General features: G+C 71.6%; 47 protein-coding genes and 1 tRNA gene. 41 read left to right on the top strand and 7 right to left on the bottom strand.

The genetic code is table 11. The features are described 5' to 3' along the window. The 5 genes from AC162C_RS04590 to AC162C_RS04610 all read left to right on the top strand — a co-directional run. On the top strand, positions 1-208 hold a 208-nt coding region (locus tag AC162C_RS04590), incomplete at its 5' end, for a hypothetical protein (RefSeq protein WP_484096520.1). Positions 209-403: 195 nt separating this feature from the next. Continuing rightward, positions 404-1,165, top strand: coding sequence for a hypothetical protein (locus tag AC162C_RS04595; RefSeq protein WP_484096521.1), 762 nt, complete (start codon positions 404-406; stop codon positions 1,163-1,165). A gap of 144 nt (positions 1,166-1,309) precedes the next feature. Beyond that, entirely contained in the window at positions 1,310-2,251 is a 942-nt protein-coding gene (locus AC162C_RS04600) for a Vps62-related protein (RefSeq protein ID WP_484096522.1), read from the top strand. Between the two features lie 42 nt (positions 2,252-2,293). Further along, positions 2,294-2,791, top strand: coding sequence for a flavin reductase family protein (locus AC162C_RS04605; protein WP_462974203.1), 498 nt, complete (start codon positions 2,294-2,296; stop codon positions 2,789-2,791). A 66-nt stretch (positions 2,792-2,857) separates the two neighbouring features. Continuing rightward, on the top strand, positions 2,858-4,102 hold the full coding sequence (locus AC162C_RS04610) for a peptidoglycan-binding protein (RefSeq protein WP_484096523.1): 1,245 nt from the start codon (positions 2,858-2,860) through the stop codon (positions 4,100-4,102). Here AC162C_RS04610 and AC162C_RS04615 read toward each other — a convergent pair. Genes AC162C_RS04615 through AC162C_RS04625 form a run of 3 tightly spaced genes read right to left on the bottom strand, consistent with a single transcriptional unit; the run spans position 4,087 to position 9,087 of the window. Continuing rightward, positions 4,087-6,585: an ATP-binding protein gene (locus AC162C_RS04615; protein ID WP_484096524.1), complete on the bottom strand. Its 2,499-nt coding sequence runs from the start codon at positions 6,583-6,585 to the stop codon at positions 4,087-4,089. The two genes, AC162C_RS04610 and AC162C_RS04615, sit on opposite strands and share 16 nt — an antisense overlap. Positions 6,586-6,637: 52 nt before the next feature. After that, entirely contained in the window at positions 6,638-7,453 is an 816-nt protein-coding gene (locus tag AC162C_RS04620; protein WP_484096525.1) for a sugar phosphate isomerase/epimerase family protein, read from the bottom strand. After that, positions 7,450-9,087: a phytoene desaturase family protein gene (locus AC162C_RS04625; RefSeq protein ID WP_484096526.1), complete on the bottom strand. Its 1,638-nt coding sequence runs from the start codon at positions 9,085-9,087 to the stop codon at positions 7,450-7,452. The genes AC162C_RS04620 and AC162C_RS04625 overlap by 4 nt, the downstream gene beginning before the upstream one ends. Before the next feature lie 180 nt (positions 9,088-9,267). On the opposite strand from AC162C_RS04625, the gene AC162C_RS04630 reads away from it, so the two are divergent. The 19 genes from AC162C_RS04630 (at position 9,268) to AC162C_RS04720 (ending at position 28,824) form a co-directional block, all read left to right on the top strand. Further along, on the top strand, positions 9,268-10,122 hold the full coding sequence (locus tag AC162C_RS04630; protein WP_484096527.1) for an FAD binding domain-containing protein: 855 nt from the start codon (positions 9,268-9,270) through the stop codon (positions 10,120-10,122). A gap of 2 nt (positions 10,123-10,124) precedes the next feature. Next, positions 10,125-10,616 carry a (2Fe-2S)-binding protein gene (locus tag AC162C_RS04635; RefSeq protein ID WP_484096528.1) on the top strand — a complete coding sequence of 164 codons (492 nt, stop codon included), beginning with the start codon at positions 10,125-10,127 and terminating at the stop codon, positions 10,614-10,616. After that, positions 10,613-13,069 carry a xanthine dehydrogenase family protein molybdopterin-binding subunit gene (locus tag AC162C_RS04640; protein WP_484096529.1) on the top strand — a complete coding sequence of 819 codons (2,457 nt, stop codon included), beginning with the start codon at positions 10,613-10,615 and terminating at the stop codon, positions 13,067-13,069. Before AC162C_RS04635 ends, AC162C_RS04640 begins: the two co-directional genes overlap by 4 nt. Beyond that, entirely contained in the window at positions 13,066-13,518 is a 453-nt protein-coding gene (locus tag AC162C_RS04645) for an SRPBCC family protein (RefSeq protein WP_484096530.1), read from the top strand. Before AC162C_RS04640 ends, AC162C_RS04645 begins: the two co-directional genes overlap by 4 nt. Before the next feature lie 255 nt (positions 13,519-13,773). Then, entirely contained in the window at positions 13,774-14,850 is a 1,077-nt protein-coding gene (locus AC162C_RS04650; protein ID WP_484096531.1) for an LLM class flavin-dependent oxidoreductase, read from the top strand. Beyond that, positions 14,843-16,072 carry a M20 family metallopeptidase gene (locus AC162C_RS04655; RefSeq protein ID WP_484096532.1) on the top strand — a complete coding sequence of 410 codons (1,230 nt, stop codon included), beginning with the start codon at positions 14,843-14,845 and terminating at the stop codon, positions 16,070-16,072. Before AC162C_RS04650 ends, AC162C_RS04655 begins: the two co-directional genes overlap by 8 nt. 95 nt (positions 16,073-16,167) lie before the next feature. Next, positions 16,168-17,040, top strand: a complete 873-nt coding sequence (locus AC162C_RS04660; protein ID WP_484096533.1) for a fumarylacetoacetate hydrolase family protein — start codon at positions 16,168-16,170, stop codon at positions 17,038-17,040. Positions 17,041-17,184: 144 nt separating this feature from the next. After that, positions 17,185-18,345 carry a M24 family metallopeptidase gene (locus AC162C_RS04665; RefSeq protein ID WP_484096534.1) on the top strand — a complete coding sequence of 387 codons (1,161 nt, stop codon included), beginning with the start codon at positions 17,185-17,187 and terminating at the stop codon, positions 18,343-18,345. Between the two features lie 55 nt (positions 18,346-18,400). Further along, entirely contained in the window at positions 18,401-19,582 is a 1,182-nt protein-coding gene (locus AC162C_RS04670; protein ID WP_484096535.1) for a homocitrate synthase/isopropylmalate synthase family protein, read from the top strand. Between the two features lies 1 nt (position 19,583). After that, positions 19,584-19,979 (top strand): RidA family protein, encoded by a 396-nt coding sequence (locus AC162C_RS04675; RefSeq protein ID WP_484096536.1) that lies wholly within the window; start codon positions 19,584-19,586, stop codon positions 19,977-19,979. Between the two features lie 91 nt (positions 19,980-20,070). Then, a complete protein-coding gene (locus tag AC162C_RS04680) occupies positions 20,071-21,150 on the top strand; it encodes an LLM class flavin-dependent oxidoreductase (RefSeq protein ID WP_484096537.1) in 1,080 nt (359 codons plus the stop codon). Positions 21,151-21,160: 10 nt separating this feature from the next. Then, positions 21,161-22,078: a ketopantoate reductase family protein gene (locus AC162C_RS04685; RefSeq protein ID WP_484096538.1), complete on the top strand. Its 918-nt coding sequence runs from the start codon at positions 21,161-21,163 to the stop codon at positions 22,076-22,078. 59 nt (positions 22,079-22,137) lie between these two features. Continuing rightward, a complete protein-coding gene (locus AC162C_RS04690; protein ID WP_484096539.1) occupies positions 22,138-23,322 on the top strand; it encodes an ABC transporter substrate-binding protein in 1,185 nt (394 codons plus the stop codon). A gap of 11 nt (positions 23,323-23,333) precedes the next feature. Further along, positions 23,334-24,110 (top strand): ABC transporter ATP-binding protein, encoded by a 777-nt coding sequence (locus AC162C_RS04695; RefSeq protein ID WP_484096540.1) that lies wholly within the window; start codon positions 23,334-23,336, stop codon positions 24,108-24,110. Further along, positions 24,107-24,826 (top strand): ABC transporter ATP-binding protein, encoded by a 720-nt coding sequence (locus AC162C_RS04700; RefSeq protein ID WP_484096541.1) that lies wholly within the window; start codon positions 24,107-24,109, stop codon positions 24,824-24,826. Before AC162C_RS04695 ends, AC162C_RS04700 begins: the two co-directional genes overlap by 4 nt. Then, entirely contained in the window at positions 24,823-25,764 is a 942-nt protein-coding gene (locus tag AC162C_RS04705; RefSeq protein WP_484096542.1) for a branched-chain amino acid ABC transporter permease, read from the top strand. Before AC162C_RS04700 ends, AC162C_RS04705 begins: the two co-directional genes overlap by 4 nt. Continuing rightward, positions 25,761-26,798, top strand: a complete 1,038-nt coding sequence (locus AC162C_RS04710; protein WP_484096543.1) for a branched-chain amino acid ABC transporter permease — start codon at positions 25,761-25,763, stop codon at positions 26,796-26,798. The genes AC162C_RS04705 and AC162C_RS04710 overlap by 4 nt, the downstream gene beginning before the upstream one ends. Then, positions 26,795-27,712: a ketopantoate reductase family protein gene (locus AC162C_RS04715; protein WP_484096544.1), complete on the top strand. Its 918-nt coding sequence runs from the start codon at positions 26,795-26,797 to the stop codon at positions 27,710-27,712. The genes AC162C_RS04710 and AC162C_RS04715 overlap by 4 nt, the downstream gene beginning before the upstream one ends. Further along, positions 27,703-28,824 (top strand): M24 family metallopeptidase, encoded by a 1,122-nt coding sequence (locus tag AC162C_RS04720; protein ID WP_484096545.1) that lies wholly within the window; start codon positions 27,703-27,705, stop codon positions 28,822-28,824. Before AC162C_RS04715 ends, AC162C_RS04720 begins: the two co-directional genes overlap by 10 nt. 27 nt (positions 28,825-28,851) lie before the next feature. Here AC162C_RS04720 and AC162C_RS04725 read toward each other — a convergent pair whose 3' ends face one another. Beyond that, positions 28,852-29,352 carry an adenylate/guanylate cyclase domain-containing protein gene (locus tag AC162C_RS04725; RefSeq protein WP_484096546.1) on the bottom strand — a complete coding sequence of 167 codons (501 nt, stop codon included), beginning with the start codon at positions 29,350-29,352 and terminating at the stop codon, positions 28,852-28,854. A gap of 54 nt (positions 29,353-29,406) precedes the next feature. Between AC162C_RS04725 and AC162C_RS04730 the strand changes: the two genes are divergently transcribed. Then, positions 29,407-30,078, top strand: coding sequence for a DNA-3-methyladenine glycosylase I (locus AC162C_RS04730; RefSeq protein WP_484096547.1), 672 nt, complete (start codon positions 29,407-29,409; stop codon positions 30,076-30,078). Further along, complete coding sequence (locus tag AC162C_RS04735; protein WP_484096548.1) at positions 30,075-30,308, top strand: hypothetical protein; 234 nt, start codon at positions 30,075-30,077, stop codon at positions 30,306-30,308. The genes AC162C_RS04730 and AC162C_RS04735 overlap by 4 nt, the downstream gene beginning before the upstream one ends. Before the next feature lie 27 nt (positions 30,309-30,335). Here the strand turns inward: AC162C_RS04735 and AC162C_RS04740 are convergent, their stop codons facing one another. Then, positions 30,336-32,726 (bottom strand): S8 family peptidase, encoded by a 2,391-nt coding sequence (locus AC162C_RS04740; protein ID WP_484096549.1) that lies wholly within the window; start codon positions 32,724-32,726, stop codon positions 30,336-30,338. Between the two features lie 88 nt (positions 32,727-32,814). Between AC162C_RS04740 and AC162C_RS04745 the strand changes: the two genes are divergently transcribed. The 6 genes from AC162C_RS04745 to AC162C_RS04770 all read left to right on the top strand — a co-directional run bounded on the left by AC162C_RS04745 (position 32,815) and on the right by AC162C_RS04770 (position 38,542). Next, positions 32,815-32,898 (top strand) — tRNA-Leu (locus tag AC162C_RS04745). A gap of 67 nt (positions 32,899-32,965) precedes the next feature. Further along, complete coding sequence (locus tag AC162C_RS04750; RefSeq protein ID WP_462974300.1) at positions 32,966-34,372, top strand: aromatic amino acid lyase; 1,407 nt, start codon at positions 32,966-32,968, stop codon at positions 34,370-34,372. After that, on the top strand, positions 34,369-35,232 hold the full coding sequence (locus AC162C_RS04755; protein WP_484096550.1) for an amidohydrolase family protein: 864 nt from the start codon (positions 34,369-34,371) through the stop codon (positions 35,230-35,232). The genes AC162C_RS04750 and AC162C_RS04755 overlap by 4 nt, the downstream gene beginning before the upstream one ends. Next, positions 35,229-35,759: a cysteine dioxygenase gene (locus AC162C_RS04760; RefSeq protein ID WP_484096551.1), complete on the top strand. Its 531-nt coding sequence runs from the start codon at positions 35,229-35,231 to the stop codon at positions 35,757-35,759. The genes AC162C_RS04755 and AC162C_RS04760 overlap by 4 nt, the downstream gene beginning before the upstream one ends. A gap of 43 nt (positions 35,760-35,802) precedes the next feature. Next, positions 35,803-36,909, top strand: a complete 1,107-nt coding sequence (locus AC162C_RS04765; RefSeq protein WP_484096552.1) for a mandelate racemase/muconate lactonizing enzyme family protein — start codon at positions 35,803-35,805, stop codon at positions 36,907-36,909. Positions 36,910-36,970: 61 nt separating this feature from the next. Next, complete coding sequence (locus AC162C_RS04770) at positions 36,971-38,542, top strand: trimethylamine methyltransferase family protein (RefSeq protein ID WP_484096553.1); 1,572 nt, start codon at positions 36,971-36,973, stop codon at positions 38,540-38,542. Between the two features lie 7 nt (positions 38,543-38,549). On the opposite strand, the gene AC162C_RS04775 is transcribed toward AC162C_RS04770, so the two are convergent. Together AC162C_RS04775 and AC162C_RS04780 are read right to left on the bottom strand one after the other, a co-directional pair. Further along, positions 38,550-39,464, bottom strand: a complete 915-nt coding sequence (locus AC162C_RS04775) for an NAD(P)-dependent oxidoreductase (RefSeq protein ID WP_484096554.1) — start codon at positions 39,462-39,464, stop codon at positions 38,550-38,552. A 9-nt stretch (positions 39,465-39,473) separates the two neighbouring features. Further along, on the bottom strand, positions 39,474-40,664 hold the full coding sequence (locus tag AC162C_RS04780; protein WP_484096555.1) for a mandelate racemase/muconate lactonizing enzyme family protein: 1,191 nt from the start codon (positions 40,662-40,664) through the stop codon (positions 39,474-39,476). A 346-nt stretch (positions 40,665-41,010) separates the two neighbouring features. Here AC162C_RS04780 and AC162C_RS04785 point away from each other — a divergent pair, with 346 nt between their 5' ends. From AC162C_RS04785 to AC162C_RS04825, 9 genes are all read left to right on the top strand, one after another. Then, positions 41,011-42,702: an ABC transporter substrate-binding protein gene (locus AC162C_RS04785; protein ID WP_484096556.1), complete on the top strand. Its 1,692-nt coding sequence runs from the start codon at positions 41,011-41,013 to the stop codon at positions 42,700-42,702. Positions 42,703-42,774: 72 nt separating this feature from the next. Next, the gene (locus AC162C_RS04790; protein WP_484096557.1) at positions 42,775-43,731 is read left to right on the top strand and encodes an ABC transporter permease; all 957 of its coding nucleotides are present in this window, start codon (positions 42,775-42,777) and stop codon (positions 43,729-43,731) included. Next, on the top strand, positions 43,728-44,603 hold the full coding sequence (locus tag AC162C_RS04795; protein WP_484096558.1) for an ABC transporter permease: 876 nt from the start codon (positions 43,728-43,730) through the stop codon (positions 44,601-44,603). Before AC162C_RS04790 ends, AC162C_RS04795 begins: the two co-directional genes overlap by 4 nt. Beyond that, on the top strand, positions 44,600-46,642 hold the full coding sequence (locus tag AC162C_RS04800; protein ID WP_484096559.1) for an ABC transporter ATP-binding protein: 2,043 nt from the start codon (positions 44,600-44,602) through the stop codon (positions 46,640-46,642). Before AC162C_RS04795 ends, AC162C_RS04800 begins: the two co-directional genes overlap by 4 nt. After that, entirely contained in the window at positions 46,639-47,775 is a 1,137-nt protein-coding gene (locus tag AC162C_RS04805) for an alcohol dehydrogenase catalytic domain-containing protein (RefSeq protein WP_484096560.1), read from the top strand. The genes AC162C_RS04800 and AC162C_RS04805 overlap by 4 nt, the downstream gene beginning before the upstream one ends. Then, on the top strand, positions 47,772-48,299 hold the full coding sequence (locus tag AC162C_RS04810; protein ID WP_462974288.1) for a formaldehyde-activating enzyme: 528 nt from the start codon (positions 47,772-47,774) through the stop codon (positions 48,297-48,299). The genes AC162C_RS04805 and AC162C_RS04810 overlap by 4 nt, the downstream gene beginning before the upstream one ends. Positions 48,300-48,337: 38 nt before the next feature. Next, positions 48,338-49,114: an SDR family oxidoreductase gene (locus AC162C_RS04815; RefSeq protein ID WP_484096561.1), complete on the top strand. Its 777-nt coding sequence runs from the start codon at positions 48,338-48,340 to the stop codon at positions 49,112-49,114. A gap of 16 nt (positions 49,115-49,130) precedes the next feature. Further along, positions 49,131-50,570, top strand: a complete 1,440-nt coding sequence (locus tag AC162C_RS04820; protein WP_484096562.1) for an FGGY-family carbohydrate kinase — start codon at positions 49,131-49,133, stop codon at positions 50,568-50,570. A gap of 27 nt (positions 50,571-50,597) precedes the next feature. Continuing rightward, the coding region (locus tag AC162C_RS04825) for an FAD-binding oxidoreductase (protein WP_484096563.1) at positions 50,598-51,313 on the top strand (716 nt) is incomplete at its 3' end.

Genomic DNA, 51,313 nt, shown 5'->3' on the forward strand with positions numbered 1-51,313 from the left:
ACGCTGGGAGCAGGTGAGCGACAACCCGTGGAACGCGGTGTCGTCGGCGGACGTGAAGTACGACTTCGACTCACTCGTCGTCAGGGGTGGCCCGAGCGGGCAGCGCCCCGCGATCTTCACGTTCGGCGGTGATCGCGAGGTGTCGTTCGCGGATCCGAGCCCGGCGCTCGTCGACGACGAGGTCTGGCGCTTCGCGCCGCCCGGCTGATGCTCCCACCGTGATCGTGGTGTCGCCTGGAAGAGCGGCTGGAAGAGCGGCGGAGCGACACGCGGAGGATGCACGGGGAGGCGGCTCCGCGAGGCCTGTCACGCGCTTCCGTTGACGCCGTCCCACGGCTTCCGCACACTGAAGGACTGCACTGTTCGGGCCGATCCGAGGAGGTCGACGGGGATGCAACGCGTGATGACGGTTGGGGTGGGGCTCGCCTTGATGGTGCTCGTCGTGGGGAGCGCTGCCGCGAGCCACTCGTGGGGCAACTACCACTGGGAGCGCTCGGCGAACCCGCTCGCGCTCGTCATCGCCAGCAACAGCCCCGCGTACGCCGGTCAGCTGAGCACCGCAGTCGGCGACTGGAACAGGTCGAAGGTGCTGAGCCTGTCGACCACGGGCGGTGCGGGCCTCGACAAGTGCGGCGCCGTCGCCGGCCGCGTGGAGGTCTGCAACGACCGCTACGGGTTCCGGCAGGGAGGATGGCTCGGCATGGCCCGGATCTGGGCGTCGGGTGACCACATCGTGCAGGCCACGGTGCAGTTGAACGACACGTTCCTCGTCGACGACTCGCGCTACAACTCGTCCGCGTGGAAGCAGATGGTCGTCTGCCAGGAGATCGGCCACGCGTTCGGCCTCGACCACCAGGACGAGAGCTTCAGCAACCCGAACCTCGGCACGTGCATGGACTACACGCGTGACCCGGGGTCGAACCAGCACCCGAACAGTCACGACTACGCGGAGCTGGAGTCGATCTACGCGCACCTCGACGGCGGTGGAGGCGGCGGTGGAGGCGGCGGGGGCTGCCCGCCGCGGAACCCGAACTGCGGCAACGGCGGCATCGGCAACGCCCCGCCGTTCTCCCAGGCGAGCCGCGCGAACGGCTCCGTCTACGTCGACCGGTTGCCGGGCGGCGTCACGCGCGTCACGCACGTGCTCTGGGTGCCCGAGCGCTAGGCGCGCCGCTCCGCAGCGCAGCCAGGGGCCGGTGCGTCCCCGTCTGCGAGCTCGATCCGGGCGGGGGCGTCGCTCGGCTGCGGTGAGCCCGGATCCGGGGCGACCCGGATGACGTGCAGCCCACCCGGGAGCGACCATGGGTGCATGGTGCGGTCGTCCGTGATCGCGGCGGGAACAGCAGTCGCCGCGCTCGTCGTCGGCCTCGCGGCTGCCGCGACCCCCACTGCGCGGACGCCGGACGCGAAGCTCCTCGAGCGGCACCGCCCCGTCGTCGTGCTCCACCCGGACGAGCAGCTGTTGCCGGTGGCGGTGGACGGGTTCCTCGCCGACAGCGACCTCACCGTGCAGGCGGCGGACGGAACCTGGGGGCCGACCTCGACCCCGCTGCCGCAGGCGCCGAAGGGCGCCCGCCTCGATCAGCGCCTCTGTCGCGCGGTCGACGGCCCGGACGCGACCGCCTGCTACGCAGCGGCGCAGGCAGCGCACGACACGAGGCTCACCGTCTACGGGGCGGTGTTTCGCACGCGCACTCGAATCGTGCTCGAGTACTGGCTCTTCTACCCGTTCAACCCGTACGAGCACGTCGCGGCGCAGGGACGGTTCTGGCAGGCGCACGAGGGCGACTGGGAGCTCGTGAGCGTCGTGCTCGACGCGCGCGAGCGCCCGGTGCTCGCCGGGCTCTCGCGCCACTGCTCCGGCGTCCGGCGCGCGTGGAGCCGCGTGCCGCGCCGTGGGTCGCGACCGGTCGTCTACGTCGCGCTCGGGTCGCACGCGAACTACTTCGGCCCCGCGACGCGGCCGCTCGACCGGGCCTGCTGGCCGAAAGAGGCGCTCGCGGTCTTCGACGCGTACGAGATGAAGCCCGTCGATCGCGCCGCCCGCGGTCGTACGGTCGCGCCGCGCGTCGCGCCCGTTCGGGCCGCGTCCCCGGGGGGGATGCGGTACCGCGGTGCGTGGGGCGAGGCGCAGTACGTCGGCTTCCCGAACATCGACCCGATCACGTACGGGGCAGGGCCCCAGGGGCCGGCATTCCACGACGCGTGGCGTACGCCGATCCGCTCCCTGCTCGAGTGGCCCGTCGGGTGAGCGCGCGTCGACCGCCCGCAGGCGACGTGCCAGACTGAGGGCATGCCCGTCTCCCGCGAGGAGTTCGTCGCGATCATGAGCGCGTTCCCCACAGGCGTCGCGATCGTGACCACGCTGGACGCGGACGGGACGCCCCGGGGACTGACGACGAACGCCGTCACGAGCGTCTCCGCCGACCCGCCGATCCTGCTCGTCTGTGTCGACCGGGACTCCCGCACGCTGCCCGCGCTCGTCGCGCGCAAGCGGTTCGTCGTCAACTTCATGCGCGACGACCACGAAGCGGTGTGCCGCGTCTTTGCCTCGAAGGCGGACGACAAGTTCGCCGACGTCGCCTGGACGGCCGGGCGGGACGGCGTTCCCGTCCTCCACGAGGGGGCGATCGCCCACGCCGAGTGCGAGACGCTCGACGAGCTCGTGATCGGCGACCACGTCGTGGTCACCGGGCTCGTCGTCGGCGGGGACGCTCCCGCGGAGTCCGACGTGCCGATCGTCTACGTCAACAAGGCGTACGCACCGGCCCCGACGCCGCCCACCGCGTAGCGATCCACTCCCGCGCGGGCCGTGGACGGCGAGGAATCGCCGCCCACGGAGCGAACATGGTCCCCGATGCGTCGGTCGGCTGTCATCGGCGCCGTCGTCGTATGCGCGCTCGTCCTCGCTCCGGCGGCGGCGGCAGCGAGCGCGAGCATCGCCGCGCTCCAGGTCGCGCTGCGGGCGAACGGCCTCTACGGGGGACCGATCGACGGCGTCGACGGCACGCTCACGAAGACGGGCGTGCTCTCGCTCCAGCGTCGTGCCGGCCTCACGCCCGACGGGCGCATGACGGCGAGGACGCGCCGGGCGCTCGGCCGCCTCGGCGGCCCGCTGCTCGGGCAGCGCGAGCTCGGCGTGGGCAGTGTCGGGTGGGACGTCGCTGCGCTCGAGTTCACGCTGCGCCAGTACGGCCTGCCGCGGTCGGCCGTCGACGGGCGCTTCACGCCGCGCACGACCCGTGCCTTGCAGAGATTCCAGCGTGCTATGAGATTGTCTCCCGACGGGATCGCGGGCCGTCAGACGTTCCGTGCTCTCGCGTCGCGGGCCGGCGCCGGTCGGACGGCGCCTGCCCCTCGGATCCACGTCGTTCGGCCTGGCGAGGGGTTCTACGCGATCGCGGAGCGGTACCGGGTCGGTGCGGCGACGCTCGCACGTGCCAACGGGCTGACGCTCTCGTCGCTCCTCGTGCCGGGCCAGCGACTGCGGATCCCGGGAGCGAGCGCCGGAGCGGCGCGGCCGAAGCCCGCTCCTTCTCTCGTGCACACCGTGAGACCGGGGGAGAGCTTCTTCTCGATCGCCGCCCGCTACCACGTCAGCCCGTGGCAGCTGGCGCGCGTGAACGGCCTCGCGCTGACCCGGGTGATCGTACCGGGGCAACGCCTCAGGATCCCTGCCGGCGCCCACGTCGCGGCCGCCCCCGGCGCCGTAGCCAGAGGCACCGTGCGCGGCTCGCTCGACCACTGGTCGGCGGTGTACGGCGTCGACCCGAAGCTCGCGCGCGCGCTCGCGTGGATGGAGTCCGGCTTCCAGCAGGACGTCGTCTCGAGTGTCGGGGCGATCGGGGTGATGCAGCTCCTGCCCGAGACGTGGGAGTTCGTCGACACGGTCCTCCTCGGCCGGCGGACGCCGCGCACGGCGGACGGCAACGTGCAGGCCGGCGTTCGCTACCTGCGCTGGCAGCTCGACCAGTTCGGAGGAGACGTCCGCCTCGCGCTCGCCGGCTGGTACCAGGGCGCACGGGCGGTCCGCGAGGTCGGGCTCTACGAGGACACGAAGGAGTTCGTGCGGATCGTGCTCTCGCTCTACGGCACCGTCTGAGGTGGCTCGAGCGCGAGCCGGACGGCGCCGCTGAGCTGGAGCAGCCGGCCGTCGTCGACGCACTCGAGAAGGAGGTGCTCGCGGGAGTCGCGGAGCGGGGCCGAGAGCTCCTCGAACCAGCCCCTGGGCGACAACAGCGGTGCCTCGTCCTCCGCCTGCAACAGCGCGCCCCAGAGCGTTCCGGCCCGCCGGTGGTCTCCGCGCAGCTGTGCCGCGCGCGCGAGGAGGAGGAGCACGAGCCGTAGGCTCAGGCGATCGTCGAGACGGGTCGCCAGCTGCAGCGCGGCCCGACCTGTCTGCTCGGCGCCCTCCAGGAGCCCGAGCTCGACCTCCAGCTGCAGCTGTCCCGAGAGCGACCAGAGCGCCCACAGCTCGAACCCGCACGCCGTCGCCGCCGCCACGGCCTGCCGTTGCAGCTCGACTGCGGTCTGCAGGTCGCCCTCGCCCTCGGCGACATCTGCGAGGGTCGAGAGCATCTGCGGCTCGACGATCGGGTTGCCGACAGCCTCGTTCAGTCTGCGCACCTCGGCCACGAGGCGGCGCGCCTCGTCGGGCGTCTTCCCCCAGCCGGCGTGCACGGCGAACCGCGCCAGAAGCGCGATCGCGTTGTCGTCGTCCCCGAGCTCGCGGAACATCTCGAGCGACGTCCGATACAGCTCCTCGCCGCGCTCCTGCTCACCGCGCCTGAGCAACTGCCCGCCGTGAACCCTCAGCAGCCGGGCGCGCAGCTCGGGAGGCAGGGCTGCTTCCGCGAGCGCCTCGATCCTCCGGACACCGTCGCGCACGTCGCTCGTCACCCAGAACGACTCCACGGCGACGACGATCTCTGCTGCGAGCACGGGGTCGTGAAGGGTCGCCCAGTCCAGCGCGCCGCGCAGCTCCTCCTGCTCGGCGAGCACCCGCGGGTAGTCGGGCCTCGCACGTCCCTGATCCTCGGACGAGAGGTGCGCGGCCCGCGAGAGCTCGAGCACGTGCTCGGCGTGGCGTCGTCGGACCCGATCCTCCTCCGTCGGCTCCCCGGCGAGGCGCTCGCGTGCGAACTCACGGATCGTCTCGAGCATCCAGAGGCGCTCGCTGCCGTCGGGCTCGTTGCGTCGGCGCAGGAGGCTCTTGTCGAGCAGCGAGCCGAGCGTATCGAGGTCTGCGTCGCACACGTCTTCGGCCATCTCGAGCGTGAACCCACCCCGGAAGACCGCGAGCCGGGCAAAGAGCTCCTGCTCGCGGTCGTCGAGCAGGTCGTGGCTCCACGCGATGGTCGCACGAAGCGTCGCATGGCGCTCGTCTGCGTCGCGAGCGCCGGAAAACATGTCGAGGCGCTGCCCGAGCCGCTCGAGCAGCCGGGACGGGTCGAGGAGCTTGATGCGCGCCGCTGCCAGCTCGAGCGCGAGCGGGAGACCGTCGAGGCGCCGCACGAGCTCGTGGATCACCGGCGTGTCGGAGAGCTCCGGGCGGACTGCATGCGCCCGCTCGAGAAACAGGGCAACGCCGTCCTCCTCCCTCAGCGGCGGCAGGTCGAGCTCGGTCTCCCCGCCGATCCGGAGCGGCTCGCGGCTCGTCACGAGCAGGCGGATCGCCGGAGCGGCGGCGACGAGCTCGGCGAGCGGCCGCGCAGCGGCGGGGAGCAGCTGCTCGACGTTGTCGACGAGCACGTGCGTGCGCCTGTCGGCCACACGGGCCGCCACGGCCGCGGGGTCGGCCGACGCCGCGCCGAGTCGCTCGGCGATCAACGGGACGACGAGCTCCGGGTCGCGAAGGGGTGCAAGACCCACGAACACCGTGCCGCCGTCCGCCTCCTCGGCGAGCAGCCGTGCGAGCTCGATCGCGAAGCGGGTCTTGCCGGTGCCGCCGGGGCCGACGATCGTGAGCACGCGGGGCTCGCGCTCGTACCAGGTGGCGACGGCATCGTAGAGCTCCGGTTGGCGCCCGACGAAGCAGGTCGCCGGAGTGGGGAGGTCTATCGCGCCGGGTGTCCGCACGGCCGCGAACGCGCCGCCCCCGATCTGCAGCAGGCGCGTCGGCTCGGCGACGTCCTTCAGGCGGTGCAGCCCGAGATCGCGGACGTCCGCCGCTGCCGGAAGCAGCGCGTGCGTCGCCTGCGTCAGCAGCACCTGGCCGCCGTGGGCGAGCGCCGCCACGCGCGCGCCCAGGTGGACGTCGGCGCCGACGTAGCCCTCGTCCGTGACGGTCGGCGTGCCCGTGTGCAGGCCGACGCGAACGCGGATCGGCCCTTCCTCGAGCGCCGCGACGCCCTCCAGCGCGGCGGCGGCGGCTCCCTCCGCCGTGGGGAAGACGACGAGGAATGCGTCGCCCTGTGTGTCCACCTCGACGCCGCCGTGTGCCTCGAAGACCGAGCGGAGCGCTCGGCGATGCGCGGCGAGCGCTTCGGCATACGCATCCGGCCCGAGATGGTGGAGGAGCCGCGTCGACCCCTCGATGTCCGTGAACAGGAACGTGACCGTCCCCGAGGGCAGGTCGGTGCGCATCGGCGGAACTCTACGGGCGCGTGGGACGGTCGCCCGGCGGCCGCGACGCGGCTCAGAGGAGCGCGGCGGCGGCGGCGTGCGCGCGGCGGGCCGCCTCGTCGACGGGGAGGCTCCAGAAGCCCTCCGGCGTCGAGAAGATCTCGACGTCGAGGTAGCCGTCCCAGCCCGCCTCGCGGAGCACGTCGACGAACGCGCGCGAGCGGCCGTCGGGCCTGGGGAGCACGCGACCCGCAGACTCGTCGGCGGGCCAGTCGGCGACGTGGAGGCCGAACACGCGCTCCAGGTGCGTCCCGAGCCAGATCGACGCCTGCGGGTCGTCGGCGAGGTTGTACGTGTCGACCAACATCCCGAGCACGAACTCGAGGCCCGCCTTGCGCAGGAGCTCCCAGGCGTCGACGACGCCGTTCAGGAACGACGTGTCGTCGCGCTGTGTCCGATGGATCGGCTCGAGCGCGACGCGGACGCCGGCCGCGACGCCGGCGCGTGCGACGGCACGGAGCCCGTCGATCACCAGGTGGCGTGCCTCGTCCTCGTCACGGTCGCCGCACGGCCCCGTGAGGCAGAGGACGCAGCCCGGCTCGTATGCGGCGAGGCGCGTCACCGACCTGCAGAGCGCCTCGATCCGTTCCTCCGGGTCCGGCGGCCCCTCCATGCCGGGGATGCCGAGCGGGAGGATCGACGGCACCGCCGGCACGCAGGTCGCGACGCCGAGCCCGGCGTCGCGCAGGAGCGCGCGGTTCTGCTCGTCGTCCTCGGGGAGCTTGAACTCCCAGATGCCGATGCCGTCGAACCCGGCGGCGGCGTACGCCTCGACGTCCTCGGCGAACGAGGCCCCGACCGTCGAGATCTCGGAGAGGCTCAGCCTCACGACCGCCCCGGGAGGCGGGCCAGCAACCGTCTCGGGAGCGGCGGCTTCGTGAGCTCCTTCGCGACGAGGTACCCGGATCCCCCTCCGAGGCCCGGCCCGGGGTGCGTGCTCGCTCCGACGAGCCAGAGGGCGTCGACCGGCGTCCGGTGCCCGGGAGTCTCGGCGAACGGCCGCCACAGGAGGTTCTGGTCGAGTGCGCACGAGCCGCCGTAGATGTCTCCGCCGACGAGGTTGCAGTTGAGTGCCTCGATCTCGGCGGGCGACAGGACGACGCGCTTCAGCGTCGCCGAGTCGAGGTTGGTGATCGCCTGCCCGAGCCGGGCGACGATCCGGTCTGCGTACGCCTCGCGGAGCTCCTCCGTCCAGGTCCCGTCGCCGACGTCGACCTCGCCGGCTGCGTCGCCTCGCACCGGGCCGGCCGGAAGCTCCTGGAGCTGGATCCAGAGGATCGACTTGCCCTCCGGCGCGCGGGACGCGTCGAGCGCGCACGGCTGCCCGCAGACGATCGTCGGCTCGGCGGGGAGCAGTCCCCGCTCGGCCTCGTTGACGGCCCGGGACACACCGTCGAGCCCCGGCGTGACGTGGACGATCGGGCTGCGGGCGAGCTCCGACGCCCGGCCGCCCGCCCACGCAGGCGGTGCGTCGAGTGCGAGATGGATCTGCATCTCGGCGCGCCCGTAGCGGAAGCGCTCGGTCGCCGCCCGCACCGGCTCCGGCACGTCGACAGTCGCCAGCAGCCGGCCGTACAGCTGTGTCGGCGTCACGCTCGCCACGACCGCACGTCCGGCGGAGATCGTCTCGCCGCCCACGAGCCGCACGCCTGTGGCGCGCCCTCCCGCGACGAGCACGCGCTCGACGTCGGCTCCGGTGCGGACCTCGCCGCCCGCGTCGCGCACGATCCCGGCGAGGCCGTCGACGAGCACACGCCCTCCGCCCCGGGGCACCGGCATGCCGCCGAGCTGCAAGGCGGCGGCGATCACCTGCGTCATGAAGCCCGACGCCGCCTGATCGGGGCCGAGCCCGGTGTGCAACACCCAGGGCGCGAGCAGGCCGTGCGCCTCCGGGCTGCGGAACGTCTGCGTCACCCAGTCGCGACACGTGACGAGTGTCTGCCCCGCGAACTCGAGCAGACCGCGCCGCCCGAACCGTCGGAGGGCCGTGCGCCCGAGAGAGAGCCCGGCGCCCGACCAGAGCTCCGTGCCGAGGATCCCGAACGCGAGATCGGCGTTCGCCATGAAGCGCTCGAAGAACGCCGCCCACGCGGCGCCGTCCCCGTCGGCGAAGCGGTCGAGCTCCGCCGCGTTGCCCTCGAGCGACGTCCAGACGAACGCGGCCGTCCCGTCCGGGAAGGCCGTTCCCGTCGGCAGGTCCGTGTTCAGGTACTCGAGCCCCCGGGCGTCGAGGGCGTCCTTGAGCTCCGCGTACGCCGCACCGCCGGTCCACAGCGGATGCCACGACGCGAGCACCTCGTGCGTGAACCCGGGAAGCGTCAGGTCGTCGCTCGTGAACAGGCACCCTCCGAGGCGCTCCTCCCGCTCGAGCACGCAGACGCTCCAACCATCCTGTGCGAGCAGCGCCGCGCCGGCGAGCGCGTTCACACCGGAGCCGACGAAGACCGCGTCGTACGACGCCATGGTGCGACTCTACCGCGACCGGCGCGTGCGCTCACGGTCCGCCGTGGGCGGCGTCGCGTCGCCTCTGCGTCGGCCTGTGCGTGCCCGGCGTCTGCCTCGTGCGGGGATCGAGCGGCATCGAGCACGCCGGCTTCGGTTCCTTCTTGACACGTCTCCGACCGGTCTGCGAGGTTTCGGGACATGCTTCTTCGAGAGGTCGAGTACGCGCGTCCGTCCACCATCGAGGAGGCGTTGGCCCTCCTCTCCGAGCACGATGGGGCACGTGCCCTCGCAGGGGGTCAGACGCTCGTCAACGTCATGAAGGCCCGGGCCGCCTCGCCCGACGTGCTCGTCGATCTCGCAGATCTCGACGAGCTCCGCACGATCACGTTCTCCGCCGACGGCGGATCGCTCGAGATCGGGTCGATGGTCACGCTCAGCACCCTCGCGTCGTCCTCCGAGGTCGACGTGGCGCGGCCGGTGCTCGCCGAGGTCGCGGGGACCGTCGCCGACGTCCAGGTGCGCAACCGCGGCACGATCGGCGGGAACGTGTGCGTGAACGACCCGACGAGCCACTTCCCGCCGCTGCTCGTCGCGCTCGACGCGTCGTTCACGATCCTCGGCGCCGGCGGCGAACGGGTCGTCCCGGCGGCGGACTTCTTCGTCGGCGTCTACCTCACCGCCGTCGGCGAGGGCGACCTGCTGACGAAGGTCTCGGTCCCCACGCGCGCAGCGGGCTCCGGCGACGCGATGTGCGGCATGACCCTCGGCGCCCACGGGACGTACGTCGTCAACGCCGCCGCCAGCGTCGGCGCGGCGGGCGTGCGGGTCGCGATCGGCTGCGTGTCGAGCACCCCCGTGCGGGCGACGGCGATGGAGGAGCGGCTCGTGGGCGGGGACTACTCGGAGTCGGCGGTGGCGGAGGCCGCGCAGGGCCTCGGCTCCACGCTCGACCCACCGTCCGACGTCCATGCGTCGGCCGACTACCGCCGTGCGCTCGCCGAGGTGTCCGCGGTGCGCGCGGTCTTGCAGGCGGCCGAGAGAGCGAGGGGATAGCCGTGGCGACGACACCCACCACCTCGAGGGCGATCGCGCTCGAGATCAACGGCGAGGCAGTGGAGCGGGAGGTTCCTGCGTCGCGGCTGCTCGTCCATCTGATCCGTGACGACCTCGACCTCACCGGGACGCACATCGGCTGCGACACGGGCAACTGCGGCGCCTGCACCGTGCACGTCGACGGCGTGCCCGTGAAGAGCTGCATGATGCTGGCCGTCCAGGCCGACGGCACGCGCGTCAGGACCGTTGAGGGCCTCGCGCCCGACGGCGAGCTGACGCCGCTGCAGGAAGCGTTCTCCAAGGCGCACGCGCTGCAGTGCGGGTACTGCACGCCCGGGATGCTGATGAGCGCGTCGGCGTTGCTCCAAAGCAGCCCGAGTCCGACCGAGGACGAGATCAAGGTCGCCCTGCAGGGCAACATCTGCCGCTGTACCGGCTACTGGAACATCGTGGAAGCGGTGCACGAGGCCGCCCGAGGAGGTGGAGAGGCGTGACGGCCGTCGAGACGGAGCAGACGACGCTCGAGAAGGGGTTCATCGGCCAGAGCGTCCCCCGCAAGGAGGATCGGCGCCTCGTCCAGGGGCAGGGCGTGTTCTTCGACGACATCAAGCGTCACAACATGGGCTACCTCCACTTCGTGCGCGCGCCCTACGCGCACGCGAAGATCGCCTCGATCGACGTGTCCGCCGCGCTCGAGCTCCCCGGCGTGTACGGCACGCTCACCGGGGACGAGGTCGCGCTGCAGACGGACCCGTTCTTCCAGATCGCCGCCCCTCCGGGCGGCCACGTCAAGGACTACGCCCTCGCCGTCGGGCGCGTGCGCTACATCGGCGAGCCGGTCGTCGCCGTCGTCGCCGAGTCCCGCGAGCGCGCCCGCGACGCCGCCGAGCTCGTCGTCGTCGACTACGAGCCGCTCGACGTGATCGTCGACGCGCGCACGGCGCTCGACGAGGAGGCGCCCGTGCTGCACGACGAGGCCGGGACGAACATGTCGTACACGGGCGTGTGGGAGTGGGGGGACGTGGACGCGGCGTTCGACGAGGCCGACCACGTCGTCCGCATCAAGGAGCTGCACTTCGACCGCTTCAACTCGACGCCGCTCGAGCTGGACGGGGCGCTCGTCGAGTACAACCGCGGCACGGGGCAGTGGACGATGTACACGAACAACCAGTTCCCCGGCTTCGCCGTGATCATGATGGCCCCGGCGATGCGCGTCGGCATCGACAAGCTGCGGATGGTGACGCAGGACATCGGCGGCGGGTTCGGCAACAAGATCACGTCGCACCCGCAGCTCGTCGCCTGCTGCCTGCTGGCGCGGAAGCTGAACCGGCCGATCCAGTGGACGGAGTGGCGGACCGAGTTCCACCAGTCGATGTCGCACGGCAACGAGCGCTGGTTCCACGACGTCGAGGTCGCCGTCCGGGCCGACGGGACGATGACCGCCCTGCGCTGCCGGGCGCTCGACGACGCCGGCGCCTACCTCCGCTACGAGCCCCTCGGCGGCGTGATCTGGTCGCAGGTGACGCCGGGCCTGTACGGCTGGCGCAACATCCGGGTCGAGTTCACGCAGGTGATGACGAACAAGGCGCCCGTGTCGCCGAACCGCGGCTACTCGCGCATGCAGCAGCTGTGGCTGACGGAGCGGGTGATCGACATCGTCGCGGCCGAACTGGGGCACGACCCCGTGGAGATCCGCAAGCGCAACTACATCACGACCGAGCAGATGCCGTACGAGACGCCCAACGGGTGCGTCTACGACTCCGGCGACTACGCACGCTGCCTCGACATCGCGCTCGACCTCGTCGGGTACGAGTCGCTCGCCGAACGGCGTGCGGACGCGGCCTCGCGCGGGAAGCTACTCGGCTTCGGGATCGGCTCCACCCTCGACTCCGGCACGAACAACTTCGGGCAGTCCCAGCTCCTGAACCCCGATCTCCAGTTCTCGGGGAACAACGAGGTCGCGACGGTGAAGCTCGACATCTTCGGCGAGGTCGTCGTCACCCTCGGCACGACCCCGCAGGGCCAGGGTCACGAGACGACCGCGGCCCAGGTCGTCGCCGGCATCCTCGGGTGCGACGTCGACCAGGTGACCGTGCGCGCAGGGCACGACACCTACTGGAACTCGCACGCCGGGTTCTCCGGGACGTACGCGAGCCAGTTCGCGGTCACCGGTCTCGGCGCCGTGAAGGGCGCCGCCGAGGGGCTGGCGGGGCAGATGAAGAAGCTCGCGTCGATGGTGTTCCAGTGCCCGGAGGAGGCGATCGAGCTCGCGGACGGCTTCGCCCGCATCAAGGACAACCCGGAGGCGGCGCTCCCGTTCATGGCGCTCGGCGCGATCCCGAACGCGAACAACGCGGGCTTCCCCGAGGACCCGCCGCCGATGAACTGCCGCTACGTGTACAGGCCGCCGTTCGACGTGCCCGACAAGGAGCGCAAGTTCGGGAACCTCACGCTCACCTACGCGACCCAGATCCACGCCTGCGTGATCGAGGTCGATCCCGAGACGGGCGAGTACGAGATCGTCGACTACGCCGCCGTCGACGACTGTGGCACCCGCATCAACCCGAAGATCGTCGAGGGTCAGGTGATGGGTGCGACCGCCCACGGGATCGGCGCGGCGATGTGGGAGACGTTCGCCTACGACGACGAGGGGAACCTCCTCACGCCGAACTTCTACGACTACCACGTGCCGCACGTCATGGACATGCCGCCGCTCAAGACGGCTGCGATCGAGTCGCCGTCCCCCTTCACCCCGCTCGGGGCGAAGGGCATGGGCGAGGGCGGGGGCGGCGCGATCCACTGCATCTCCTCCGCCGTCCAGGACGCGCTCCGGTCCGGCGGCCACGACGTGTTCGTCTACGACAGTCACAACCCGTACCACCGCGTCTGGGAGATGCTCACGCATCCCGCGCCGGCACGGGCCAACGTGGAGGTGAGTTCGAAGTGAGGGTCGAGGGTACGAGGGAACTACCGGCCTCGCGCGAGGTCGTCTGGGACGTGATCAACGACCCGGCGCAGATGGCCACGCTGATGCCCGGTGTCGAGAGCTTCGAGATCCAGGACGAGCGCCACTGGACGGCCAAGGTGAAGGTGCCGCTCGGGCTCGGCGGGCTGAAGATGACGATGAAGTTCGAGAAGGTCGAGGAGCGGCCGCTCGAGTTCGCGTCGCTCAATGCGAAGGGGACCGGCGTGGGGGCGATGATGAACATGACGACCTCCTTCACGCTCAGCGGCGAAGGCGACCAGACCTCGATGGCGTGGGAGGCGGACGTGAAGATCGCCGGCCCCGTCGGCGCGATGGGCCAGCGCGTCCTGCAGCCGATCGTCAACCAGCAGGTCGAGAACGTGCTCACTGCGCTCGAGACGAAGGTCACGGAGGCGGGGGCGAGCGACTAGCGTCACCCGGGCCGTCGGTCGACGCGTCGGGGCCGGCGCAACGAGGTCACTCGTTCGCCGGGAGGCACCCGTCGGCTCGTCGCGCCCGCGCACGATCTCGAGCCGCGTCGTCGACGCCGGCGGGGGCGACGGCCTCGGCGTGGCGGGTGCGCGCTCCCTGCACGGAGCACGCGCGCGACGCGCGAGACGGGCCCCGGATTTGCTGATAGGTTCTGGTGACATGTCACGGATCACGGAGCCTGGGAGGAAGGGCTGATGGCGCTGCCGCTGCGCATCGGCGTGATGCAGCTGACGATGGAGCCGCTCGACGAGATGCTCGCGACGGCGCGCGTCATGGACGAGGCTGGGATGGACACCGTCTGGCTCGCCGAGGCGTACCCGTGGTGGCGCAAGCACCAGATGGAAGCGCGGTCGTCGACGGTCGTCTCCGCGCTGATGGCGCGCGAGACGGAGCGCCTGACCATAGGCTGGGGGATCATCTCGCCCTACACGCGCCATCCGGTGCAGGCGGCGATGGACGCCCGCGTGGTGCAGGAGGCGGCAGGCCCCGGCCGGTTCATCGTCGGCTTCGGGACGTCGAAGATCTTCCTCAACAACACGAAGCAGGGCGGCCCACCGAAGGTGACGAAGCCGCTCGCGCACATGCGGGACTCGGTCGAGATCGTGCGTGGCATCCTCGGCGGCGGCCGCTTCGAGTACGAGGGGAAGGCGTTCTCGGCGGACATCCCCGCGCTCTCGTCGGAGGCGCACGCGCCGGGCTGGGACGTCCCCGTCTACGTCGCGGGCACGGCGCCGCTGATGCAACAGCTGGGCGGCGAGATCGGGGACGGCGTCCTCACCCCGTCCATCACCACGCCGGCCTTCGTCCGCTACACGCGCGAGAACATCGAGGCGGGTGCGGCGAAGACCGGCCGCGACCCCGACGAGGTCGACCTCGGCTGCACGATCGTCGCGTCGATCCACGCGTCCGATCGGGATGTCGGCCGCGACGGCGCGCGCGAGATCGCGGGCATGTACCTCGCGAACAAGGTGCAGAACATCGCCGGCGCCGCCGACACACTGCTCGAACTGGCCGAGATCGACCCCGAGGAGATCCGCCCGGTGGCCGAGGCCATGGAGCAGGGCGGGCGCCTCGCGGCCAAGGAGAAGGTGACCGACTCACTGCTCGACCGGTGCAAGCCGATCGCAGGCACGCCGTCCGAGTGCATCGCGGCGATCGAGGAGTACCGGGACGCCGGGTGCACGCACGTGATGCTCGAGCTGTGGGGTGACGACCGGCACGGGCAGATCCGGCTGTTCGGCGAGAAGGTGCTCCCGCACTTCCGTGACTGAGATCACCGTCGACCGCGAACGGCTCGTCGCGACGGCGAGCCGGATGATCGACACACCGAGCTTCACCGGCTCGGAGCAGGCGATGGCGGAGCTGATGATCGAGCTCTGCGAGGAGCGCGGGCTGCGCACGCAGCGGCAGCAGGTGGAGGAGGGGCGCGCGAACGCGATCGGCACCTGGGAGGGCGTGGGCGGCGGGCCGACGCTCATGTTCAACGGTCACGTCGACACGTCGTACTCGGGGCGTGAGCCCTGGCTGCGGAACGTGCCGGGGTTCCAGCCGAGCGCCTTCGTCCGCGGCGAGCGGCTCTACGGGCTCGGGATCTCGAACATGAAGGGCGCGCTCGCCTGCTACGTGGAGGCCGTCCACGCGCTGCAGGATGCGGGTGTCCGCCTCCGGGGCGACGTGATGATCGCCGCAGTCTGCGGGGAGATCGAGAAGACGCAGTACGGCGACGCCGTCGGGGCGGAGTACCGGGGCTACGCCGCAGGGTCCCGCTATCTCGTCGCACACGGTGGCGTCGCGGACATGTGCCTGCTCGGGGAGCCGACCGAGGGCAAGGTGGTGCTCGGGCACTACGGCGCGCTCTGGGTGCGGATCCGTACGCACGGCGATTTCATCCACACCGCGTTCAGCGAGGGGAGACGCGACCGCAACTCGATCCTGCGGATGCACGAGGTGCTGGCCGCGGTGCACGAGTGGATCCCGTCCTGGGAGGACGACCCCGACAACGCGTACCGGGGGGCGAAGGCGATCGTCAACGTCGGCGCGATCGAGGGCGGGTTCGGGTGGCGCGTCTCCCGGACGCCGCACCACACGGACCTCTTCCTGGACGTGCGCGTGCCGCCGACGAAGCCGATGGCGGTCGCCCGGCGGCAGGTGCTGGAGATGGTGCGCGACTTGGCGGCGCGCTTCCCGGACTACGGGGTCGAGGGCGAGGTGTACGTGACCGCCCCCGGGGCCGAGATCGACGAGGGGCACGAGCTCGTCGCCGCGATCGACGCGTCGCACGAGGAGGTGTTCGGGTCCGTGCCCGAGCGCGACGTCACGCGCTGGTTCTCGGACGCGTCCGTGCTGACGCGGTATGGCATCCCCACGGTGAACTACGGGACCTCGACCGGGTTGATGGACGTCGAGCTGGGCGAGAACCTCGAGATCGACGGCCTCGTGCGCACCGCCGAGGTGTACGCCCGCGTCGCGCTCCGCGTGTGTGGCGTCGCATGAGGGAACGGTGCGCCTTCGGGCCCCGGGCGAGGTCGGTGGTGGCGTTCGCCGTCGTCGCAGGGGTGGAGACGGGAAACGAGAGAGGGAGGTGAGCCGTGAAGCTCGTCACGTTCGGTGAAGGAGCGGGGAGGGCCGGCGTCCTCGACGGCGACGAGATCGCCGTCCTCGACGTCCCCACGATGCGCGAGTACTTCGAGCGCGGCGGCGCGGACGAGACCGGCGAGCGCGTGTCGCTTGCCGAGGCGCGTCTGCGGGCGCCGATCGTCCCGAAGAAGTTCTTCCACACCGCGGGGAACTTCCGGGAGCACGAGGAGGAGTCGAAGCAGGTCGGCTGGTCGCACGAGATCGCTCCGTGGATCGTGTTCTTCCAGAACGTCGACGCGATCGTCGGCCCCGACGAGCCGGTCGTCTACCCGGAGCACCTGACCGAGGAGCTCGACTACGAGCTCGAGCTCGCCGTCGTGCTGCGGAAAGCGGGCAAGTGGTTCTCGCCCGAGGAGGCTCAGGACTACATCGGCGGCTACGTCATCTTCAACGACGTCACCGCCCGCGACATCCAGCGGCGGGAGATGCGCTCCGGCGTGTTCTCGTTCTGCAAGGCGATCGACACGTTCTGCCCTCTCGGCCCGTGGATCGTCACTCCCGACGAGGTCCCGGACCCTCACGACCTCGCGATGACGCTGCGCGTGAACGGCGCGGAGCGCCAGGTGTCACACTCGAGCCGCATGTCCGTGACGATCCCGGAGATCCTCAGCCACTACTCCGCCCTCGGCTACTCGGCCGGCGACGTCCTCTCCACGGGCACGGTCTCGGGCGTGGCCGGGTTCTCGCCCGACGCGGCCTCCCTCTACCTGAGGCCCGGCGACGTCATGGAGTGCGAGATCGAGCGGATCGGCGTGCTCCGCAATCCGGTCGTGTCCTGGGAGGAAGGGCACGGCGAGCCCGCGCCGCCGCGAGTGCGCTGGTGAGACGCCCGGCTGCGGGACACGGCGGCACACCCCCGCCCGGGTGGGGAGCCTTCCCGCCTCCCTCTGAGATCGACGATACCGACGCGGTCGATACCGCTCCGTACCGGTTCCGCGCCGGGTTCGTGCCGTGAGCGGGGCGGTGGCGTGAGCTGGGAGCGGGACGACGCGAAGCTCGACCGCGTGCGGGCGCTGATGGACGCCGGGGGCCTGGACGCGATCGTCGCCCGCGCACCCGACAACGTCCTCTACCTGACGAACTTCTGGGGGATGAAGGGGTACGACGCCGTCGTGTTCCCGCGCGAGGGAGAGCCGACGCTGATCTGCCTCGAGGCGTCCGCCGACGACGCCGCACGGACGGCGTGGACGGCCGACGTCCGCCTCTTCGCCGGCTACCACCCCTCGGATCCCCGCCCGCCGACGGCCCGGGTGCTCGATGCCGCCGTCGATGCCGCGGCGCCGTACGAGGTGATCGGGATCGAGTCGACGCTCGGCACGCAGGCGTCCGACCGGATGGTCGGCGAGCCGACGACGTACACGAAGGCGTGGTTCGACGCCTTCCCCGCCGCCCGGGACGCGACGGCGCTGCTCGCGGAGGCGCGATCGGTGAAGACGGCCCAGGAGATCGAGCGCCTGCGGCTCGCCAACGAGATCGCGGGCGCCGCGATGGATCACGTTCGCGGTGTGATCCGGCCGGGCATGTCGGAGGCGCAGGTCGCGGCCGAGTGGCTCGGGTTCGTCCACGGCGAGGGGACGGGCTGGGCGGGGAAGGTCGAGCTCGCCCTCGGCTTCTCGCTCGTGTGGTCGGGGCCCGGGATCAAGACGTTCACGGCGACCACGGATCGCCCGGTGGTCGAGAACGAGCCGACGCTGTTCGAGATCTGGGTCTGCGCCGACGGCTACTGGTGCGACCACACGAAGAACGTCGTGTGCGGCGAGGTCACCGAGCGCTACCGCGAGCTCGAGACAGGGCTCCGCGCCGTGTACGACGAGGCGGTCGGGCGCTGCGTGCCCGGGGCGAGCCTCGCCGACCTCGACCGCGCCGTTCGCTCCGGCATCGAGCAGCTCGGTTTCCCCGGGCAGCCGACGCATCCGGTCGCGCACGGTGTCGGCGCTCGCGCGCACGAGCCGCCGTACGCCCATCAGGCGGGAGGCGGCGAGGTTCGCGAGGGGATGGTGCTCGCGATCGAGCCCGGCTGCTACTGGCCCGAGGGCGGCGGGCTGAGGCTCGAGGACAACTTCCTGATCACCGACGGGGAGCCGGAGAAGCTCTGCCCCTTCCCCGACGGCGTCGTGAGAGCGGCCTGATGCGGCGCCGAACCGGCATCGATGCTCGGCCGCGCCCGACGCGAGGAGGACGGCGATGACGCTCGACCGCTCACAGATCTGGACCGGAGAGGTGAACGAGGCCGCGCTCGGCGTCCGAGACGCCGCGCCCGTCGGCCTCTACGACACCACCTTGCGGGACGGGGAGCAGACGATCGGCGTCGTCCTCTCGCCCGACGACAAGCTCGAGATCGCACGGGCGCTCAGCGACGCCGGCGTCGATCGCATCGAAGCGGGGTTCCCGCGCGTCTCGGCCGACGACTGGCGGGCCGTCGAGCTCGTCGCCCGCGCCGGGCTCCGCGCCGAGGTGTGGGGGTTCTCGCGGGCGGTGCCGGCCGACGTCGAGGCGCTCGTCGAGATCGGCGTCGGCGCCTCCGTGATCGAGAGCCCGATCTCGGACGGCAAGCTCGACGCGCTCGGAGTCGATCGCGAGACGATGCTCGAACGGATCGCGTCGGCCGTGCGCTTCGCGACCGACCACGGGATCCGCGTGTGCTTCTTCGGCGTCGACTCCTCGCGCGCCGACCCCGGGTTCTTCACGCAGGCCTACGCGACCGCCGTCGACGCCGGGGCCGTCGAGATCGCCGTCGTCGACACGCTCGGGATCGCCAGCCCCGAGGCGGCGGCGCTCCTCGTCGAGCGGGCCCGGGACGCCGTCGGGCCCGACGTGCCGATCCACTGGCACGGGCACGACGACTTCGGGCTCGCCACGGCCGCCGCGATCGCGGCCGTGCGGGCGGGCGCGACCTGGGTGCAGGGCACCGTCAACGGCATGGGCGAGCGCGCCGGCAACGCGGATCTCGTCGAGGTCGCACTGGCGCTCGAGGCCCTGTACGGGATCCCGACGCACCTCGACCTCGCGCGCGCCCGCGAGCTGTCACGGCTCGTCCAGGCACGCGCCGCCACGCCGCTCCCGCCGTGGAAGCCCGTGACCGGCGACGCCCTCTTCACGCGGGAGTCCGGCGCCGTCGCCGCCCAGTTCCACGATCCCCCCGCGATCGAGCCGTACTCGTCGGCGCTCGTCGGCGCCCGCCGCGGGATCGTCCTCGGCAAGAAGAGCGGTCTCGACTCGATCCGCATCAAGGTCGCCGAGCTCGGCCTCGACGTCCCCGAGGAGCAGCTGCCCGAGCTGCTCGCGGGCGTGAAGGCGCTCGGCACCGAGCACCGCCGGCTCGTCTCGGACGACGAGTTCCGCACCCTCGCAACGAAAGGAGCATGAGATGCCAAACAGAAGGCTCGTCAACCCCGTCGGGCTCCATCCGGCCCCCGGGTTCTCGCACGTCGCGATCGCCGAGGGCACGACGGTCGTCCACGTCGCAGGCCAGGTCGCGCTCGACGAGGGCTTCTCGATCGTCGGCGGCGACAACCTCGAGGCGCAGACCGAGGCCGCGATGCGCAACGTCGGCGTCGTTCTCGCCGCGGCCGGGGCGGGCTGGGACGACGTCGTCCGCCGCACGATCTACACGCTGCACCCGACGGAGTACGAGGCGATCACCGCCGCCATCGACCGTGTCACCGGCGGCGCCGAGCATCCGGCACAGACGATCGTCGGCGTCACCGGGCTCGCCGTCCCGGGGCTCCTGATCGAGATCGAGTGCACCGCCGTCCTCGCGTGAGCGGGCGTGCGGCCGTCGCCGGTTTGACTGACATGACAGGGATCGGGGATACTCCTCCGGCCTGCGTTGACATGCCACCGAGGAGGGCATGATGCGGTTCAGCTTGTACTCGGAGCTCCAGCTCCATCCTGGGAAGACACCCGAGACGCTCTACGCGGAGACGCTCGAGCAGATCGTCAACGCCGACCGGCTCGGGTACGACGCGTACGCCGCGATCGAGCACTACTTCTTCCCGAAGTTCTCGATCTCGTCGAACCCGACCGCGTTGTTCGCCGCCGCCGCGCAGCGGACGCGCGACATCCGCTTCCGGACGATGCTGCACGCGCTCCCGTACCACAACCCCACCGTGCTCGCGAGCGTCATCCACGCCACCCACATCCTCACGGGCGGGCGCTACGAGTGGGGCGTGGGGCGCGGGCACGGCTGGCTCCCGCTCAAGGCGGGCGTGCCGCTCGACGAGCACGCGCGGCCCCGGTACGAGGAGGCCGTCGACCTCCTGCTCGAGGCGCTCGAGAACGAGTCGTTCTCGCACCACGGCACGTACTTCGACGTCGACGACTCCCACGTCGTCCCCTTCGTGGACACGCCGTACCGCGTCTACCTCGGGGGCACCTCGGATCGCACGTACACGCTCGCCGCCGAACGCGGGTGGGGCGTCGCGGTGCCGCCGCTGCTGCCGTACAAGGTGCTCGAGGAGCAGCTCGACCTCTACCGGTCGACCTGCGCCGAGCACGGCACCGAGCCCGACATCGTCTGGATCCACGCGTGCCATCTCGACGACGACCGTGAGACCGCACTGCGCGAGGGCAGGGACTGGATCAACGGCTTCATCCAGGGCAACTGCTCGCCTCTCACCGAGTACGAGAAGCCTCCGGCCGACGGCCTGATGGCGGCCGGCTACGGCTTCTACGCCGCCGGGATCATGGAGCAGCTCGCCGAGGTCCCCTACGAGCAGCTGATCGAGGAGGACTACGTCTGGGTGGGGACGCCCGAGGACATCATCGCGCGCATCGAGGAGACGATCGGCGTCTGCGAGGGCCTGAAGGAGATCGGGATCACCGTCAACGCCGGCGGAGCGCCGCACTGGATGGCGATCAAGAACCAGGAGCTCTTCGCCGAGCGTGTCGTGCCGCACTTCAAGGGGCGCGTCCCCGCGGCGGCAGAGGCCTGACCGGCCGCGAATGATCGAGCGTGTGTGCGTCGTCGGAGCCGGGGTGATCGGAAGCCTGTTCGCCGGGCACCTCGCCCAGGTGGTGGACGTGTCCGTGCTCACGCGGCGTCGTGCACATGCCGACGCACTGAACGCAGAGGGCCTCCGCATCAGCGGGCGCTCTGAGCTCACCGCGCGCGTCACGGCCACCGACGACCCGGACGCGCTCCCCGCCTTCGACGTCGCGATCGTCGCCACGAAGGCGACGGGGCTGGAGGAGGCCGCAGCGTCGCTCGAGGGGCGCTTCCCGGACGCCACGATCGTCACCACGCTCAACGGGCTCGGTGCCGAGGAGATCGTCCGCGCCCACGGCGGCTGGCCGATCGTCTCCGGCGTCACCTTCATGAGCGGCACGAAGCACTCCGACACGCACGTCGAGTACGTGCTCGACACCGAGACCTGGCTCGGCCCGTACGAGGAGACGCCCTTTGACCGCGTCGAGGAGATCGCCGACCTGATCGCCCGCGCCGGGCTCGCGGTGGAGGCGCTCCCCGACCTCCGCCCGGCGCAGTGGTCGAAGCTCATCTTCAACGCGACCGTCAACACGGTCGCCGCGCTCACGGGGCTGCCACACGACGCGCACTTCGCCGCGGAGGACGAGCCGACCGATCTCGGCCATCTCGTCCACGACCTCGTCGACGAGGGGAAGGCGGTCGCCGCCGCGGCCGGGATCGCGTTGCACGACGACCCGTGGGAGATGAACGTCCTTGCCACGCAGCGCGGGTCCGCGCACTATCCATCGATGCTGGAGGACGTCGAAGCACACAGACCGACCGAGATCGACCTCATCACCGGGGCCCTCGTCCGCGAAGCGGAGCGGCACGGGGTCGCCGCACCGCTGCACACGGCGCTCTACCGCCTCGTGAAGGCGAAGGAGGAATCGTGGTGACGAGGCCCGTTCGACCGTCGGACCTGAACCTGTCAAACGTCGAGCCCACAGGAGGGCATATGAGATCGAGGAGCAGAGGGGCGCGTGCAGCGCTCGTCATGGCCGCGCTCGCCGTCGCCGCCGCGGCGGTGCTGGCGAGCACGGCGGTCGGGGCGGCAAAGGACCCGATCATCATCGGCTGGGCGTACGACGGCAAGGGCAACATGGGGCCGTTCGACGGCCCTGCTCTCGCCGCCGCGCAGATCCGGGTCAAGCAGTGGAACAGGAAGGGCGGCGTCGGCGGGCGGAAGATCGTCCTCGTGACCTGCGACACGAACAACAACAATCCGGCGAAGGCGAAGGCGTGCGCCGCGAGCCTGATCGGCAAGGGCGCCGACATCATGTTCACGACGTGCGACGTCGACTTCGCGACCCCCGTCGTGACGGAGGCGATCAACCGCGGCATCCTCGCCGTCGCCCCCTGCATCGGCACCGATCAGATGGGCCCGAAGCGCTTCGGGGCGAAGGGTCGGCTCGCGTTCTCGTTCGGCAACGTGGCCCAGGACGAGGGCTCTGCCATGGCGCAGTACGCCTGGGCACGCGGCTGGCGCTCGGCGGCGCTCGCCACGAACACGCTGCTCGTCTACTTCAAGAACGTCGTCCAGGCGTTCGAGGCGCGGTTCAAGCAGCTCGGCGGGAAGATCGTCGCGAAGGAGAGCTACGCGACCGGCGCCAACAACGTGCAGAACGCGGTCAGCCGCCTGAACGGCGTGAAGGCCGACGTCGTCGTGACGTCGACGGCGTTCGGCGAGCTGCCGACGCTCGTCGCCGGTCTCCGCTCGCTCGGGAACCAGACGCCGATCCTCAACTCGTGGGCCGGCGACGGCACGTACTGGCTCCCGAAGGACCCCGTCGTCTCCAACTACTACGCCGTGACGTTCGCGTCCGCGTTCGGTGACGACAAGAACAAGGCGGTCAACGCGCTCGCGAAGGCGGTCAAGGCCGGCACCGGCGGCTTCGTGACCGGTGCCGCCGCGATCGACGGTGTCGTGACCGCGATCAGGCGGGCCAAGGGCTCGACGCAGGGTGTCGCGCTCGCGGCGCAGATGGAGAAGTTCCGCAAGGTCCCGACGATCTCGGGGCTCGTCAGCTTCTCGAAGCAGCTGCACACGGTGTTCGGTCGCGAGTACCGCGTGCTGCGCATCCAGAACGGCAAGCCGAAGATCGTCGCCTACGTCACCGCGAAGGCCGTTCCGAAGATCTAGCGGTCGTCGGCGTGGCCGAGGCGGACACGCACAGCGAGGAGCGGCGGCCCGGAGGATCCCTCCGGGCCGCCGCGATCTCACGGTCCTTCGAGGGCGTGCAGGCGCTCGACGGGGTCACGATCGAGCTCCACCGCCACGAGGTCGTCGGCCTGATCGGCCCCAACGGCGCCGGCAAGTCCACGCTCGTGAACGTCGTCACGGGCTTCGACTCGCCCACCAGCGGGGCCGTCGAGCTCGAAGGGCGCAACATCACACGCTGGAGCGCCCACCGGCGAGGCCGCAACGGCCTCGCCCGCACCTTCCAGCACGCCCGCTCCTTCCGGAGCTTCACCGTCCGGGAGAACATCGAGGTGGCGGCGCTCGGCGTCGGGGTGAGGCCGCGCGAGGCCCGTCGGCGCGCCGACGAGCTGCTCGGGCTCCTCCATCTCGACACGTACGCGGACGTCCCGGCCGCGGCGCTGGCCCACGGCGACGAGCGCCGCCTGGGCGTCGCCAGGGCGCTCGCCACGGAGCCGAGGTTCGTGCTCATGGACGAGCCCGCCGCGGGCCTGCCGGAGGCCGAGGTCCCGGAGTTCGCGGCGGTCGTCCGCTCCGTGCGGGACGACCACGACGCCGGCGTGCTGCTGATCGACCACAACATGGCGCTGATCATGGAGGTCTGCGACCGGATCCAGGTCCTCGACCAGGGCCGCACGCTCGCGGAGGGCACGCCGGGGGAGATCCGTGCGAACCTCGACGTCGCGGCGGCGTACCTCGGCGAGAGCGCCGTGCACGAGGACGACGCGTGACGACCTCGGACACCGTCCTCGAGGTCGACGGGCTCGTCGTCCGCTACGGCGGCGTCGCCGCCGTCCGGGGCCTCTCCCTCACGGTGGCGAAGGGGGAGATCGTCGGGCTCATCGGGCCCAACGGCGCGGGAAAGTCGAGCACCCTCCACGCGCTCATGGGGCTCGTGCCCGCCGCGGGAGGGGACGTCCGCCTCGAGGGTCGCTCGATTCTCGGCAATGCGCCCGAGACGGTCGCCCGCTCCGGGATCGCACTCGTTCCCGAAGGCCGGCGGATCTTCGCCGACCTGACGGTCGAGGAGAACCTCCGCCTCGGCCTCGCGGGCCGTGCTCGGCGCGGTGGCGGCGCGGAGGACATCGCAGCCGTGTACGACCTGTTCCCGATCGTCCGCGAGTTTCGCCGGAGGCATGCCGGGGCCCTGTCCGGGGGGCAGCAGCAGCAGCTCGCGATCGCGCGGGCGCTCGTCGCCGACCCCCGCGTGCTGCTCCTCGACGAGCCGTCGCTCGGGCTCGCACCGAAGATCGTCGACGTCGTGTTCGATGCCCTTGCGGCGATCCGCGACCGTGGGATCGCGATCCTGCTCGTGGAGCAGCGGGCGCAGCGGACGGTGGCCTTCGCCGACCGCACGTACCTGCTCGCGAACGGCGAGGTCCGCCTGACGCTCACGCCTGCCGACGCCACGGACACCGACCGGATGGTCGCCGCCTACCTGTCGTGAGCGCCGTCGTCCTGCACCTCGTCGGGGCCTTCTCCGACATCGACCGCCAGGATGTCGTGGACGCGGTCGGCCAGGGCGCCGTCTACGCCCTGATGGCGGTCGGGATCGGCCTCGTCTTCGGCGTCCTGCGCCTCGTGAACTTCGCCTACGGGCAGCTGATCATGGCCGGTGCGTATGCCCTCGCGTTCGCGTCCGACCGGGGATGGTCGGTCACGGTCGGGATCCTCTTCTGCTTCGGCGTCGTGCTCGCGCTCACGCTCGCCATGGATCGTCTCGTCTTCCGACCGCTGCGGACGCAGTCGCCGGCGGTGATGCTGGTGGCGACGTTCGCGGTCGCGTTCCTGCTCCAGAACGCCGCGCTCCTGATCGACGTCCGTGACGGGACGATCGGCGAGCCGGCCGCGTCGATCGCGTCGCTCAACCAGGCGATCACGGTGTGGGGCGTCGACGTGCGGAAGATCGTCCTCGTCGCCATCGCCGTCGCCGCCTTCTCGCTCGCGGCGCTCGCGCTGCTGCTCGCGAAGACCACGATCGGGCTCCAGATGCGCGCCGCCGCCGCCGACTTCCCGACGGCCCGCCTGCTCGGCGTGCGAGCGAACCGGGTGATCGGCTTCGCGGTCCTGCTCTCCGGGTTGCTCGCCGCGACCGTGGCCGTGATCCTCACCGTCGAGACACCGTTCGTCGATCCCACGTTCGGTCTCAAGCCGACGATCGTCGTCCTCGTCGGCGTCGTCGTCGGGGGGATCGACCGCCTGTGGACGGCGACGCTCGGGGGCTTCGTGATCGGCTTCGCGTCGGACATCATCTACGCCGCGCTTCCGACCGATCAGACCGTGTTCCTCGACTCGGTGCTGTTCGCCCTCGTGATCGTCGTGCTCCTCGTCCGGCCCGCCGGGCTCTTCGCCCGCGGCCGCTCCTCACTGGTGGAGCGGGTATGACGGGCACGCGGACGGTGTCCCGCTTCCTCGACGCGGCAGTGCAGCTCGCGGGCCCGGTGGTGCTCGTCGTCGTCGCAGGGCTCCTCTCGACCACGGTGAGCCGCTCGACGCAGATCTACTTCCTCGACGCCCTCGTCTCGGTCGGCGTCGTGGTCGCGATCTACGTCTTCGTGGGCAACTCGGGCGTGCTCTCGTTCGGCCAGATCAGCTTCGTCGCCGTCGGCGCGTTCGCCGCCGGCGTGATGTCGGTCCCCCAGGAGTCGAAGCAGGGCGTGCTCACGGAGCTCTTCGACGTCCTCCGCGACCACACGATCGGGAACGTCCCGTCGCTCGCGCTGGCCGCGCTCGTCGGCGGCGTGTTCGCGCTCGTCGTGGGGATCCCGCTGATGCGGCTCTCCGGGCTCGCCGCGGGGATCGCGACGTTCGCCGTGCTCGAGATCACGCACAACCTGCTGCGGGAGTGGACGAAGATCGGGCCCGGGGCGACGACGCTGTCGCTCGTCCCCGAGACGACCGGCCCGCTGCAGGCGACGGTCGGCGTGCTGATCGTGGTCGTCGTCGCCTTCGCGTACCAGCGCAGTCGGCTCGGCCGGCAGCTGCGTGCGACGCGCGAGGACCCGGCCGCGGCGCAGGGCGTCGGCATCAGCGTCCACCTGCAGCGCCTCTGGGCGTTCGCCCTGTCGGGCGCGCTCGCCGGGTTCGCCGGCGGGCTGCTCGTCCACCAGCTGGGCTCGATCACCGCGGATCAGGTCTACCTCGAGTTGACGTTCGTAACGCTGGCGATGCTCGTCGTCGGCGGCTCGTCGAGCCTGCTCGGCGCGGTCGTCGGCGCGCTGGCCGTCAGCGGGCTGCGCTCCTTCCTGAGCGGCTCGGAGAAGGGAGGCGACTTCAACGTGATCCCCGACCTGCCGACCGGGACGACACTCGTCCTGCTCGGCGCGATCATGGCGGCGATGCTGATCCTGCGCCCGAGCGGCATCACCGGAGGCCGGGAGCTCTCGCTCGGCTGGCTGACGCGGAGGATCGGCCGATGAGGGTCTGTGTCGTCGGCTGCGGCGCCGTCGGCTCGCTCTTCGCCGCGAACCTCGCGACCCTCGACGACGTCGAGGTGTGGGCGTTCGACCTGAACGAAGCGCACATCGATGCGATCAAAATAAACGGATTGCAACTGACGGGGGCCGGGGACGTGCTCGGCCGGCCTGCGGCGACGACCGATCCTGCGGCCCTGCCGCCGTGTGACTTCGGCATCGTGGCGACGAAGGCGATGCACGCCGAGGCGGCGATCGCGGCAACCGCGCATGCCTTCGCCGACGGCGCCGTCGCGTCGGTGATGAACGGCGTCGGGAACGAGGAGACGCTCGCGGCGCACGTCCCGCGTGTGATCCGGGGCACGACCTTCCCCGCCGGGAAGGTCCTGGAGCCGGGTGTCGTCCAGTGGGACGTCAAAGGCGACACGACGCTGTCGCCCTTCGCGCCGAGCCCGGCCTCGATGGAGGAGGTGGAGCGCCTCGCCGACGCGTGCACGCGGGCAGGGATGCCGACGGAGGCGGTCACGGACGCACGTCCGGCGCAGTGGCGCAAGGTGATCTTCAACGCCTCGACGAACCCGATCGGCGCGCTCACCGGTCTCACGCACGGACGCGTGTGCGAGCGGCCCGACCTGCGGGGCCTCGTCACCGGCCTCGTGGACGAGGGGAAAGCGGTCGCCGCCGCGCAGGGGATCGTCCTCGACGCCGACCCCGAGGAGCTGATCGACCACGCCGCGAAGCCCGAGGTCGCGTACGGGCACAAGGCGTCGATGCTCCAGGACGTCGAGGCGCACCGAGCGACGGAGATCGACTACCTGAACGGCGGCATCGCACGCTTCGGGCGCGAGCTCGGCGTGCCGACGCCGCTCAACGACACCATCACCGCACTGATCAAGGGACTGGAGGCCTCGTGGACCTGAGAGCAGAGCTCGACCGGAGGTACCGGAACGTCCGTGCCGCGATGGCGGCGCACGCACTCGACGCGCTCGTCGTGTCGGGGAGCGAGTACACGGGGTTCGAGGGGTCGGTGACGTACCTGTCGGGCTTCCAGATCGTGCACCGCTACGCGTACGTCGTCCTCCCCGCAGACGGAGACCCGTTCGTCGTGTTCCCCGCCGAGGCCCGGTACGTCGGGGAGCACGGAACGACGCCGCTCGAGCAGGTCTTCCATCCGCGGCCGGGCGAGGCGATCGCGGAGCGCGCCCGCGACGCGGGATGGAAGCGCCTCGGCGTGTACGGCCTCGACTACGTGATGACGATCAGGGACTACGGCGCCCTCGAGGGCTTCGACCTCGTCCCGTTCGACGTCGAGTTCGACCTCGCGCGTGCCGTCAAGAGCGAAGCAGAGCTCGACTCGGTGCGCGACTCGGTGCGGATCAACCGGACGGGCTTCGAGATCTGGCTCGAGCACTACGCGCCGGGGAAGACGGCGGCCGAGGTGATGGCGCCGGCCGAGGAGTGGTTCGTCGCCGAGGGGTGCGGGCGCCTGACGATGAACATGGTGCTGACGGCACCGGGCCGCTCCGGCCTCGCGTTCCCGGAGTTCAAGATCGCGCGGCGCGAGGAGGTGCTCGGTGACTTCGTCCTGCCCTCGCTCGAGATCGCCGGGCCCGGGATGCACTGGGTCGAGGTCTCCCGGGCGGTGGCCGCGGGCGGCACGACCCTCTCCGACGACACGAGGCGCATGACAGAGGCGTACGTGGAGTACTACGAGGAGGCGAAGCGCGCGATGCGCGCCGGGGCGACGTGCCACGACGTCCACGTCGCCGTGTCGAGGGGCTTCTCCGACCGCGGCTACCACCTCGGGCACGTGACCGGGCACTCGATCGGGATGACGATGATCGAGTTCCCGAAGGTGGGGGAGGGCGTCGACATCCCACTCGAGGAGAACATGGTGCTCTCGATGCACCCGCACGCGATCGCCGCGAACGGCGAGGACTGCCTGTACATGCAGGACACCTGGCTCGTCACCGCGGACGGCGGCGTCCCCCTCGCCGACCTCGCGATGGAGGTCTTCGTCTCCGACGGGTGATCGTCGCGACCGACGGGCCGTGTGCGCTCAGCGTACGACGGCGAACAGCGCCCAGGTGCCCGGGACGCCGCGCAGCTCGTGCTCGCCGCGCTCGTCGAACGAGACCGTCGGGCCCGCGCTCCGGCGCACGGCCTCCGACACGAGGATCTCTCCGGGCGCCGCGATCGCGGCGAGGCGCGCGCCGATGTGGATCGCGAGCCCCGTGCACTTGTCGTCGACGACGAGGCAGTCGCCGGTGTGGAGCCCGACGCGGATCGTGACGCCGAGCTCCTCGAGGCCCGCGACGACGGCCGTCGCGCATGCGAGCGCGGTCGCCGGAGCGCCGAAGACGACGAAGAAGCCGTCGCCCGCATTGTCCATCACGCGTCCGTCGTGACGGTGCACGTGGTCGCGGATCACCTCGTTGTGGCGGGCGAGGAGCGACGCCCACGCCCGGTCGCCGAGCTCCGCCGCCCGCGCCGTCGAGCCGACCATGTCCGTGAACATGACCGTCGTCTGGGAGGCGGGGTCGGCGGGCCGATCGGTCACGACCGCTCGATCGTCACGACGTGAAGGATCACCACGCCGTCTACATTGCACCGCGTGGGCGCTGTTGGGAAGGGCATCGTCGTCGGGGCGGACGGCGTCGCGCGATGCGCGTGGGCGACCGGGGCGGACGACTACACGCGCTACCACGACGTCGAGTGGGGCTTCCCGGTCGCCGACGACCGGCGGCTGTTCGAGAAGCTGTGCCTCGAGGGCTTCCAGTCCGGGCTCTCGTGGCTGACGATCCTGCGCAAGCGAGACGCCTTTCGGAGGGCGTTCGCCGACTTCGACGTCCACGTGGTTGCCCGTTTCGGACGGCGTGACGTCGAGCGGCTGCTCACGGACGCGTCCATCGTGCGGCACCGGGGCAAGATCGAGGCGGCGATCACGAACGCGCGACGGTGCTGCGAGCTCGTCGAGGAAGAGGGCTCGCTGGCCGGGTACGTCTGGTCGTTCGAGCCCGATCCCCGCGAGCGGCCGACGCCGGTCACGTGGGAGGTGCTCCACGAGACGACGCAGACCGATGCCTCGCGGGCGCTGGCGTCGGATCTCAAGCGGCGCGGATGGCGGTACGTCGGCCCGACGACCGTCTACGCCTTCATGCAGGCGATGGGACTGGTCAACGACCATCTGGCGCAGTGCGACGTCGCCTCTCGCGTCGACGCCGCGCGGTCGGCGTTCGCCCGTCCGGGACCGTGCGCGGCCGACGAGCTAGAATCGAATCCGTGAGCTGGCCATGGCTCGCCCTCCTCGTCGTCGCGGTCGCGCTCGTGGCCGTCGCCGAATGGCCCCGCATCGGCAGGGTGTTGGGTGCCGACGCCCGCCGGAGCCGGGAGCGGGAGCGTCAGAAGGCGCGGCTCCACGTCGTCACGACCGACGAGGTCGACGACTTCGAGGCCAGCGTGCGGCGCGACCTCGACGCGCTGCCGACGATCGAAGAGCCTCGCACGAAGCGCTAGGTCACAACGGCGCCGTGCGCGTGCGCCTCAGCGCACGACGAACGTCGTGCGGAGCACGCGGGTGTTCGGCAGGATGCGCGCAACGTTCTCGGTGTTCCGTGTCTCCTGGAAATCGGACACCTGCAGCCGCAGCGTGTGCCTCCCGCGGGTGAGCGCCCCGGTCGCGATCCGCACGACCCCGCCGCGGACGGCACGGGGGCGTTGCCGGCCGTCGACCGCCACGGTGACCGAGGTCGGGTCGACGCCTGACCCGGCGTCGGCGACCCGCACGCGCAGCGGCGTTCCCCGGCGGACGGTGCGCGACACGACGCGCGCCGACGGCGGGAGCACGTCGTCGATCCAGAAGCGGAAGCTGAACGGCCCGGCGCCGGCGGCGGTCGGGCTGTCGAACACGATGTCGTAGCTCCCCGCCCGCGGCTTGAGCGCGCCCGCGACCGGCGTCGGCTCGCCGAAGCCGACGAGGTACGGATTGTGGTTGAGCGGGAGCGCCGCGTACCCGGTGAGGCGGTTCTCGTCGCCGGCGACCACCACCCTCGGCTCGACACGTGACCCGTTGCGTCGCGCAGTGACGACCACGCCGAAGTTGGCCGCGTCACGCGGGAGCGTGAGGCGGAAGACCTGCTCGGGCCCGCGGAGCTCCGCCGCCACGGCCGTCCCGGGCGGGACCTCGGGGTAGCGGTAGCGGTCGACGAGGCTCGGGCGCCCGCGCGTGTCGCCGCCGTACACTCCGGGGCGCGGAAGCGGCGTCGTCACTGCGCCGGCCAGCGTGCGGTCGGCGACGCGGAGCCAGTACGGGATGCGGCGCGACACGCCGTCCCGGGTTAGGGTGACCACGCCCGTCGTCTCGCCGACGGCGTCACCGGTCGTGACCGAGATCGTCAGCGGGCCGGGAACGGAGACCTGTGGATCGGTGCTCACCGTCGTGCCGACGGCCGCTCGCGACGGGACGACGGCCGTGCTCCACGTCCCGGCGCCCCTGCCCGCGTCGGTGAGGGACACCGTGGCCGACGTCGTCCGCGATCGGCCGAGCAGGCCGAAGGAGACCGACGTCGGCTCGGCGAGGAGGACGGGCGCATCGGCTGCGGCGAGCTGGACGAGCCCCGCGCCGACCCGTGACGGGTCCTCGGGGCGGGTGCCTCCGGGCACGGGGCGGGCGGTCCCGACGAGGGCGGCCTTGATCTCGGCCGGAGACCAGCCGGGATGCCGCTGGCGGAGGAGAGCGGCCCCGCCGGCGACGTGCGGGGAGGCCATGCTCGTGCCGGAGAGCGCCGCCCAGCCGTCGGGGACGGACGAGAGGATCGCGACCCCGGGGGCCACGACGTCCGGCTTCGCACGCAGCGACACGGGCGTCGGCCCGGCGGCGGAGAAGGACGCCAGCGCGCTCGGCAAGCCGGCGGTGACGGCACCGACGGTGATCGCCGCGCGGGAGCTGCCGGGCGAGGACACGGTCCCCCGCCCGAAGTCCTGATAGTCGTTGCCGGCTGCGACGACCGGAACGACGCCGGCTGCCGCGGCCGCGTCGAGCGCGAGGGCGACGAGGTCGCGTGTCGGCTCGATCTCGGGCTCCCCGATCGAGAGGTTGATCACGTCCATGCCGTCGGCCACTGCCGCCTCGATCGCCGCCACGAGCTCGGGGGCGTTCCCGTCGAGGCCGACGCCCGCGTCGGTCGGGATCGTCAGCGCCTTGTAGTTCCCGAGGTAGGCGCGCGGCGCGACGCCCGACACACGGCGGCCGGCGCCCGCGAGCGTGGCCGCGTTCCCGGCGGCGATGCCGGCGACGTGTGTCCCGTGACCGGACAGCTGGGGATCGAACGGCAGCCGCGCCGCCTTCCAGGTGGCGCCCGGAGGCGGGAACGCGCGCGCGACGATCACCTTCGCCGTCGTGAAGCCGGCCTGCCCCTTCGGAAAGCCGACGGGCATCGTGAAGCCCACCGGGGAGAAGAAGGGGTGCGTCTGGTCGATCCCGTCGTCGATGATCCCGATCTTCACGCCCTGGCCGGCAGTCGAGAGCTGCGGGCCCCAGAGCGACGGCGCGCCGATCGTGCCCGGGCTGCGGTCGAGCGCAGCCGTGTAGGTGGTCCCACGAAGGACGTCGCGGACGCCCGGGAGCTCCGCGAGCCGGGGGACGTCGTCGGAGGGGAGGGCGACGGCGACGCCGTTCATGACGATGCGGTAGCGCCAGCGGGGCTTCGCGCCCGGGATGCCCGCGTGGACGGCGTCCACGAGTCGCTTCTGCTCGGCGACGATGCGTCGCAGCGCCGTCTCCCGATCGCCCTGCGCGTAGGCGAGTGGTGGTGACGCCAGCCGTACCACCACCTCGGTCAGCTCGCCGTGGCCGACGGCCGGTCCCGGCGTGCCGCCGGAGACGACGACGAGCAGGGCGACGACGACGGCGAGGAGGTGGGGGATCCGGGGCATGTGAACTGAGACGTCGGGAGTCGGGCTTCGGGTTGCAAGCATGCCCGCGTGACCGCCGTCGCCGCGCCGGTAGAATTTCGTCCGCCGCGCGGATGTGGCGGAATTGGTAGACGCGCACGGTTCAGGTCCGTGTGCCCGTAAGGGCGTGGAGGTTCAAGTCCTCTCATCCGCATCGCCGGAACGCTCGCGTCTCGGAGACGCGTGTGCAGGACCTGCCTCCCGGGTGCGATGATCGCGCCGTGACCGTCGTCCTCACCGGCCGCGACCTCACCATGGAGCAGGTCGTGCGCGTCGCCCGCGGGCACACGGTCGTCGAGATCGCCCCGGAGGCGCTGGAGCGGATGGGGGCGGCGCGTCGCGTCGCCGAGGCCGTGATCGCGAACGGGACGCCGGCGTACGGCCTCACGACGGGCCTCGGGATCAGGAAGACGGCGACGATCCACGACCCCGGCCACGACCGCCTCGTGCTCCGGCAGCACCTGATCGCACACCCGCCGTACGCACCCAGGGACGTCGTGCGCGCGACGGCGCTCCGGCTGGCGAACGCCTTCGCGCAGGGGACGACGGTCGCGCGGCCGCTGCTCGCAGAGCGCCTCGTCGCGGGTCTCAACGAGGACCGCCTGCCCGCCGTCCGCGTGCGGGGATCGGTCGGCGAGAGCGACCTCGCGAGCATGGCCGACCTCGCCGAGGGCATCCTCGGCGACCTCGAGCTGGCCCAGGGCGAGGCGATCGCGCTCCTCAACCAGAGCTCGTTCGCGACCGGGTGGGGCGCGCTCGCCGTCCACGACGCCGTGGAGCTGCTCGACGCGCTCGACGTCGCAGGGGCACTCGACCTCGAGGCGCTCGGTGCGAACCGCACGCTGCTCCATCCCGCGATCGGCGTCGTCCGTCCGTACCCGGGCGTCCGCGCGACGCTCGAGCGGCTCGACGAGCTCCTCGCCGGCACCGCGATGGTGCCCCGCGCCCTGCAGGATCCGCTGACCTTCCGGACCCTGCCGCAGGTCAACGGCGCCGCCCGCGACGCCTTTCGCTTCGTCGGCGAGCAGCTCGCGATCGAGCTCAACAGCGCCCAGGCCAACCCGCTCGTCGTCCTCGACGACGAGGCCGTCGTGTCGGTCGGCAACTTCGAGATGGTGCCCCTCGCGCTCGCGCTCGACCTCGCGCGCCTCGCGCTCGCGCCGGTGCTGACGAGTGCGTGCGAGCGGACGCTCAAGCTCCTGCAGCCGCACATGACCGACCTCCCGGAGGGGCTCGCCGAGCGCCCCGGCCTGCCCGAGAGCGCGTACAGCGAGCTCGGGATCGCGCTCCAGGCGCTGACCGCAGAGGCGCGCCTGCTCGCCGCTCCCGTCTCCCACGAGACGGTCTCCGGCTCCCAGGCGGGCGGCATCGAGGATCGCATGACGATGGCGCCGCTCGCTGCGCGGAGGCTCGCCGAGATGACGGAGCTCGGCACACGGATCGTCGCCGTCGAGCTGCTGCTCGCCGCGCAGGCGTGTGACCTGCGAGGCCACGAGCTCGGAGCGGGAACGCGCCGGGCGCGCGACCTGGTGCGATCGGTGGCCCCGTTCCTCCGCGAGGGCGACCTCCTTCCCGACATCGAGCCCGTCGTCGACCTCGTCCGCTCGGGCGAGCTCGCACGGTCGTGACGTACGACGTCCACCAGCACCTGTGGCCGGAGGGCTTCGTGGCCGCGCTCGAGGCGCGGCAGGAGGTCCCCTACCTTCGCGGCGGCGAGCTGGTCACGCCCGAGGGCGTGTCCGCGGTCGACCTCGACGCCCACGACCCGGAGCGTCGGCTCGCCCTGCTCGACCGGGACGGGATCGACGTCGCCGTCCTCTCGCTGCAGCCGAGCCTCGGCATCGAGCAGCTCGCGGGCGCCGAGCGCGACGAGCTCGAGCTCACGTGGCTCGAGGGCGCGCGCAGGGTCGTCGCCGCAGCGGGTGGTCGCTTCCGCACGTTCGCGCCCTGGCGCGTCGCCGACGACTGCGTGGGGACGTCGGTCGGGGCGTCCGCCCTCGTCGACCCCGACGTCGCCCCGTCCCTCCTCGCGGCCGTGGATGCGGCGGGCGGAGTGCTGTTCGTGCATCCCGAGTCGCAGGACACGGCGCCGGCCAGCCGCCCCGCGTGGTGGAACTGGACGGCGGGCTACACGGGGCAGATGCAGCGCGCCTACCTCTCCTGGCTCGCCGACGGACGCGACCGGTTCCCGTCGGTCCGCGTCGTCTTCGCGATCCTCGCCGGCGGCGCTCCGGTGCAGCACGAGCGGCTCGTCCACCGCGGCGTCGATGTGCGCACCGCGCTCGATCCGGACACGCTGTTCGACACCGCGAGCTACGGGCGCCGGGCGATCGAGCTCTGCATCGAGACCTTCGGCGTCGAGCGGCTCGTCTACGGCAGCGACACGCCCGTGATCGATACGCAGCAGACACTGGACGCCGTCCGCGGCCTCGGCGATTCTGTCGTCCACATTCTCCAGACCGAGACACCCGGGAGGTTGTTTTCGTGAACGACATCGCCGCCTGGATCCACGAGCGCGTCCCGGCGAACACGGACCTCGCTCCCGGTGAGATGGGCGCGCTCGCCGTCGCGCTCCGGGCAGAAGAGGCGGTCTGGAGGCCCTACGTCCATCACGATCCCGGCGAGCGCTTCTACCGGCAGCTCTATCGCGATCCGAACATCGACGTCTGGCTGATCTGCTGGGTGAACGGCCAGGCGACCGGGTACCACGACCACGACCGGTCCGGGGGCGGCGTCGTCGTGTGCGACGGCATCCTCTTCGAGGACTTCTTCGTCCGGGGGCCGGACGGGTGGATCCGTGAGCAGACGCGCGGACACGAGGCGGGAGGCTTCTTCACCTTCACGGCGACGTACATCCACGGCGTCCGGCATCCCGGTGGCGACGCCGCCCCGGCCACGTCGCTGCACGTCTACTCGCCGGCACTGTGGCGGATGGGTCACTACCAGCCCGACGAGTCCGGTGTGCTGCGGCGCGTCGCCGTGACGTACGCCGACGAGCTGCTCGGCGCGGTGTGACCGTGCGTCGTCCCTCGATCGACCGCGCCGGGAACGAGCGCGCGTGAGGATCACGCGCGTCCGCGCATTCCGGCAGCTCCAGCCGTTCCGCCGCGGCGCGTACGCCATGGGGCACGTGGGATCGACCGCCTTCGACTCGCTGATCGTCGCGCTCGACACCGACGAGGGCGTGACGGGTTGGGGCGAGATGGCGGTGATCAGCCCTGCGTACGCCGACTCGTTCACGGCGGGCGCCTGCGCGGGCGTCGGCGAGCTCGCACCGCTCCTGCTCGGAGTCGATCCGACGCAGCCGCGTGCGCTCGTCTCGCTGCTCGACACGGCGATGCGCGGGCAGCCGTACGTGAAGTCGGCTCTCGACATCGCCGCGTGGGACGTGACCGCACGTGCCGCGGGCCGCCCGCTCTGCGAGGTGCTCGGCGCGCGGCACGGCGAGGCCGTGCCGCTGTACAACGTCGTCACCATCGCCTCCCTCGACGACGCCGTCGCGCTCGCGCGCGAGCTGCGAGCCGAGGGGTACCGGCGCCTGCAGGTCAAGGTCGGGAGCGACCCGGCGGCCGACGCCGAGCGACTCGTCGCCGTACGGGAGGCAGTGGGCGACGGCGTCGTGCTGTACGCCGACGCGAACGGCGCCTTCACCGCCGGTGCCGCCCGTCGCTTCCTGCGGGCGACGCGCGACCTCGAGTACGTGCTCGAGCAGCCGTGCCGCACCTACGCCGAGTGCGCGTCCGTGCGGCGGCACTGCGACCGGCCGCTCGTCCTCGACGAGTCGATCGTCGCACTCGACGACGTGCTCCGGGCCCACCGGGAAGGCGTCGCCGACGGGATCACCGTCAAGCTCCAGCGAGTCGGGGGGGTCACGCGGGCTGCGCTCCTCCGCGACGTCGGGGTCGAGCTCGGACTCGAGGTCACGGTCGAGGACGCGGGGGGCGCGAGCCTCGCCACCGCGGCCGTCGTCCACGTCGGCCTCGGCACGCCCGAACGCCTGCGCGTGCACACGTGCGACTTCCACACCTGGGTCACGGCCGACCACGGCACCGGGCTCCCCCCGCGCAGCGACGGTGGACAGGCTCCGCCGTCGGGCCCCGGTCTCGGCGTCGAGGTCTCGGTCGCGGCGCTCGGAGATCCCGTCGTGGACGTCGCGGCCTCGTAGCCGTGGACGTCGAGGGACGGGGCGATCGCGACGCGGGCCGCACGGCGCGGCGGCGCATAGGATGACGCGGTCGGCCGGAGGAGACCGCGTGGAGCGAGGTGACAGAGAGCGTGGACGCCGCCGTCGTCGGCAGGCGGCGGACGCCGCTCCCGTCCGGCGCTCCCTCCGGTACCGGTCGCTCACGAGCCCGTTCGCGCCGGTGGAGGTGCTGAGCGCCGACGAGGTCGGCCACATCCACGAGTCGGCGCTCGCGCTGCTCCGGGAGCACGGGATCCGCGTCCTGCTCCCGGAGGCACGCACGATGCTGCGGGACGCGGGCGCCCTCGTCGACGACGAGACGCAGCTCGTGCGCTTCGAGAGCGGGATGGTCGCGGAGACGCTCGCGTCGGCGCCCACGTCGTTCGAGCTGCTCGGTCGCTCGCCGGAGCGCACGGTGACGGTCGGGGGTCGCCACCTCGTCACGGTCCCCGTCTCGAGCCCCCCGGCGGTCAGCGACCTCGACGGCGGCAAGCGGGACGGGAACCTCGCGGACTTCCGTGACCTCGTCCGTCTCACTCAGCGCTTCGACGTGCTCCACGTCACCGGCCCGTGCGTCGAGCCGCAGGACGTCCCGCTGCCGTTCCGGCATCTCCAGTCGTGTCTCGCGTACCTCACGCTGACCGACAAGGCCCCGTACCTCTACGCACGCGGCCGCGCCCAGGTCGCCGACGGCTTCGAGATGTTCCGCATCGGGTACGGAGTCGACCGGGACGAGTTCGCATCGGCTGCGCGCTGCTACACGGTCATCAACAGCAACTCGCCGAGGCAGCTCGACATCCCGATGTGCATGGGGCTGATCGACTTCGCGGCGGCGGGGCAGCTCTCGGTGATCACGCCCTTCACCCTGGCGGGGGCGATGGCGCCGGTGACGCTCGCCGGGGCGCTGACGCTCCAGCACGCGGAGGCCCTGGCGGGGGTCGCGCTCACGCAGGTCGTCCGACCCGGCGCGCCGGTCGTCTACGGCGCGTTCACGTCGAACGTCGACATGAAGTCCGGTGCGCCGGCCTTCGGGACGCCGGAGTACTTCAAGGCCGCGCTCGCGAGCGGACAGCTCGCCCGACACGTCGGCCTGCCGTACCGATCGTCGGCGCCGACCGCCTCCAACGCGGTCGATGCACAGGCGATGTACGAGACGATGACGAGCCTCTTCGGAGCCGTCCTCGGTGGCTGCAACGTCCTCATCCACGCCGCCGGCTGGCTCGAGGGGGGGCTGACGGCGTCGAAGGAGAAGTTCATCCTCGACGTGGAGGTGCTCCAGATGCTCGCGGAGGTGTTCCAGCCCCTCGTCGTCGACGACGCCGAGATCGGCCTCGACGCGATCGCGGCGACGCCTCCCGGTGGCCACTTCTTCGGCGGCGCCCACACCCTCGAGCGGTACCGCACCGCGTTCTACGAGCCGCTCGTCTCCGACTGGTCGAACTTCGGCCAGTGGACCGAGGCCGGGGCCCGCGATGCCACGCACCGGGCGAACGAGATCTGGAAGCGAGAGCTCGCCGCGTTCGAGGAGCCGCCGCTGGACGACGCGATCGCGGCCGAGCTCGACGAGTTCGTGGCCCGGCGGACGGCCGAGGGAGGGGCCCCGCCCGAGTCGTGAGCCGACGCTACTCGGGCTCGAGCGTGGCCGGGAAGCCGGGCGCGCGGAGGTCGACGCCGACCGCGTCCTCGAGGAGCCGCACGACCATCGGCGACCACGCCGACCCGCCGTAGCGCGCTCGCGCCTCGAGGAACCGCTCGCGCGTGCGTGCCGCGAGGTCGAGCGGGACGCCCGTCTCCTCGCCGAGGTCGAGGACGAGGCCGAGGTCCTTGAGCGCGAGGTCGACCGTGAAGCCGATGTCGTAGCTGCCGTTCAGGATCACCTGGCCTTCGGTCTCGTGCACGAAGCTCGTCCCCGAGCTCGCGGCGATCACCTCCCATGCCTGGCGGAGGTCGAGCCCGACACGCTCGGCCAGCATCAGCGCCTCTCCGCACGCGACGAGGTGGACGAAGGCGAGCATGTTCGTGATCACCTTGATCTCCGAAGCGCGGCCGAGCGGGCCGACGTGGAAGACACGGCCTCCCATCGCCTCGAGGAGCGGCATGTGCGCATGCACGACGGCGGTGTCGCCGCCGACGATCACGGTGATCTCACCGGTCGCTGCGAGGTGCACGCCTCCGGTCACGGGCGCCTCGAGCGTGGCGAGGCTCCGGCTCGCCGCCAGCGCCGCGAGCCGTTGCAGCTCGTGGTGGTCGTTCGTGCTCATGTCGATCCACGTGCCCCCGTGGCCCAGCGTGTCGAGGACCCCGTCCTCGCCCTCGAGCACCGCGGCGACCGCGGCCGGGGAGGGGAGGCACGTGATGACCGCGTCGGCGCCCGCCGCCGCAGAGCCGGGCGTCTCCGCCCACACGGCGCCCTGCTCCACCAGCGGGGCCGCCGCGGCAGGGTCGCGGTCGTGGACGGTCAGCGCGAACCCGCCGCGGAGGAGGCTGGCGGCGAGATGCCGCCCCAGCCGTCCGATGCCGACGAAGCCGACCCGCATCGCGTCCGCCTAGTCGGACACCGGGTCGTCGGCCGGCTCAAGGTGCAGGCGGTCGCCGGTGTACGGATGGGCGGCGGCGACCTCCTCGTCGAGCTCGACGCCGAGGCCCGGGGAGGTCGGCGGGATCACGTAGCCGTCCTCCCAGACGATCGGTGCCCGCAGGATCTCGGCATGGAACCCGCCCCAGTCGAGGATCCCCTCGAGGACGAGGAAGTTCGGGCTGCACGCCGCGAGCTGGACGTTCGCGGCCCCGAGCACAGGCCCGCTGTAGAGGTGCGGGGCGATCTGCGCGTAGTGCGCCTCGGCCATGCCGGCGATCTTCTTCGCCTCGAGCAGGCCGCCGACACGGCCGAGGTTCGGCTGCAGGATCGCGGCGGCCCCCGTCGCGAGCACCCGGGCGAACTCGTGCTTCGTCGTCAGCCGCTCGCCCGTGGCGATCGGGATCGTGGTCGCGCGCGCGACCCCGGCCATCTGCTCGGGGTGCTCGGGCGGGACCGGCTCCTCGAGCCAGAGGGGGTCGAACCGCTCGAGGCGACGGGCGAGGCGGATCGCGCCCGCGGGGGTGAACTGGCCGTGCGTGCCGACGAGGAGGTCGCACCGCGACCCGACGGCATCGCGGATCGCCGCCACGTAGCGCTCGCAGCGGTCGAGCGCCGCGAGTGAGGGCTGACGGGGATCGAAGGCAGAGTACGGCCCGGCGGGGTCGAACTTCAGGGCCGTGAACCCACGGTCGGCGTACGCCGCGGCGCGCTCGGCTGCGAGCGCGGGGTCCTGGTAGACGTCGACGGGGTCGTCGTCCTCTGCATAGAGGTACGTGTACGTGCGGAGTCGCTCGTGCACGCGACCACCGAGCAGCTCGTAGACCGGCTTGCCGACCTCCTTGCCGATGATGTCCCAGCACGCCATCTCGATCCCGCTGAGCACCGCGACGAGCGAGACGTCGGGACGCCCCGTGTAGCCGCGCGTGTAGACGCGGCGCCAGAGCGCCTCGACGTGGAACGGGTCGGCCCCGGCGACGTGCCGCTCGAACACGTCCGCGATCATGCGCTCCACGACCTGGGGGCGGAACGTCGCCGTGTAGACCTCGCCGACCCCGACCACGCCGGCATCGGTCGTGAGGCTCAGGAGCACGAACGTCCGGCCGCCGACCCCCGGGTGCGGGTTGCCGACGAGGAACGTCCGGAGGTCGGTGACCCTCACCGGCGAGGGGTGGCCTGCGGGCGATGTCGCACGATCCGGAGACGTGACCGCGCCGACGGGGACAGCATCGTGGCGCGCCCCGCGCCGCGCGCGCCGACGGTGTGACCGACCCTCGGCGGCTGGCAGACGACGGTCATCCGCGGAGCGTACTCGCTGGCACGGCCCATGAGCGACGTCCAGGTTGACAGGCCGCGTGAGAACCCGTCATGCTCGGCCGCATCGGAGAACACGAGTCCAGGTGCAGAAGCGCCGCGTGGCCGTACCGGAATGGGCAAACGGTGGTGTGCCCGCATGCGTCTCAATCCGTGAAGGCGCTCGGCGAGCGCCTGCAACCCTAGGAGGACGGATGGACAGGGAAACGAGGAGGGCGATCGAGGAGTACCGCCGCAGCGAGGCGGGTCCGCTCGAGAACAACGTCATCGACGAGCTGTTCGCCGGCGAGCTCGACCGGGGAGAGTTCCTGAAGCGCGGGGCGATGTTCGGGATCTCGGCCGGCATCATGGGCAGCCTGCTCGGCCTCGTGGGTGAAGCCGCCGCGGCTCCCGCTGTTCAACGTCTCGAGCAGGTGAAGCGGGGCGGGACGATCCGCGTCGGCATCACGGCGTTCGGCGCGTCGCTCGAGCCGTACCTCCTGAACGAGGGCGGGTCGCTCGCCTTCGCCGGGATGCCCGGCGAGTACCTCACGTTCAACGACGCCAAGGGCAGGGTGCTCCCCTGGCTGGCGACGAGCTGGAAGCCGAACAAGGACGCGACGGTCTGGACGTTCCAGCTCCGCAAGGGTGTCAAGTTCCACAACGGCCAGACGATGACGTCGCGCGACGTCGTCGCGAGCATGAAGCAGTACGTGGGCAACAAGGCGTCCAATGCCGGCCTGTCGCCCTACTTCGACGCCGCGGGCGTGTCGGCCGCCGGCCCGTACACGGTCGTGTTCAGGCTCAAGCTGCCGATCGGCGTGTTCCCGTACCTGATGAGCCAAACGACCTACCAGGCGATCATCCAGCCGGCGTCGATCGCGGCGAAGCCGGGGACGTGGGTGAAGAGCGGGATGATCGGCACGGGTGCCTTCCGGGTCAAGAACTACGTCGACAAGAGGAGCGCGGAGCTCGTCCGCAACCCGCGGTGGTGGGGTGGGAGCCCGCCCCTCGACGGCGTGAAGGTCACCTTCTACCAAGGCTCTGCGCCGCTGGTGCTCGCGCTGCGCGGCGGTCAGATCGACCTCGCATTCCAGCTCTCGAGCCAGGAGGCTCAGGTCTTCAAGAACAACTCGAAGTACCGGTACTACAGCCTCCCGACCGCCGCCCACCGGCAGCTCTGCATGCGGTCGGACGAAGGCGTGCTCAGGGACCCGCGTGTCCGGAGAGCCGTGGCGCTGGCGATCAACCGGCCGCAGGAGGTGCAGAGGATCCTGCTCCGGGACGGCCAGGTCGGAAACGACAACCCGTTCTGGAGGGGCTTCGTCTCGACCGATCCGTCGATCAAGCAGCGCACGCAGAACGTCCAGCTGGCCCGAAACCTCCTGAAGGCTGCCGGAGCCGAGAACCTGAAGTTCAACATCACGACCTGGAACTTCCTCGATCATCCGGACCACGCGGCGGCCGTCCAGGCGTACGCTCGCGAGGCTGGCATCGACATCGGGATCGAGGTCATGGACGTCGGCAAGTACTACGACGCCGAGCCTGCCGGCGCGGACTACGCCACGACCACACCGTGGCTGAACCGCACGTGCACGCTGACCGAGTACGGCGCCCGCGGGGTGCCGAACATCTACATCTCGCGGTGCTACATGTCGACCGGCGACTGGAACGCGTCGCACTACAAGAACGCCGCGTTCGACTCGGCCGCGAGGACCTACCTCGCAGCTTCGGAGATCGCGGCACAGCGGAAGGCGACGAAGCGGATGGCGGGGCTCCTCCTCCGCGACACGCCGGTGGTCACGGACTACTTCATCAACTACGTGACGGCGAGCTCCTCCAAGCTCCGGAACTACGTCCCCGAGGGGATCTCGCACGTGCGGCTGATGAAGGCCTGGCTCGCCTAGGGCATCGCGTCGCGTCCCGGCCGGCGGGCGACCGCCCGCCGGCCGGGGCGTGACGACCCAGGGTCTCTTCCGGTGATCCGCTACGTCCTCAAGCGCATCGGGCTCGCGCTTATCACACTCGTGCTCCTGAGCATGATCGTGTTCGCGATCTCGACCGTGCTCCCGGGCAACGTGGGGCGGGCGGTGCTCGGCCCCTTCGCGACTCAGGAGTCGGTCGACGCTCTCAACGAGCAGCTCGGCGCGAACCGGTCGGTCGTCGTGCAGTACAGGGAGTGGGTGGGCGATCTGCTCCACGGAGACCTCGGGACCTCGCTCACGAAACAGGTGCCGGCCTCCGATCTGCTCGGCCCCGCGCTCAAGAACTCGCTCAAGCTGGCGCTCGTCGCGTTCCTCATCTGCGTTCCGCTCTCGATCCTCGCCGGCATCGTCTCCGCGCTCCGCTACGGCAGGGCGACCGACAAGACGATCACGATCGCCGGCCTCTCGTTCTCCGCGATGCCCGAGTTCGTGTCCGGCATCTTCCTGATCCTCGTCTTCGCCGTCTGGCTCGGCTGGCTGCCCGTCACGGCCCAGGCGGAGCCCGGTGCCAGCGTCGCCACGCAGGTCGAGTACCTCCTGCTCCCCGCGTTCACCCTGACGCTCGTCCTCCTCGGGTACATCGCGCGCATCACCCGCGCGTCGATGATCGAGGCGCTCGACAGCGACTACGCCCGCACCGCCCACCTCAAGGGCCTCCCGTCGTCGGTCGTGATCCGTCGACACGTGCTGCGCAACGCGCTGCTGCCCACGATCGCCGTCGTCGCCGTCCAGATCGGCTACCTCGTCGGCGGACTCGTCGTCGTCGAGGTGCTCTTCAACTACCAGGGGGTGGGCAGCCTCATCTACGAGGCGGCGCGCCAGAAGGACCTGCCGCTGCTGACGGCAGGCGTGCTCATCGTCGGGATCGTGTACCTCACCGTGACGCTCGTCGCCGACCTGCTCTACGCCCTCCTGAACCCGCGAGTGCGGTTCGGCGGGAGCCTGGAATGACGACCTCCGAAGCGACGGCGACAGCGGTCAGGTCCGAGTCCCGGGCGGCACGCGCGGAGCGCGTGCGGCTTCTCTTCCGCACGCCCACCGTGATCATCGGCACGATCGTGATCGGGTTCTGGGTGTTCTGTGCGCTCTTCCCGGATCTCGTGGCGCCGCACGACCCGATCTTCGACAACCAGTTGCCGACGAGCCAGTCGCCGACCTGGGCGTACCCGTTCGGCACCGACACGAACGGCCGGGACGTCTTCTCCCGCGTGCTCGCCGGGTCGCGCAACATCCTCATGATCGCTCCTGCGGCGACGCTCCTCGGAACCGTGCTCGGGACGCTGCTCGGGCTCGTGACCGGCTACTTCCGCGGCCTCGTCGACGACGTCGCGAGCCGGTTCATCGACGCCGTGATGTCGCTGCCGCTGATCGTCACCGCGATCCTGATCGTGACCGCGGTCGGCAACACGGGCACGTGGGTCGTGGTGCTGGTGATCGGCCTCATCTTCGCACCGGTGGTCTCACGGACGGTGCGCGCGGCCGTGCTGTCGGAAGCAGAGCTCGACTACGTGCAGGCGGCACGTCTGCGCGGCGAGCGCCCCCTCTACATCATGACCTCGGAGATCCTCCCGAACGTGATGTCCCCCGTGGTCGTCGAGTTCACCGTGCGCCTCGGGTACGCGATCTTCACGGTCGCATCGCTCACGTTCATCGGCTTCGGCGTCCAGCCGCCCTCGCCCGACTGGGCAGCCCAGATCAATCAGTTCTGGACGCTCGTCGACCCGTACTGGTGGATGACGCTCTTCCCAGCGCTCGCGATCGCGAGCCTTGTCGTCGCGGTCAATCTCGTCGCCGACGGCATCCGCGAGGTGTACGAGCGGTGACGGCCGCCACGCCTCTCGCCGTCGACGCCCCGGCGCTGGACGTCGAGGGCCTCGAGCTCGTGTACCGGGTGCGGGGGATCGACCGCGTCGTGCTCCGCGGCGTCTCGTTCTCCATCGAGCGGGGCCGCTCGTACGGGCTCGTCGGCGAATCGGGCTGCGGGAAGTCGACGGCAGCGCTCGGGATCGTGCGGTATCTCCCGCGAAACGGGCGGATCACCTCCGGGAGGGTCGCCGTCGCCGGACAGGACGTGCTCGCACTCCGGGGCAGGGGGCTCCGCGAGTATCACGCGCGCACCGTTTCGATGGTCTACCAGAACCCCGGAGCCGCGCTGAACCCGGGGATGCGCGTCGGGCCGCAGGTCGTCGAGGCGTTCACCGTGCTCGGCGTGTCCCGCGGCGAGGCGCGGGAGCGTGCCAGGGAAGTCCTGGAGACGGTGCAGATCGCGGACCCGGGCTCCGTGATGGGCCGCTACCCGCACCAGCTCTCGGGCGGCATGCAGCAGCGTGTCCTGATCGCGATGGCACTCGCCAAGTCGCCGACGCTGCTGATCCTCGACGAGCCGACGACAGGGCTCGACGCGACGGTCGAGGCGGAGGTGCTCGACCTCGTCGCCAACCTGCAGGCGGAGCTGCACACCGCCGTGCTGTTCATCAGCCACAACCTCGGGGTGATCTCGAAGATGTGCGACCGTGTCGGCGTGCTGTACGCCGGGAGGCTCGTCGAGGAGGGGCCCGTCGACGAGGTCCTGCGCGACCCCAGGCACCCGTACACCGTCGGGCTGCTCCGCTGCATCCCCCGCGGCGGGTTGCGCAAGGACCGCGGCCGCCTCGACTCGATCCCCGGCTTCCTGCCCAGCCTCGGCGCCGACCTCCCTGGTTGCGTGTTCGCAGACCGGTGCGCGTTCGCCGACGACCGCTGCCACACGGACGAGCCGCCCCTGTCGACGATCGGGGCCGCGCACACGAGCCGCTGCTGGCACCACGACCGCGCCCGCGACCTGCCGCGCGCGGAGTCGACCACCATCGAGTTGCCGCCCGTCGAACGCGACACCCGGCCGGTCGTCAAGTTCGACGAGCTGTCGAAGGTCTTCCGGCAGCGAGGACATGCGGTCCACGCGCTCACCGACGTCAGCGCCGCGATCTGGCCCGGAGAGACCCTCGGTCTCGTCGGCGAGTCGGGAAGCGGGAAGACGACGCTCGCGCGGACGCTGCTCGGGATCGTCGGGCCGACGAGCGGCGCCGTCGAACTGGACGGGAAGGCGGTCGCGAACCTGTACCGGAAGCGCTCGTCGCACGAGCTCCGCGCGCTGCAGATCGTGTTCCAGAACCCGGACTCGGCGCTCAACCGGCGCCACTCGGTCCAGCGCATCCTGCTGCGGTCGACCAAGAAGCTCGCGAGGATCGCCGGCCCCGAGGCGCTTCGACGCGTCCACGACCTCGCCTCCCGCGTCCGTCTCACCGAGCGGACGCTGACCCAGAAGCCCGTCCAGCTCTCGGGCGGCCTCAAGCAGCGGGTGGCGATCGCACGCGCCTTCACGGGCGATCCGCAGCTCGTCGTCTGCGACGAGCCGACGTCGGCGCTCGACGTCTCCGTGCAGGCGGCGATCCTGAACCTCCTCGTCGAGCTCCAGGCCGAGCAGCGGGTCGCGTACCTCTTCATCTCGCACGACCTCGGTGTCGTGCGCTACATCTCGGACCGAATCGCGGTGCTCTACCTCGGCCGGTTGATGGAGCTCGGCCCCGCCGACGTCGTCTTCGACGGGCCGCACCATCCCTACACCGAGGCGCTGCTCTCCGCCGTGCCGACGATCGACGGCGGCGGGCGGCATCGGATCAAGCTCGAAGGCGAGGTGCCGAGCGCCGCCGAGCCACCACCGGGCTGTGTCTTCCACACGCGGTGCCCGCGCAAGGTCGGGGAGGTGTGCGAGACGACCGAGCCGCCGCTCGTCGACGTCGAGCCGAACCACGCAATGCGCTGCCACATCCCGCTCGAGGAGCTCCGGCGCCTGCAGGCGAACGCGTCGGAGACGGTCGGGTGAAGGTTCGCGCGGCCCTGCTCGAGGGGGTCGAGTGCCCGCTCGTGGTCGGTGATCTCGAGCTCGCCGCGCCCGGGGCGGAGGAGGTGCTCGTCCGCCTCGGGGCGAGCGGCGTCTGTCGCTCCGACTACAACGCCGTCGACGGGACGACGGGCACACCGTTCCCCGTCGTGCTCGGTCACGAGGGGGCGGGCGTGGTCGAGGCGGTCGGCGCCGACGTGACCCGGGTCGCGGTCGGCGATCACGTGACGCTGTCGTGGACGCCGTCCTGCGGAGCGTGCGCGGAATGCCTCCGCGACCTGCCGCAGCTCTGCTCGACGATCTGGCCGGTGATGGGCGCCGGTGGGCTGATGGACGAGACGTCGCGCCTCTCGCGAGACGGCGAGACCGTGTACCACTACTGCTTCCTGTCGACCTTCGCCGAGGCCTGTGTCGTCCCGGAGCGCTCGTGCGTGCGGCTCCCCGAGGCCGTCCCGTTCGACGTCGCCAGCCTGATCGGCTGCGCGGTGACGACGGGGGTCGGCGCCGTGTGGAACACGGCCCGCGTGCGCCCCGGCGACCGGGTGGCGGTGATCGGCTGCGGCGGCGTGGGGCTCTCCGCCCTGATGGCGGCGGTGGCGGTCGGTGCCGAGCCCGTGATCGCGGTCGACGCGACGCCGTCCAAGCTCGAGACCGCCAGGAGCCTCGGCGCCGCCTCCGGCGTCGCGTGGGCCGGCAGCCCCGAGGACACGGCGGAGGCGATCCGCGAGGCGTCGGGGGGCGGTGTCGACTACGCGATCGAGGCGACCGGGCGCGGCGAGGCGATGCTGACCGCGGTGCTCGCGACCCGGGGTCGGGGAGCGGCGGTGCTGATCGGGATCCCGCGGGCGGAGACGGTCGTCCCGCTGCCGGCGCTGTCGATCCCGCGCCTGGAGCGGCGGGTGCTGGGCTCGATCTACGGCTCGGCGCGGCCCGAGCGGGACTTCCCGCGCATCGCCGACGTGTACCTGTCCGGCCGCCTGCCGCTCGACCGCCTCGTCTCGCACCGGCTGCCGCTCGCCGAGGCCGAGCGAGCGTTCGCGCTGATGAACGCAGGCGAGGCGCTGCGGGTCGTGCTCGACCCGTCGCTCGACACGACGAACGGAGGGACGCCATGAACCTGGAGGAGCTGGACGGGAGAATCGGCGAGGGGTGGGGCGGCCTCTCGCCGAACGGCTGCCACGTCAACGTCGTGCTCGCGCGGCGCGGCAGCCCGACGGCGGCGGCGGCGATCTCGATGTTCGCCCACCCGTCACCCGGTCACTCGCCGGTGCTCTGCTGCGTCGGCGAGACGCAGCCCGACTACGAGCCGATCTGGCCGCCGACCCTGATGATGAACAAGACGACGGCGACCACCGAGCACCTCGAGACGATGACGTGGGGGCCGGGTCAGCTCGGCATCGGCCAGGCAGTGCTCGATGCCGTCGCCGACGGCCTGATCGAGGCGTCGGGTGACCTGATCGTCCTCGTCGCGATCTGGCTCGACGCACGGGCGGACGACGAGACGGCGGTGCGCGTGGCCGCGCGCACGGCGGTGCGCAAGGCGATCGGCATGTGCGTCGAGGGTCGTGACGCAGAGGCCGCGGCGCGGCTCGTCGCCGACCGCGACGCTCTGCGGAACCCCTTCTACAGCGGCGAGTAGGCTCCGGGCCACCACGACCTGCGATCACTCGCGGCACCATGGACATCACGGACTTCACGACCGACCTCTTCTCGCTCACCGGGAAGAACGCGATCGTCACCGGCGGGAACACCGGCCTCGGCCAGGCGTTCGCCCTCGCCCTCGCGAAGGCGGGCGCCAACGTCCTCGTGCCGAGCATCGCCGACGACGACGGTGCGACTGGGCGGCTGATCGAGGCCGAAGGGGTCGGCTACGCCTTCGTGGAGTGCGACCTCACCGCGCCCGGCGTCCCGAAGCTCGTCGTCGACGCGTGCGTGGAGCGGTTCGGGTCGGTCGACGTGCTCGTCAACAGCGCCGGCGTCTGCCCGCTGGCCGACGTCCTCGCGTTCGACCGCTCCATGTGGGACGCGGCGGTCGCCGTCAACCTCACCGCGGCGTTCGAGATGAGCCACGAGGCGGCGAAGCGGATGGTGCCGCAGCGCAGCGGGAAGATCGTCAACGTCTGCTCGGTCTTCACGTTCCTCGGCGGACAGCTGTCCCCGGCGTACGCGGCGACGAAGCACGGCATCGCCGGGCTCACGAAGGCCTACTGCGACGAGCTCGCGCGGCACAACATCCAGGTCAACGGGATCGCGCCCGGCTACTACGCGACCGCGATCACCGAGGCGACGCGGAGCGACCCGGAGGCGAGCCGCCGCGTCCTCGAGCACATCCCCGCCGACCGGTGGGGAGAGCCGGCCGACCTGATGGGCGCCGTCGTGTTCCTCGCGAGCCCCGCCTCGGACTACGTGAACGGGCACGTCCTCTCGGTCGACGGTGGCTACCTCGTCCGCTAGCGGGGTCAGCCGAGGGGTGCGGGCGGGCCCGTACCTCGTCGGCATCGACGTGGGCACGCAGAGCTCCAAGGTCGTCGTCGTCGACGCCGCCGGGTCGGTCGTCGCCGAGGGGACGCAGGCGTTGCGGCCGATGAGCAGGCCTCGCCACGGTGTCGCGGTGCACCCCGACGACGACCTCTGGGTGTCGATCGCCGCCGCGAGCCGCGAGGCGATGCGGGCCTTCGCGGGCGACCCCGGGGAGATCGCGGCGATCGGGCTCTGCACGATCCGGTGCTGCAAGGCCTTCCTGCACGCCGACGGCTCGCTTGCAGAGCCGGTGATCAGCTGGATGGACGACCGCGCCTACCGGCCGTACGTCCCCGACGACCCGACGGTCGCGTACGCGACGACCTCGTCCGGGTACCTCGGCCACCGACTGACGGGCGAGCGTCGTGACACCGCCGCCAACTCCATCCTCCTGCAGTGGCCGATCGACACCGACACCTGGCAGTGGAGCGACGACCAGGCGCTCTACGGACGGTTCGGCCTGCGGCGCGAGGCGTTGTTCGAGCTGCAGCTCCCGGGCGACGTGATCGGCGCCGTCACCGCGGACGCCGCGGCGGCGACCGGGCTCCCGGCGGGAGCACCGGTCGTCGCGACCGCGAACGACAAGGCGGTCGAGGCGCTCGGAGCAGGATCGCTCGGGGAGGGAACGGCGCTCCTGTCGCTCGGGACGTACATCGCCGCGATGGTGCACGGCCGCGAGAACCACCGGGCACCGACGGCCTTCTGGACGAACTTCGCGTCGATCCCCGGCCGCTACCTCTACGAGAGCCACGGCGTCCGTCGGGGCATGTGGACGCTGAGCTGGTTCCTCGACCTCCTCGGCGACGAGCTGGAGGAGCGCGCGACGTCGCTCGGGCTCTCACGCGAGCAGTACCTCGAGCGCGAGGCGGAGACCGTGCCCGCAGGGAGCGACGGGCTGATGACGGTGCTCGACTGGCTCGCCCCCACGGACCGGCCGTACCGCAAGGGGGTGATGCTCGGCTTCGACGCGCGGCACACGCGGGCGCACGTCTATCGGTCGATCCTCGAGGGGATCGCGCTGACCATGAAGGAGAACGTGGACGCGATGTGCGACGAGCTCGGGATCGCGCTCGACGAGGTCGTCGTCGCGGGTGGTGGCGCGGCGAGCGCGTTGACGATGCGCATCGTCGCGGACTGCTTCGGGATCCGGGCGTCGCGGAGCGTCGCGGGCGGCGGTGCGAGCCTCGGCGCCGCGATCTGCGCCGCCGCCGCTGCAGGCCTGTATCCCGACATCGAGGCCGCAGCGGCGGCCATGACCCACGACCGCGAGTCGTTCGACCCCGATCCCGAGACGGGCGCCCTCTACCGGCGGATGGACGAGACGGTGTACGGCCGGATCCGGGATGCTACGGACGCGCTCTTCGAGCGCTCCTACGCGATCTTCCACTGACGGCACCACGCGCGGGAGGGCGACACGATGCCACCGAGCAGAGAAGCGATCGTCGAGGGCCTGGAGCGGATCCTCGGCCCCGAGCACGTCGTCACCGACCCGCGCGTGCTCGCGGAGCGGAGCATCGACAACTTCCGCAAGCTCGAGAGCATCTTCGGCACCTACACGATGCCGCCGCCGGCCGCGGTCGCCATGGTCGGGAGCACCGAGGAGGTCGCCGCGGTGCTGGCGTTCGCCGAGCGCCACGGCGTCAACGTCGTCCCCCGCACGGGCGGCACCGCCACCGAGGGGGGTCTCGAGACGGTCGTCCCGGACTCGATCGTCGTCGACGGCTCGCGGATGGATCGCATCATCCGCATCGACCCGTACGACATGCAGGCCACGTGCCAGTGCGGCGTGCCGCTGCGCGTGCTCGAGGAGCGCGCGCGTGAGCACGGACTCACCACCGGCCACTCCCCGCAGTCGAAGCCCGTCGCGCACATCGGTGGTCTCGTCGCCACGCGCAGCATCGGCCAGTTCTCGACCCTGTACGGCGGGATCGAGGAGATGGTGGTCGGGCTCGAGGCCGTGTTCCCGGGGGGAGAGGTGACGAGGATCAAGAACGTCCCGCGCCGCGCGGCCGGCCCGGACATCCGCCACGTCGTGATCGGCAGCGAAGGCGCCCTCTGCTTCATAACCGAGGTCACCGTGAAGCTCTTCCCGTACCTCCCCGAGAACAACGTCTTCCTCGGCTGGACGCTCCC

The sequence above is a fragment of the Gaiella sp. genome, from assembly GCF_057140465.1.

Bases quoted from the DNA above. Each gene is read 5' to 3' on its own strand.
- AC162C_RS04715 (WP_484096544.1), top strand. From the start codon at position 26,795: ATGAGGGTCTGTGTCGTCGGCTGCGGCGCCGTCGGCTCGCTCTTCGCC.
- AC162C_RS04770 (WP_484096553.1), top strand. From the start codon at position 36,971: ATGACGCGGTCGGCCGGAGGAGACCGCGTGGAGCGAGGTGACAGAGAG.
- AC162C_RS04670 (WP_484096535.1), top strand. From the start codon at position 18,401: ATGACGCTCGACCGCTCACAGATCTGGACCGGAGAGGTGAACGAGGCC.
- AC162C_RS04615 (WP_484096524.1), bottom strand. From the start codon at position 6,585: ATGCGCACCGACCTGCCCTCGGGGACGGTCACGTTCCTGTTCACGGAC.
- AC162C_RS04710 (WP_484096543.1), top strand. From the start codon at position 25,761: ATGACGGGCACGCGGACGGTGTCCCGCTTCCTCGACGCGGCAGTGCAG.
- AC162C_RS04775 (WP_484096554.1), bottom strand. From the start codon at position 39,464: ATGCGGGTCGGCTTCGTCGGCATCGGACGGCTGGGGCGGCATCTCGCC.
- AC162C_RS04815 (WP_484096561.1), top strand. From the start codon at position 48,338: ATGGACATCACGGACTTCACGACCGACCTCTTCTCGCTCACCGGGAAG.
- AC162C_RS04685 (WP_484096538.1), top strand. From the start codon at position 21,161: ATGATCGAGCGTGTGTGCGTCGTCGGAGCCGGGGTGATCGGAAGCCTG.
- AC162C_RS04605 (WP_462974203.1), top strand. From the start codon at position 2,294: ATGCCCGTCTCCCGCGAGGAGTTCGTCGCGATCATGAGCGCGTTCCCC.
- AC162C_RS04740 (WP_484096549.1), bottom strand. From the start codon at position 32,726: ATGCCCCGGATCCCCCACCTCCTCGCCGTCGTCGTCGCCCTGCTCGTC.
- AC162C_RS04630 (WP_484096527.1), top strand. From the start codon at position 9,268: ATGCTTCTTCGAGAGGTCGAGTACGCGCGTCCGTCCACCATCGAGGAG.
- AC162C_RS04680 (WP_484096537.1), top strand. From the start codon at position 20,071: ATGCGGTTCAGCTTGTACTCGGAGCTCCAGCTCCATCCTGGGAAGACA.
- AC162C_RS04785 (WP_484096556.1), top strand. From the start codon at position 41,011: ATGGACAGGGAAACGAGGAGGGCGATCGAGGAGTACCGCCGCAGCGAG.
- AC162C_RS04795 (WP_484096558.1), top strand. From the start codon at position 43,728: ATGACGACCTCCGAAGCGACGGCGACAGCGGTCAGGTCCGAGTCCCGG.
- AC162C_RS04595 (WP_484096521.1), top strand. From the start codon at position 404: ATGACGGTTGGGGTGGGGCTCGCCTTGATGGTGCTCGTCGTGGGGAGC.
- AC162C_RS04810 (WP_462974288.1), top strand. From the start codon at position 47,772: ATGAACCTGGAGGAGCTGGACGGGAGAATCGGCGAGGGGTGGGGCGGC.
- AC162C_RS04600 (WP_484096522.1), top strand. From the start codon at position 1,310: ATGGTGCGGTCGTCCGTGATCGCGGCGGGAACAGCAGTCGCCGCGCTC.
- AC162C_RS04610 (WP_484096523.1), top strand. From the start codon at position 2,858: ATGCGTCGGTCGGCTGTCATCGGCGCCGTCGTCGTATGCGCGCTCGTC.
- AC162C_RS04690 (WP_484096539.1), top strand. From the start codon at position 22,138: ATGAGATCGAGGAGCAGAGGGGCGCGTGCAGCGCTCGTCATGGCCGCG.
- AC162C_RS04650 (WP_484096531.1), top strand. From the start codon at position 13,774: ATGGCGCTGCCGCTGCGCATCGGCGTGATGCAGCTGACGATGGAGCCG.
- AC162C_RS04675 (WP_484096536.1), top strand. From the start codon at position 19,584: ATGCCAAACAGAAGGCTCGTCAACCCCGTCGGGCTCCATCCGGCCCCC.
- AC162C_RS04625 (WP_484096526.1), bottom strand. From the start codon at position 9,087: ATGGCGTCGTACGACGCGGTCTTCGTCGGCTCCGGTGTGAACGCGCTC.